We start from the raw sequence: 44,366 nt of genomic DNA, 5'->3' as shown, positions 1-44,366 counted from the left end.
TAATACCTAGCCACTGGCACACTCAAACGCTGCCAGCGGCTTTTACGACTTTGTCAGCCGGTATCGACAACTTAAGAGTGGGCAACTATTTGCTAATGTTCACTTCATTAGCCATCACGATTAAACCATCTAGTGGTAATACCTAACCGCTGGCAGATAACAATTATTCGTGCTAGATCACAGACCATAATCAGCTGAGATGGTTAAATAGCATAAAATTGAGCCAATCTCGTTATCCAGTGTCATCTGTAGATAAAATAGGAATACATACATGAAAGCTAAATTAATCGCATTTGCTGCCGCAGCCACTTTGGCTTTAGGTGTTTCCTCTGTGTGGGCACAAGGTGCTTTGCATCAAGCAGAAGTCATCGACACTATGAATGGTGGCGGTTACACCTATGTTCAGCTAAAAGAAGCCGACAAAACATACTGGGCAGCAGGCCCACAAACTGAAGTGAATAAAGGCGATAAAGTTGAAGTGTCTGAGCAAATGTGGATGACCGATTTTAAAAGTTCAAGCCTAAACAGAACATTTGATAAAATCATGTTTGTTGGCAACATTAATAAAAAATAGTACGTTTTATCGCAAAAATCTTACATAATTGACCAATCTTACCGATTGGTCTTTTTTATGAAAAACTCAATAAATCAACCAAGTCAAATCGTTGATTTTTCAGCGTCCTACGCTACTCAAGTAAGCCAGTTATACCATACTGCTGTGCAAGGTATTGAACATCCGAGATACCCGAAACTAAAACTTGATGCATGGTCATTAGCCCCCCGTTCAGCTAAGTTCTGGCAATTACAATACAAACGAAATAAAGCTTGGATTGCATTAAACAAGCAACAGGTCATCGGTTTTATTAGCCTAGAAACTCATTTTAACCACCAAGGTTATATTGACTGTTTATACGTGCACCCCAACTTCCAAAATCAAGGTATAGCAAGCTCGCTATACCAACACCTTGAACATTGGGCACAGCAGCAACAATATCCATTTGTCAGTGTGGATGCGTCATATTTATCTAGAGCTTTGTTTGAGACCATGGGTTTTGCCTTACAACAAGTCAGCTACCAACAAAAACGTGGCCAAACTTTCACCGGTTTTTACATGAAAAAAGCGCTCTGAGCGCCACGAGAGGCCTCAAAAGGGCGGTAACTAGCGGTAACGGTATAAGTGTTAAAAGCCAAGATGCTAGGATGATAACGAGCGAACGCTTTGGCCGCTTTATTTAGCAGCGTAGCGATCTAGCAGGACGCAGTCCGCCCTAGCCTCTGGGCTGTTACGTTCGTTATCGCTTGCCATCGCTTATTACCAAGGTCACCGCTTTAAAAGCGGTTGCAGCATTTCTTCTAGTCCATTGAGCTTCACTTCATACATTAATGCAAGCTGCTCACCAAGCTTACCTTCTGGAAAGCCTTTTGAATGAAACCACACTAAATAAGGTTCAGGTAACTGCAGTAACTTACGGCCAGCATATTTACCAAATGGCATGGTTTGATTAATCGCTTCTAATAATTGTTGTTCATTCATGACTTCGGTCCCACAGCTTTGATGGCTAAAACCCAAGTGTAACACGCTGCAAACCGTAAAAAAGTCCCTCATAGCGCCAACTATTACTTATATCAATTTCGAATAACAAAAGTAAAAATAAGATGTAAAAAGTGTATCAACAAGGTATGAAAGCATAATATGCCAAATTAGCTGGCCAGTAATGGGGTACATGTTCCTCAGTAAAGTGCTTTAAGTGATTATAAAGTTTAACTTTTAAATAACATTCCAGCGTGCGACACCATGTTGTCAATTTTTTGCCGTACAAGCTAATTTAGTCAATTAAACATCTAGGCGACATTTATAAAAAACTGTCAAAAATCAGCTAATTGACCAAACCTAATTCAGTATTTAAAGTGAGTTTAGAATTATTTTTAGGTAAGTAACAAACTTGGTTGGGAGGGCTGTATAGATGATCATATTAGTAGGTGGTGAGAAAGGCGGCAGCGGTAAAAGCTGTTTAGCGCAAAATATTGCGGTGTTCCTGACCCAAGAGGCAGATGCCTGCGTGATTATGGTCGACTGCGATCCACAAAGAACAACATCAGACTGGATCCAGGCTCGTAACAACAACCCCAAATTATCGGCGATAAACTGCGTACAGCTTTATGGCAAAATCCGTAATGACCTCCTCAGCTTAGAGCAACATTATGACTATGTAATTGTCGATTGTGGTGGTCAAGATAACCTTGCCTTACGAGCATCTATGTCAGTTGCATCACATGTATTAATGCCGTTAAGACCAAAACGTCGCGACTTGAAAACGGTCAGCCACATGGACGATATCGTGTCCACTTGTTTGATGATAAATCCCAAAATGAAAGCATCATTTGTAATCACACAATGCCCGAGCTTACCTAACCAAGCAAGTCGAATCAGCGAAGCAAAAGATGTTTGTCGTACTTACGATATTAACGTATTAGATGCAGTTAACTACAGTCGTAACATTTATGACGACAGTGAAGAATCGGGCTTATCAGTATTTGAATTAGAACCCAAAGGTAAAGCAGCAGAAGAGATGCGCAGTATTGCTTGCGAATTACTTGAGATTACCGATGCAAAGCAACTCCTTAAACAGCGCAATACTGCATCGAATGTGACCACATTGGGAGGAAATTATGGGACTAGCCGATCTCAAGAAAAACGCTTCGTCATGTAAGCAAACCAATAACATCGCAGTATCAATTGATGACTTTATTGCAGCTGCAGATCTCTACGCCGCCGGTAAAGGTGGGTCTCGACATGCGGCAACCTCTGAGGTTGTTGGCACCGAGAGTCAAACGAATATAATTGATTTTCTACAGCGTAAATACCCGCAGAAATTGGGTGCAATAAAATCAAATAGCAACAACAAAAAGCAACCTTATAAGCGCTGCACTTATACTTTAAGCGAGACAGCTATCACTCAGTTAGCCTTGCTGAGCCAGCAAGGCGGCATAGCAAAGTCAAAACTGATTAGACAATTGATTTCACAATATTTCAGCTTATCGCCACTACAACAAAAAAGCTTAGAAGCTAATTTTAAAGATTAATCGTTAATTTACTTTGTGATTGGTCAGGATGTTCCCCTTTCTCCCCCCACCCTTTCACTGGCTAATAAATATGAGGGTCATATTTATTAGCCAGTGCTTTTTTCTAAAAACTCAACCTCTCATACCGCTGCACAAGTTAATATTTGCCCAGCACCTAGAGTTAATTTTTGCTAAAGCTTGAATTTGTTTACAAACAGCCCCATTAATCTCACATAGGGCAAAATTTTATAACAAACACAGCTAAAGCTATCGAATAACATCACGGAGTAGTGCGAAAACTTGTCAGCACAGATATAAGCTTGAAATAAAAACCAAAAAAACCTTTTTGACTATTAGGATCCTTCTATGATCGCGATTGTAACATTGCTCATTATATCAATGACCGCTATTGGATGGATTACCAGTAGTCAATGGCGCCTCAATCGTCAACGTAGCATAGTGGCTAGCAAACCATTTCCAACACTATGGCGTAATATATTAAAAAAGCGCTTTCCTTACTTTAAAGCTATGCCAACAGACTTGCAGCTACAGCTTAAAAAGCATATCCAAGTGTTTATTAGTGAGAAACAATTCGTCGGTTGTGACGGATTCGACATAAATGACGAAGTAAAAGTCACCATAGCAGCCCAAGCCTGTTTATTATTGCTCAATCGAAAAACTGATTACTATCCTAAACTGAAACAAATTTTGGTCTACCCAAGTGCATTTATTGTTCATCAAAACCGCACTGATATAGCAGGCGTGTATTCTACTCAGCGTAATGTGTTACTGGGTGAATCTTGGGAATATGGCAAGGTAGTGTTGTCATGGAACAGCACTGTAGAAGGCGCTGCAGATCCGTTTGATGGCAGCAATGTGGTTATTCATGAATTTGCTCACCAACTTGACCAAGAAGATGGCAGCGCCAATGGTGCGCCTCCTTTACGAGATTTCACCTCATATCGTTCTTGGTCTGCTACTCTGGGGCAGGAATTTAAACAACTTCAGCATTGCGCTCAACAGCATATCCCGTCATTATTCAATTATTACGGCGCAACTAATCCCGCAGAGTTTTTTGCTGTAATAAGTGAAACATTTTTTGAACGACCTATTGAGTTTTACCAGCAACATAATCAATTATATAAAGAATTGAGCCAGTTTTATCAGCTAGATCCAATAAATTGGCATTAGACAAGTCATCAACATAATAATAATTCATAACGTAAAAGGAATACTATGCAATCAATCATTAACAGACTTGGATTTATTGCGGTGTTAATGACCACAGTAGCAGCCTTCGACTTGCATGCAACAGAAGCCGATGACACCACACTTGGTCAAAGCCAAACCGAACCAAAAAACAAGCAAGTGAGCCAACAAGTAAGCTCCGAAAGCGAAGCCGTGATTAAGAATATTAGCCAGGCAAATGAATTAATTGACAGCCAAGGTTTATCTGCAAAGGACAGCCAAGCCGTCAGCGCTTTATTAAACCAATTACATGAAAGCGCAGCAGCAGCTGACTGGACGACTTATTTTAGTCTTTATCACCCACAAGCAGTGTTTATTGGTACCGATAAGTCAGAACGATGGGATATGCTTGAGTTTGAACGTTATGCCAAACCCACTCAAGGTTGGCGTTACGATGTAAAGTCTCGTCACTTACTGCAAATTGACGATACCATTGTATTTGACGAACAGCTTTATAGCCCAGAGTATGGCATTAGCCGAGGAACAGGTGCATTAGTTCAAACGGTTGATGGTTGGAAAATAGCACAATATCATTTGAGCTTTCCGATACCAAACGACAAAGCTAAACGTATTACTAGCTTAATTATGCAATAATCATAAGTTCATCAGGGTGACCATTGTTTATTATCACGGTCACCCTTTTGTTTAAGAGCAGATGCTTAATATCCATTGATAAATCTTTAATTCACCCAATAATAGTCAATAACTAAATAGCCTTGTTATGCCATCGACACCGCAAAACACACATTTGCCAACTCACTAAAGTGAGTAAAACTGTCAAAATCGTCTTGTTCAAAATGACGCCCAGAGCCCAACCTATCAGCATAAAACAAGCCTAATACTTTATTTCCAACAGATAATGGGGCTAATAGAAATCCATTTTGGGAAAATCGCTCCACAAGCACATCATCTACTTGTACTTTGCATTCATTGCTGGTTGGTGCATTAACCCAAAAGCTCTTTTTTTGCCCAATGCACTGAGTAAAGACCGATTGGGGATCATCAAGTTCAATCACAAACGCTTGCTTTAATAATTCAGCGCCATCGCCCATCATCACTCTTGGCTGTAATAGTTTACGACTCGGTGATAATAACAATACACCGCATCGATCCAAACCAACACCGGCCAGCATGCCCTCTAATGTCGTATGCATGATTTGATTAAAATCAGTTTTTACCGCAGCGTAATGGGTTAATTGCCTCAGTTTACTTAATTGATAAGCGTGATTGGTTTCACGCACCTCAGAAGGCACAACTGGGGCATCAATATTGTCTAATACATTAGCGGTATGAGGTAAATAAGACACAATCGCTTTAGCACCGTATTCGATAGCTAACTTATGGGTTGTTTCACTGCAATCAATAAACTTTTCAGTAAATTTAGCTACACTGATGTCTAACATATCTGCGGCTTGGGATAAGCGCTTATGCAACTCTTCAGCATTAACGTTAGGTTGCGATACTATCTCCGATAACTTATCGGCTAAAAAAATACAACGGATTTCGGGCATACGTTCATCTGGCTGCGTTAACGATTTAATTAACACGTCACCTAAACCCCAGCTTCTGGCAATACTCTGGGTAAGCTGAATAAATGACGTACCAAGTTCAGCTCGTATCAATGAGTTTTGCTCTATTTTATCATCGGTTGATAACAGTTTTTTATCTAGCTGTTCGGTTAGCTCACCGCCCATGCTCCAAAAAGCACTTTCACCGATGCGATACAACAAAGAAGCGATAAAAACTTCTTCACGTAACGATTCTCCTCGATCGCTCATCATCATTCTGGCGAGCATGGCCGCCTGAAAAGATTGCGCCATCAGCTTTAACAAGCGTTGATAAACACTGGCACTCAGATGTTTGTTTTCGAGTAAACTGGTCAGTAGTTTTGCGGTAATGCAAATATTACGAATAGTATCAAATCCGAGTACTACGGCTGCGCGGCTGACAGTCGACACCGGATTAATACCTTTATTGTAGGTAGCACTGTTTGCTACTCGCAAAATTCGCGAGGTAAGTGCGTTGTCGTGCATGACACTTCGACCGAGTAAAGATAACGAAGAGACATCGTCTTTAGCCAGCTTTTCTAAATCACGCACTGTGGAACATAATGCAGGCATTTCTTGATCACTGATACGCTTGGTCCAATAATCAGCCCCTTTTTGCTGAGTCATCGCCTTCAAAATTTAACCTAAATGTAACAAACATTGATTTAGTATACTCAATTTCAACACAGTGTCTTGTAGAGATTGTCATTAGAGCAAGCTCACGTATCAAAGTAAAACAACGTTATTTGCTTTCAAATGACGTGGCAATAAACCAATGAATAAGTCGCAATCACTCTCATGGTTAGTAAATGATGTACTAACTGCGTCACTTTATTTATATTTTAGTGAACGTAATTTGAGTTGAATCTGTTTGATGTGCAGAGTAACAAGCATGAGATACAAATTAAGCAAAAAAAAACGGCTCACAAGAGCCGCAATCACAAATAATGTGGTTAAAAAGCTTACGGGTAGGAAGTAGCCAAACAATCAGGATTAACAACTAAGTAAAACTTATAATCCAACATCCTTGGATAAAAATCCCGTGCTGCCTGTAGGTGAGCTGCACGGGGTTACAACAGCCACAAAGTGACTAAACTTGTAAAACGGTTGGGACTATAGGTTAAAACTGTTCTTCTTCAGTAGAACCTGTTAGCGCTGTTACTGATGATTTACCACCTTGAATACAGGTTGTGACTTGGTCAAAGTAACCAGTACCCACTTCTTGCTGATGCGATACGAAGGTATAACCTTTCTTAGCCGCAGCAAATTCAAGTTCTTGAACTTTTTCAACATAATGCTTCATGCCTTCACCGCGAGCATAGTCATAGGCTAAATCGAACATGTTGTACCACATGTTATGAATGCCCGCTAACGTGATGAACTGATACTTGTAACCCATGTTAGACAGCTCTTGCTGGAATTTAGCAATCGTGACGTCATCTAGGTTCTTCTTCCAGTTAAATGATGGAGAACAGTTATAAGCTAATAGTTGATCTGGGTACTTAGCATGAATAGCATCAGCAAACTTCTTAGCTTCTTCAAGACAAGGTTTAGCCGTTTCACACCAAATTAAATCAGCATACGGAGCATACGCAAGACCACGAGAAATGGCTTGGTCTAAACCAGCTTTAACACGGTAGAAACCTTCGCTAGTGCGTTCGCCAGTTACAAAGTCACGGTCATATTCATCACAATCAGAAGTCATTAAATCTGCAGCATTGGCATCAGTACGTGCAATAACTAACGTATCAACACCGCTCACATCTGCAGCTAAACGCGCAGCCACAAGCTTTTGTACTGCTTCTTGGGTTGGAACAAGAACTTTACCGCCCATGTGACCACACTTTTTAACCGACGCGAGTTGGTCTTCAAAGTGAACCCCAGCAGCACCAGCATCAATCATCGACTTCATTAGTTCGAAAGCATTCAGTACGCCACCAAAACCGGCTTCAGCATCTGCAACGATTGGTAAAAAATAATCAGTATAATTGTCATCACCAGGATTAACTTCTTTGCCCCATTGAATTTGGTCAGCTCGGCGGAATGAGTTATTAATACGGCTCACAACCGCTGGAACTGAGTTTGCTGGGTAAAGTGATTGATCAGGATACATGGTGCCCGCTAAGTTAGCGTCCGCAGCAACCTGCCAGCCTGATAGGTATATTGCTTCGATACCTGCTTTTGCTTGTTGTACTGCTTGACCACCAGTAAGTGCACCCAGCGAGTTTACGTAGCCTTTTTTAGCGCCGCCGTTAACCAGTTCCCACAATTTTGCAGCACCCATTTTAGCAATCGTGTTTTCTGGTACAACAGATCCACGTAATGCGACAACTTCTTCAGCAGTAAAAGGACGCTTAACAGATTTCCAACGTGGATTTTCAGCCCAATCTTTCTTAATTGCATCAACCTGTTGCTGACGAGTTAGTTGTGTAGTCATAGTGTCGCTCCTTTCTGTGTGAGGGTAGCAAAGTGAATCGTTCAACTTTGCTTAATTCAGTCGTGTTGTAATTAATATTCTGTTACTGGCATTAAGCCGTTAACAGTTCGTATCCGGGTAATGTTAAGAAATCAACTAACTCATCTGAGGTAGTAATTTGTTCAAATAACGTTGATGCTTTAGCGAACTGGCCTGCATTAAAGCGTTCTGCGCCGAGTTCCTTCTTAACGTTGGCCATTTCTTCTTTCAACATATCTTTAAATAATGCTTTAGTGACAAGCTTGCCATTTGATAGACTTTTGCCATGTTGAATCCATTGCCAAATAGAGGTGCGTGATATTTCTGCCGTAGCAGCATCCTCCATCAAACCGTAAATGGGTACGCAACCATTGCCCTGGATCCATGCTTCGATGTACTGCAATGCAATGCGAATATTCAAACGCATGCCCGCTTCGGTTTTTTCACCATCGCAAGGTTCAAGTAACTCACTGGCTAAAATCGGCGCATCAACATCACGAGTAATGTGCAATTGATTGGTTCTATCACCACCAATGTAATCATTGAAAATTTTCATTGCGGTATCAGCTAAACCAGGATGAGCCACCCAAGTGCCATCGTGGCCATTGCGAGCTTCTAATTCTTTATCACCACGTACTTTTTGCAATACCAGATCGTTAGTCGCTTCATCTTTTGCTGGAATAAATGCCGCCATTCCGCCCATCGCTAATGCACCACGCTTATGGCAGGTTTTAATCAATAAGCGTGAATAGGCACTTAAAAACTTGGTGTCCATGGTGACTGCTTGACGGTCTGGTAAAACACGATCTGGATAATTTTTTAAGGTTTTTATGTAACTAAAGATATAGTCCCAGCGACCGCAGTTTAGTGCGACTATGTTTGAACGAAGCTCATAAAGAATCTCTTCCATTTCAAACACTGCAGGCAAGGTCTCAATTAAACAGGTACATTTAATCGTGCCAGGTTCTAAGCAGAAACGCTCTTCAACAAACGCAAACACTTTAGCCCACCAACGTGCTTCCACATGACTTTCTAGCTTAGGAATATAAAAATAAGGCCCTGAATTTTTCGCTAAAAGTTGACGGTAGTTGTGATAAAAATACATCGCAAAATCAACTAAACCACCAGGTATAGGTGTGCCTTTATACTCAATGTGTTTTTCAATAAGATGTAAACCACGTACACGAGCAATTAACACTGCTGGATCTGGATTTAACGAGTAATGCTTACCGGTTTCTGGAGCGGTAAAATCAATATCACCACGAACGGCATCGCGAAGGTTAATCTGACCTTCAACAATCTTTTGCCAGCTCGGTGCTAATGAATCTTCAAAATCAGCCATAAACACTTTTACATTGGCGTTTAAGGCATTAATGATCATCTTACGATCAACCGGGCCAGTAATTTCAACTCGTCTGTCGGTCAAATCATTAGGCATACCACGGATAGTCCAATTGCCATCTCGTATTGCACGGGTTTCAGGTAAAAAGTCTGGTAGCTCGCCATTATCAATACGTGCTTGCTTTTGCTTACGCAGTTTTAGTAGTTCTGGCACTTCATCAACAAACTTGGCACATAACGAATCAAGGAAAGCCACGGCACCAGAATTAAAAACCTCTTCTTGGCCATTAACAGTGGGGCCAATAAAAGTGAGATCGGTTTTAACCGAATCATCAGCATTTGCTGTGGACTTACTGTACTGGGCTACTAGTTGTTCTGCCGTCATAATAATGGCTCCCTAAATGCTGTCTGTTTTGATATTGGTGGTCATGCTTCACTGTATAACGCTATCTACTGCTAACTCATTTATGCCACATTCTTGTATCAACTGAATCACTGTTGTACTTAACGATTGAATGCTTTTTATCGAGCCCAGTAACCGCTTACTCATAAGATTAAGTTGAAGCTGACGTTGAAGAAGCTGACCTTGAATCAAAAACTTTCAAATGTCTGTTTCGTACTAAAAACTAACCAAAAACGTTTGTAATTGCAACAGTTATCAGTTTACCAAAACGTGTTAAAAACGACTGTCAACAGCACAGTAAATTGGTAATACCAAACAACAAAATCACACATAAATACTTGTTTATAAAAAGTTTTAATTTTTAGAGCTTATACTTTAAATCAATCATTAGAAATTCATCTTACCAATTGACCAATAAATTACTTTGGTAAAAATGGTTGTAATAAAAAAACTAACTGTAAATATTATCTTACATAACTTTAGTCTATATTCGTGAATGAAACAATTTGATAACGTTTTTAGCTTACCCGTACGTAATCACTTTTAATTGTTTTAAAACATAAGCTTAAACAAATCCATTTATAACCCAAATTTAAACAACTGTTTTAAATTTACGTTTACGTCAACGTTAAAAAATACAGCGGTAATGTCATTAAAAATGTGAGTTACGTCACCCGATCAACAAGTTCAGCTATATTGGTTTGTTTTAAATAAAGGTGAATTTTTTTTGAAAAAAATTAAAAACAATCACAAATGGGGCAATAGAGAACCAAAATGGTGCAATAGCAGAGATTTATTGCAGTAATAGCCAAACAATGAAAATGGCATTGCAACTCATGATGATAGGAAAAACAGCCAAAATTCAGCTTGAGGTCGGGCAGAAAGTGACTTAAATAGTCGATAATTTACCGATTAACAATAACGAGACACAGAAATGAATCAAAGGGGAGTGTGCTTGTTCGTCGTAGTCGTAATAATTTGGTAGAGTTGTTTTGAAGCAATTTGGTGCATAGGGTGTTCATTCTTAGCCCCTACTCTACTTAATAGAGATTATCTGTTTGATAAGATCTTACCCGTTAACGAGCAGCAGAATATATCACTCGCCTCATATTATTCAGAACAGTCGCTCCTTCAAGATAAATTTTTCCGCAATATTTGCCGCAATATAAGGCAATTTATATCTGCCGCAGTTTGTGAGACCAAATTATGGTTTATTCGTAAGCGATGACGCTCTAAAAATAAGCCATAAACACCACCAGAAGAGATCCGCTAAATGGTATTTGCTATTTAAATAGAATGTGTTTGTTGTAAGGTATTATTCTCGCTTTAGGTACTATCCACATGATTTACAAAATATTTTTATGTAAAAATGAAGTCGCCACATGGCGTAATAGCGATACAATTACCGTCGTTTTTAACAATAAAATGCACAAAGAGTAAGATGACCTGTGGGATGCTGCTAACCAAACACTAAAAAAGTGCTTTTCAATTATACAGAAATTGAGCTTATACACTTCAAAGTAGCCTATTAACAACTATGCCATTTACTGTTGCTGTGTGCATTTAGTCATAGACTGCATTGCTGATAATGTGATGAGGTTGTAGAACGCATGGTCGCTATCGAAGGGCTTGTGTGATGACTTTTGATGATGATCTCAGCTTAGCTGATGATTAAGGCTTCATGGTGTCGTCATAAGATATTACGCAGTTTCGACCATTATGTTTGGCTCGGTAAAGGGCTAAATCTGCACGATGAATTAAAGGATCAAGGCTTAAGTCATCTTTAGTAACAGTGCTGACACCACAACTGACTGTGACCGTAAAATCGTGTCCAGAGAAACGAGTGTTAATATTGGCTATCTCACTACGGATACGTTCGGCAAAATCAACAGCCATATCTTCGGCTTGCTTTGGCATAAAGACAGCAAACTCTTCGCCGCCCATTCGGGTAAAAATATCTGTCGGTTTCAACATGCCCTCGATGACATTAGTCACTTTTTTTAATACCCAGTCACCTGTACCGTGGCCATATTGGTCATTAATATTTTTAAATAGATCAAGATCCATTAACACAACAGAGAATCTTTCACCTATTGTTTGAGCTTGAATAAATTCATTTTCCGCCATTTCTTGTCCAGTACGGCGATTAAAAATACCGGTTAATCCATCTCGCTGCGCTTGTTTCATAAATTGATTACGTTGCAGCCAAGCCGAGATCAATAACAATAATAAACCGACAGAAAGACCTACAAGTAAAGTAGAGAACATGATAGATGAACTTTTTTCCTTCATAAACAAATCTTTTTGTTTCATCAGTAACTCGTGATCTTGGATCAAACTGCTATTTTCACGGCTTTTTTCAACACTATCAAAGCGAGCCATTTGATAAGCATTTTCTTTGACTTTCTGCTCATCAAGCAGCTGCTGGCCAAGTGCAGAAGCGACAACTTGAAACTGGTATGCTTTATCAAATTGCCCGCGTTTACCTGCAATTAAAGAAAGAGTTTCGTTAACTCGTTTTTTCACTATCATGTTACTGGGTTTATTAGGTAACGCATTAACCATTTGCGCATACATTTCAGCTTGTTGGTAATCGCCTAAATGAAAATAAATAACACTTAAATAAGACCTTATCTCATTAATCTCAACTTCAAATTTAAACTTTTGGTAACGCTCTAAAGCAACAAGATACAAACTTTCTGCAGCCTCATATTGTCCTTTATCAAACAACACTGTAGCCAAGCCTCTAATAGACATGATTTCAATTAATGGCAGACCATGATCTTTACAATAAGCTTGAGTGTCTTTAAATAATGTATCCGCTTGGTCAAAATGAGCTAACTTTGAATGGGCCACTGACAGGTATAACATTGAATAACATTGATCTTTTGGGTCTTTACCTTGATTTAAATTCAGCGACAATTTTGCTATACGTAACATTTCATCATAAGCGCCCAGCTGTAAATACACATTCATCAGACGGTTATAAGACTTTATTTTGATACTTTGGTTTTGATAGTTATCAATACGAGAAAGATTTTCTTCCAGAAGAGAAAAGGCTTTTTGGTAGTTGCTAAGCCCAATATTTGCAGTGATTTTCAATAGATAAATATTGGTGAGTTCTTCACCAGTTGGACCGTCTATCAGTGCTTCATCGAAAGCTTTATCTGCTGCGACAAAATGACCTAAATAAAGCTCTTTGGAACCGACCAACCTATGTAGGCGGCTGTGTTGTGATGAGGTAAGTGACGATTCAGAGGCTAATACGGTTTCAATCTTTTTAATTGCATAACCAGTATCTGTCGCCAAATATTGTTCAATAGTATCGAGTTCTTTATCATAATCGATATTGTCAGCTATCGCCGCGCGGCTAAAAAGCAACACGATGATAATAAAAAAATACCTCGATGTATGATGCAAGAATAATTACTCTGTAGGGTTAGTTATAATCATGTACATAGCCATGTCTTTATCACCAACTAACTGGCTCACACGTGCTTTATCTCCCGACATTACAGCGTCAATCTCTTCTTGTGTTAATCCATTTGATTTCATGACAGCACGAGGATCAAGCTTATATGCTTCTAATAACAGGGCATTAGTCGCAAGCTCAGTAAAAAAGGCACTCATGTTTGACATATTGTCACTCTCTGTTTTAATAATTTTATTGTTAATTTATGGGCATAATGACATAACATCAGACAATTCAACACATAAAGTACATTCAACTGATTTAACTAGCTTTTTAAACTTGTGCGTACTTTACACTCAAGTCAGTTTAACAACAAACGCTGATAGTTGTTAACTTGTATCGGCTAACAATTTTAACAAAAAACTGACTATAAAAAAATTAACAATTGCAACTTCATCTTCAATTAATCTGCTGTCTATATCAGGTCAAGATATAAACCAAAACGTTCAGTATAGAGCACGATTATGCCATATTATCTTTTAATGTTAACAGATACTTAACCTATATCTGATTCGGTAATACCTAACTTAGCCAACATCTCATGGTTTAATGTGATCTGTTTAGCTGGAGGGATCAATAGTGTGCTAATTGGGGTCAACCTAGCCTCAGGTAAAGACGACAAAGCCATGCGCTCGATTACTGGTGATTGAAACGGCAAATTTGCGGCTTCATATATCACCACTTGATGATCAAGAGGATACCATTGCGTTAAGTGCTCAACCAAAATCTGTAACCTCGCTTTAGTGGTACTAAATTGAGTCAAAGTATGTTCACCCGCTAGGGCTATCTGCCACAGTAAAAGATGCGTAGTAGGATCGGGCACATGATGATAAATCATGAACTGAGTCGCTTCAAAACTTTGATGGCCACTATTACCAGGATCGATACCTAAGTCAGCCCACAAACAAGCTTCCGCAGAAATACCCGGTAACATACTCGCATCATACCCCTCCAAACGAGCTTGTTTTATGGATAAATGCCCAACACAAGCAAATACTCCAGGATGACCATATAAGGCGCATACGACTAACTTACCTAGGCGTACTTCACACAAAACAGCATTAACCATTTCAGCATAAGTAGCACGACGGTTTTTTATCTCGCCGCATTGTGCGTAATAAGGCTGCAGCGAACGCACGTCACAATTAAGCGACATTAGCCATCGTTCAGAAAAACCATCGGGCACTAACGAAAAAACCACATCTGCGTGCTCAATATAACTCAAACTCAACGCGCCTATTTGCCCTGCTAACTGTAATCCTGTTCCAACACAAATCAGACGGCCTTTTTTTACATTGGATAATGTTGCACTTTGCGATTGCTGAATAGTCATTGTTGTTTCTTTTTTGAACGCTGCAACTTGGATAAAGTTATTAATAATAAATGCTTAGTTAGATATAGCACTTAATAGTGACATAATTTAGTTCGGTCGTTTAAATTGAACGATTTAACAACATCCTACCAACATTTGCTGTAATGCGTTAAATAAATATGAAAATTTACCTTAGATTTATTTACTGAAAAAATGGAACTTAGGGCGCTAAATTGACTCAAAGCCACAACATCTTTTAATAGACCCTTGTCAGCATAGGGACAGCTTGGGTATGATGACCGACAGAATTTAGGAAGTAGCGCAGACAATGATAAACAAAAAACAAAGTCTTACCCTTGTAAGCGCAGTAGCGCTTTCATTATCTCTTAGCGGATGCAGTGTATTTGACTGGTTAATATATAAACCAGATGTGCCACAAGGCAACTATATGGAAACACAACAAGTCGAAAAACTTCGTGTCGACATGACTAAAGCACAAGCAGAATATATTTTAGGTCGCCCAGTATTACGCGACAGCTTCTCTGATGACACTTGGTACTATGTCTATCATTTCAAAAGTGGTCGAGATGCTAGCATTACTCATAAAGAATTGATCATTCACTTTAATGGCGACACAATTTCCAGTGTTAGCGGCGATTACGATCTCAGTAAAGAATTTAATACTCCGCTGGAACAAAGCTCATTGCCGTCCGTTAACGACCCAGATATGAAGCCTTTACTACCTGAAATTCGCCCAGATGCAAAACCGTTAGTTGAAGAACAACGTCCGGCATTAAAGAACCAGGCAGAAAATGATAATACACCAACATAAGCCACACAATAACATGTGATTTATGCCAAAAAAAAGCAGGACCTCTCATGAGAGTCCTGCTTTTTTTTGGCGTTTTTTCATTGCCACACATCAATCGAGTTAACCTTAAACTAGCGTTAACACATGGATAATTAGCCAAAATAACTGTGCTTAACCTATTTCAAAATTAACATAGACGATTTATTTTGCAAACTTTGCCCTGCTTATTGCATTCATTGACTTGCGATAAACTCGTCATTGACCCAAAGGATAATACTCAAAGGCCTAAAGCACATTTTGATAAACGTATATTATTCTAAGTTTAGTTAACTTTAGCACCGGTTATTTTATTAATACGACCTTCATCTTTAGCTTTTTCGGCACGCTTACGGCGAACATCTTTAGGATCGGCAATTAGTGGGCGATATATTTCAACACGCTGCCCAGGAACAAGCACCTCATCATGCTTGGCCTGGCGGCTAAACACCCCAAGCTTAACGTCTTCAAGGTTAATATCAGGAAAAAATTTAACCATATCACTTTGCTTAACGGCTTCAATAAATGTGGTACCTGGAGACACCATCACCGAAATAATTTTCTGCTGTTTTGGTAATGCATAAATAACATCTACCGAAAACTTTTCTGTTTCATTCATCACGATAAATCACCTTTGCCCTATCGGTAAACGCCATTACCATAGACGACATTAAATCTTTAAACACTTTACCAAACGCCATATCAACCAGCATGTTTGAAAATTCAAAATCTAAATCAAACTCAACTTTACATGCATCTTCGGTTAGTTCAGTAAACTTCCATAGACCATGCATGTACTTAAAGGGACCATTTTCCAGTTCAAGTGAAATAGATTTAGCTTGCACCACTTGATTACGAGTAGTAAATGTTTTACTGATCCCGGCTTTACTGACATCAACTGATGCCACCATGGTTTTACCATCAAATTCCAGTACCTTGCCCCCAACACATCCAGGTAGGAAAGCATGATACGATTCAACATCATTGACTAAATCATACATTTCTAAGGCACTAAATCTAACCAGCATACTTTTGGAAATCTTAGGCATCTGACATCACTATCCTTAATACAATAGCGGGATTTTATCACGTTAAACAAAAAAGGCATCTCTGAGAGTGTTAAATCGCGTTGGAAATAACACAATCATCAAGAAACTCGGTATAATCGTTGTAATATCATAAATCTCCCCCATATCTATTATAGTTAGTAAACATAATAGAGTTTATCAAATGGGCTCACTGCGGGTTGTCCAGCACCATCCTTCAGGTCAATAACGGCAATCAGAACGGTAATAATAATGGTAAAAAAGAAATCAGCAAACGCCTCAGCGAGCATCGCACGCAATAAACGCGCGACCTTTGAATACCGCATTGAAGACAAAATCGAAGCGGGATTACAACTTATGGGCTGGGAAGTTAAGTCCATTCGCATGGGTAAAGTCAATTTATCGGATTGTTATGTCTATATTAAAGAGGGTGAAGCTTTTATGCATGGTTGTACTATTCAACCACTGAATACTGCTTCAACCCATGTAATATGCGATCCAATCAGAACCAAAAAACTGCTATTAAAGCGCAGTGAAATTGACAAGCTTGCCGGCTTAATCGAACGTCAAGGCTATACGTTAATTCCTTTATCAATGTACTGGCGCAAAGGTGCCTGGGTAAAAGTCGAAATAGGCTTAGGTAAAGGTAAGAAAGATCACGATAAACGTGAAGACACCAAAGAACGCGAGTGGAAAATCGAAAAAGCCCGCGTAATGAAAAAAGACAAAGAAAACGCTTAATATTGTTAATGGGCCACTGAAACGATGAAAACTGATAAGTTGTTATTGAACATAGGCCTATAACGAACAGATAGTGAACAAACGATTATATTTTGTTAATGGATACTAGGTATTCATCTCACAAAGCGTTATAGTTAACTCAATTGGGGGCGATTCTGGATTCGACAGGATTCACGAAACCCAAGGAGCATGTCGAGGGGCGGTTGGCCTCGTAAAAAGCCGCACCGTTATAGTTGCAAACGACTCTAACTACTCTCTAGCAGCTTAGGCTAGCTAGCCATCAACCACACGTTTCGCACGTGGACAGTGGATTCTGATGGTCATATTACAGTGTGCTAGCGAGGGAACTCCGTCCGGGGGTGAACCGCGAAACAGTACCGGACTCACCAAGTAGCATCCTGTCTTTCGGAGACTGCTTGGTTAAATAAAAGAGAGACTAAACATGTAGTGCCGAGGATGTAGGCTTTCTGGACGCGGGTTCAAGTCCCGCCGCCTCCACCAATTAAAGGAACGAAGACGTCTTAGGACGTCTTTTTTTCTGTCTGTAAAATACATAAATCAATGACTTACGTTAAATTCAGCTCCATTTGTGTACGATAACGTTTGTTGAAAACCGGAACTTTTAGTAACATCAGAAGTAACATCGGCAAATACATAGCCGTTTCGATGTTACTAAAACCACAATTTAGGCCTATAACTGTCAATAATTTATAGGTTTACATTTATTTAGTAACATCGCTTTAATCACTCAGGTCAGTGTTACTAAGGATGGTGTTACTATGGCAAGACTCGCAAAGCCCCTTTCAGATACAGAAATCAAAAGTGCTAAAGCAAAAGACAAAGAATATAACCTGGCAGACGGTGCGGGGTTGCAGTTAAGGGTAAAGCCTAACGGTTCTAAGCTTTGGCTTCTCAATTACGTCAATCCAATTACCAAGAAAAGACAAAACCTAAGTTTTGGCTCATATCCTGATATTTCTCTTGCTGATGCACGTAAACTCGCACAAGAAGCTAGAACGCTCATCGCGTTAGATACTGACCCCAAGCAACATAAAGCTGATGAGCTAGCTGCAAAAGCGGCACTCACTGAACATACTTTTGAGATAGTCGCTCTGCAATGGTTTGAAGCTAAGAAAGAATCCATAACTCTGGACCATGCTGATTCAACATGGCGCTCTTTCAAGCTGCACTTACTCCCTGCTTTAGCTAAAACGCCAATCAGCCATATCACTGCGCCGATGGTTATTAAAGTATTAAGGCCTGTTGAAGCAAAAGGTAATCTCGAAACTGTTAAGCGATTAAGCCAACGCATAAACGAAGTCATGATATACGCCGTCAATACGGGCCTTATTCATGCAAATCCTTTATCCGGTATTAAGTCGGTATTCAAAAAACCACGCAAAGAACACCTTGCAGCATTAAAACCAAATGAATTGCCTGAGTTAATGCAGGCTATCGCGAACGCCAGTATAAAAAAGTCACCCGCTTTTTAATTGAATGGCAATTGCATACCATGACTCGGCCGAATGAAGCCGCAGCAGCACGATGGGATGAAATTAATTTTGATGACCGGTTATGGTCAATTCCGGCAGATAAAATGAAAATGCGCCGTGATCATGTTATCCCCCTTACCGAGCAAACGATTGTGCTACTTGAAGTAATTAAGCATTTCAGCGGTCACAGAGAGTACATTTTCCCTGCAGAAAGAAACCCTAAAACACATTGCAATGTGCAAACAGCAAACGCTGCATTAAATCGAATGGGGTTAAAGGGCCGTACCACCGCACATGGCCTCCGTTCGCTAGCAAGTACAACACTCAATGAGCAAGGGTTTGATGCAGATCTTATTGAAACAGCATTAGCACATATTGATAAAAATCAGATACGTAGTGCTTATAACAGAACCGACTACTTAGAACGCCGTAGAGTAATGATGATCTGGTGGAGTGACTACATTATCCAAGCTGCTAATGGTAACGTTAGCTTAATTGGTATGAAAAATCTCAGAGTAGTTTAGGAATTAATATGATTCTAGATAATAAAAAGTGGCTGAACTCAAAAGGTTTTAGCGATACTGACATCGATTCAATAATTAAATATTGCCAGAACTATCCAGCAGGTGAGAAAACATATAACGAACAACTTAAACGTCTCAGAACAGCAAAAAAACACTTTCAAGATGGCCTTACTCAAATTAAGGCTGTTGCAAACTCATTTCCAATCATAATGTCTGATATTGATGTGATTTATACTCAATTAGCTAACGGTAATAATAAAAATAATCTCAGAGTAAACGCCCCATTAATACTTGATGACACTAAAAATGATGAATTACAAAGCTTGATTGTTAAATTAGAGCAAGTCATACAATCCATATCTATTGCAGCAACGCCACCGAAGAGTGCTTTAATCGGCAACTGTACTGAGCCACCAATAGAGCTAAAACTAACAACAGGAAAAGGCCAACTAATTAATCAATTACACAATGTATGGCTTCAAAAAAATAATAAGATAACCATTAGTGATACATCAGATTTTGTGACTTTTCTGGCCATAGTTTTTGACGACAAGATGGAAAATGCATCAAAATGGAAAAGTGCCTTCGACAGAATATGCTTAAATAAATTTCCAAAGTTAGAATAACTCAAGTTTGAATTGACTAGATAAAAGCGATCAATTCAAACCTCTAATTTACCACTAGAACTTCCAATATAGCCCTGTAATAACCAATTAACACTTTTACAGGAATCTATATTATGAACACATCAAAAAATATGCGTATCATTCGCAAACCGGAAGCCCTCTCTATCTTAGCAATCAGCAAAAGTACGCTTCATGAAAGGATCAATGAAGGGCTACTTCCACCACCAATCAAGCTCGGGAGTAGAGCTGTTGGATGGTTTGAGTACGAAATACATCAAACTCTCAAAGCAATGGCTGCTGGTATACAAGATGATTTACTTGCTGACTATATTGACACACTAGTAAAGGCTCGAAAAGAGGCTTGGGATGAGCTGAGAAGATAGATAATAGGTATCTATTTAAGTGGTGAGGGTGCTCCCCTCAACCACTTGAATATATTACTAAAAAATTATAACAGACAATACTGGAAAATATTGATAGGTTTTTAACCCCCTAAAATGAAAATAATATGAGCAGAAAAGTCAGGCCGCATATGTTGTTGCAGCTAAACTGGCCCTGAATATTAGGGGGGGATCTTAATAATATCTGTCTTTCTTTTTAATTAAGAAATTAAATCAAGCCTCTGGTAAAAACATATGCACATATCGATAGCAGACTTTTACTCATACAAAGGAAATCAATGGAAAGTAAATAATCGACCATCAGGCTGTTATACACCAATACTTAAATCATCATTTGAACAAATCTTTAACTTTCAAAGTCATCATTTAAAATTAATGGCCATTCGCTATGATCTTCACCAACCAAGCTACGTCCTGCTAAATAAGCAGATTACTGTATTTTTCAGGCGATTATTAAAACAACTCAAAGCAAAGTACAAAATACACCGTTTAGGTTATGTATGGGTACGCGAGCAAGAAAAAGCAAAATCACCGCACTATCACATCGTGCTACTTTTAGATGGTAAAAACATCATGTACCCAGGCTGGGTTAATATTATCAGCAAACGTATTTGGTCTGAACTTGGTGGTTTTATTTATTATCCAAGACATCAATATTACAAAATACAGCGTGGTGATAATAAAAATATGGCAAAACTATTGTATAGGGTTAGCTATTTCGCAAAAGCGAGAGGAAAAGGAAAAAAGCCCGCGCAAACCAAAAACTATGCGGCAAGCCGCATAGTTTTTAATCCTAAACCCACCAGCAAAGAGTTTACAGGCTATTACTAGACTCTCTCACTATGGTGAACTAGCTCATTACCTGTACCATCTAAAACTGACTCTTCGTCAAGTGCCATCCAAAACCATACTTACATTTATAGACTCGTAAGCTAATACCTTGTTCATCATAGATAATATTAGCCCTTAAACGTGCCTCGAGTTTGGAGCGATATGATTCTTTTTCAACGCCATAGCCTCCTGTACAACGATTACACTTTTGACTGGGCGTTTGTCTACTTTTGGGTGATAAGTGCCATAAATCACATTTACTGCAATGATACGGACTTAAATCATTACCATAATATTCTTTGGAGTAATCAGCGGCTCCTTGAGCCTCTTCTTCATCATAATATTGTGTTAATGGTTTACCTGAGGTTTTTCCAAAACAAGTTTCACTTTTCATCATTTCCCCCTAACACTCGATAACATCGATATCAATGTGACGATATCTTGATAAAAATGTTTTAGGGTTAAACGCTATCTGAGCAAGTGCGCTTTCCACACCACACTGATTGATACTGTCACTGTACTTGTAACCAATAGAACTTACAGAGTTTTGATAGAAGCGGCCTAAAGGGTCAATCATCAAATAAGACTCTGTCATCGTTGAATTCGACTCAGAAAATAGTGGGAGTCCTAAGCCACTATGACGTTCTACAAACTGGTTAAACTTTTCTTTTGAGATCAGTAAATCATCAGCACCATACGGCATTACTTGTAAGACTTTCCATTTATAAGGCTTTAACTCACAAATCAGTGATGAAAAGTCCTCTTCATAATTTAAGCTATTCACAACTGTATTGATCTTGGTTTTGATGCCTTTTTGAGTTTCTATTAACCCCTCTAATGCGATTTTTAAATCCTCAGCGCTCAGCGAATTGCCTTTACGATCAACTCTGCCTATTTTTTCTCGAGTACTTAAATCTTGGCTATCAAAGCTAATACCAACCATATCCAACACATTCTTAGGAAAATCCAAGCGGCTATTTATTAGATAATGCCCATTCGTAATGATTGAGGTTTTAAAGCCTTTTTGTTTCGCCAGCATCAGTACGATAAAAAATGTACTGCCAAGCATCATTGGTTCTCCGCCAGCTAAATTAAGACGAACGGTTTCGTAACCGAGCTCACTCTTTAACGTTGAATTACCTTTGATAAAATATGAAGCTAAGTAATCAAGCAACTTTTCAATGTCCTCAAGAGAACGATGTAGTTCTTTAGGTCGTCCCCATTTTGCAAAGCAGTACTTGCAGTCATAATTGCACACTTCAGTGATGTGCCAGTTGATGACTAATTCTTTAATATTTTTATGTTCTACGTGGATAAATTTCATGACTCAGCCTCCTTAACATTCAACAGTTAATGAACTGAATTTTTTATTAAAGTTTCGCTCATAATTTTGACGGTTAAATAGCTGAAAAACGATATTCGTTGAAGTGCGGTTCAAGATAAGCCGATGATTTCGGCCTATGCGAAAACGAACAAGGGAGTTGTTACATTTGACTTTTCGACCGCCTAAAAACGGATAAGGTTTACCTGATGCAATCTCATTTATCAGGTTTATAGTTTGAACCTGTTGATTGGAAGATAGACTTTGCCAAACTCTAGAGTTAATACGGCACATTAGTGATGGAGGCGTATTCGCTCGAGTAGACTCTTCAGTGAAGGGTAAAGCATATTGTAATGTTAACATTTTGAAGCACCTTTTTGTTATGGGTGCTTCTATACGCTGGTGAGTTTACTTTTTTTCGCTTTTTATTTATGACGGTAGCAGTACTACACTCCCAACTGATTTTGCATGGTTTAAAATAGATTCAAAATCATTGCTTAAACACTCACCCTCAACAAAAGTGAGCAATACAGCACCTTCGCCAAGCTTAAAGGCCCACGAGTCATCTATACCAATGACCCCATCACCACCAATAAAAGAATAATAAACATTAATATCTCTGTCCGCATTGAAGTTAATGAGAATATCTTTATCTAGCTCCACTATCTGGTGTTCCCCCCATTTAACCTCAATTGAAAAGGCTTGTTCTTCATCTGACGTACTACTCAAAGCAGCACTAAATGGTTGGTAGCTAGGACTAAAAAGAATAATTTTTGGGGCATTGGTGCTTTTTTTAGTAAAGGATTTTAATTTTTTATATTGATGAACTATCGCAGGCCATTTAGCCGCTAGACGGCAAAACGCATTCAAACTTTCCCGACGCTTAACAGCTTCAGTCCAAACCCTTTCTGTGTCTGGATGCTGTAAAAGCTTAACCCAGTGTTCATCAGTACTTTCTACACCTTGGACCATTTCATCAAGCGATAACTTATCAAGTGTCATGATACTTGCTCCAATAATGTAGATGGCTTAGCTTTTAGTTGTTTTAGTTTTTGGGTGTAATAAGAATAATATGGATCATTCTTATTTATTTCATACACATCAAGCACAGCACTTTTTGCAATAGCTTTGAACAATGAACGAGTAAGAACATCATTATCACCAGTCTCAGTAAATACTTCATGAAATCGATTGATTATTTGTTTAATTGTCTGCCTAACTTGATGCTTAGTTTGATGAGTTTCTGATTGACCTGCGACATATTGAGGACGATTAAGGCCTTTCACAAAATATTTATTCTCATAGCGTTCCACAGACTCTAAATGCTCAGCAACATTGAGGAACAGATACAAGTATCTAAAAGAAGCATCTACCTTATAACGGGTTGTTTGAGGGGCTGACACCTCGTTTTCTATTTCTACTACTTCTGAGTCACCTTCAAATGAAGATAATTCTCTTAACAGCTTTTTATTAGCTAGCAACCAATAACCAATCAAGTCTGGAGCGACATGTCGATTGAATTTTTTAAGATTTTTTGCCAATTTTTGCACATGCAAATCGATATCGGCGACTTTAGATTCTGACAGTTCATGCTCGCTTTCAACTAAAACCTGCTTATAAACCCCACCCCCAGTATGGACATTCCCAGCTGTTTTGAATCGGACCCAGAATGCCAACTGACTGAACAGCTTTATATCTTTGGCGATACCGCTAGGTAAACGATCAACGCTAAACGGGCTTAACAAAAATAAACCTATAATCTGGGAGACTGCGCTGGCTTGATTTTTAAATGCCAAAGAGATGGATCTCTCATCAAAGTTTTCTAGCGCCTGTTCAATAACCAACTCTATAACTTGTCGATTTCTATCAACATACTTTTGCCGTCCAATAAAAGACCAATCAGTAATGGGTAAGACGCTATCTCGCATTTTTTACAAAGCCTGCCTGTAAATCCATTTGTAAAATTAAAGTATTCAATTGCTGTAGTTGAGCTGATGACAGCTCTACTCTAGGAATAAAAACATTTTGCTGCTCGCTTAAGCCACAAAAACGCATGCCTGACCATGCTGAAGGATGCTTAAATGAATCCTCTAAAACGCTTATATCAAACTTGGATTTATTAGCACTACTCGCAAGTACGGGCCCCATAAGCGCTTCCAACGCTTGTTTTTTTGTATAATGGCAACCAAGTGTCCTTAGGTACTCTTGTTCACCAATGGTAGTGATTCTACTTAACTCGTCATCTGCACCTCTTTCAACCCACCAACGTTGAGCACTAAGCAGTGCTTCAGATGCCCCTAAACCGCTTATAACAAGCTTATCGTATTTTGCTTTTATGTGTGCCGTAACTAACTCAGGAACAGCCCACAGAGAACCTATAGCGGTTTTAGCACCACACTCTAACATCCTCATATCCATACCAAAGGCTTCATTCACCTGGCTAGGCAAAAAATGTAGAGGAATATTCGAACCACTTTGACACGCCCACAACTCGATCCGCTCTGCTCCCCGCGCACCAAGACGCATCTCGACGTCTCGAATAACAAAGTCTTTGAATAATAATGAAGGTCTATCCGGCAGTTTATGTTCACAGTGTCCATAGAAGCTAAAAACACTTGAGTGGGTTAATTGATTAACAACATCATCCATAGATTGATTAACAATAACGTCTGGATAGGCTTGCTCAGCGAGTTTTTCAAATAACGTGTCTCCACCACATATGCTAGTACGCAGGCTTTTTTCATCTGAATATTTAACTTGTTCATATAAATACATCAGTGAAGGTAGCCAATTGATCTCACTTGCTAATTGATAAAGTTTTTCACCTACTTTACCTGTTGCTATCCAAGGTATATGCGAAGCAAAAAATGAAGGTAGCAGCGAAACTTTGCTTAAGTGAGTTGGAAGTATTCTTTCCCAATCGACAAAGTCTAAATCCCAATTTGTACTAGCTTCTTTGTTATTAGCAACAAACGCAGCAACATTATTGATAAGATTTTTAGGTAAGTTGAAAGAATAACCGTTAGCAATTATTTCGTTATTTTGCAGATAAACAACGATAATCAAAGCATCGTCATAGTGATCTTCAATGTCTATCTTAACGAGTACTAGCTCGGGATGAGCATGAACGGCCTTTTTTAGATTATCAAAGGTAATTTGATAAGTTCGTTGCCTCGCGCTGAAGTAATCGGGATCTAACCTGTCAGTATATTCACCTAACGTTTTGAAATCTATCAAGCACAAATTGGCTTGTTGTGTTAAATAACTGACTGGATCACTAGCTCGACTCGCTATGTCGACGATACTTGCATATTGATTACCATCAAATACATGTTCATCAATATTGGTTATTTTTAAGGGAGCTTGTGATTTAAGTAACTTCGCACTCTCTGTAAGATATTGATGTAATTTATCCTTGTCCACGAAACTAGACATAAGTGCAAGTTCATTCAAGCCATAGTACGTACTACCCAATTTTCTTAGCGTATCTAGTAACACTTGAGCGACAGGATTTTTAGGGTGAAGCCAACACAAACTCGCACTTTCACAAAAACGCATCCCGCTAGTATTTTCTAGCGTTATAAATGCTCGTAAATAGTCTTCTTTTTTTACTAATATACGAGCTAAACCTGAATTTGCCTGTTGAATTAGCACACTAACCCTATCAGACTCTTGGTCCGTCTCTGTAGACTGTCTACTCACCATTAATGAGTCAATTTTAGTTGATAACTTTTCAATATTAGCAGCAGTGCTGTTTCTCTCTGCCTCTTTTACTAGCTGCTGAATTTCAACGATAGGATTTGATAGATCTGCATAAGGATTTACCCTCATAAAATCTAAAGGATCTAGACCAAACGACGGTGCTATTTCTCCAATAAAATGACAGAGCTGTTTGTGTTCCACATTGTTGGAAAAGTGACTCAATCGCGTAAAAGTAAGAGGCAATATTTGATGAGGTTTCAAGGACATTAAATCCTCTAAACCAAGATAAGGTACATTTGACTGAGCCCACTCAATAGCGTCAATAAAACACTGAAACGCTTTAGCTTGAGCATCACAAGTTTCAGCAACTTTTTCGGCATCGAGTAGAGTTGCAGCTAAATTGAAATAGGCGATAGAAAGCTGATTTAATCGAGTAAATATCGGAATATTTCCCTCTAACATCCTTATTGCAGACTCATGAAACTGCTGAGACTTTATTAGACAATCCTGCCGACTTAAGGGAAATAAATGCTCATTGGCTGCCCTTCGATATGTTGCCCCTAACTGCGACAAACTTGATGCATGTTTATCTGGAAATTGTTGTCGTTGCTTGCTTTCGATTGCACGTGAAAAGAATGAAACGGCTTTATTTAAATTTGAATGAGGTGCACCAGGTAAGTGCGCAAAATGAGTAAAATAAAACACTCCTAACTCATGGCATGCAGAAGCTTTGGTATATTCATTTTTAGAGGCTAACGCCAAAGCCTTTTCAAAGCACCGTAACGCGTTTTTCAATGAATCCTTGTCATCATAATCCGTAAGCCTTCTGCCTTCGGTATTGTATTTGTGATAATTTGGTTTTACATTTTTGGTAGTTACTTCGTTTTGTAATCGAGCATAATTAGCAAAATCCATTTGAGCTTTAACATCCATTTTTAATTTACCTTAACAACATAAACAACATAAACAACACCCACTTTGCCATGGGCTTCTATATCACCTAATCCAACCATGGATAATTATCCTTTCTAAATATTTAAAGCTGTTTAACAGGCCTTATTTGGGAGTGAATAACTCAAATCAAACTCAGGCAAATAACAAAGGTCTGTTTCAAGATCATAAGGCACAACATGCAGCCTCAGCTCTGGTTTGAATTCAAAGTTTGCTAGAGGCTCAGTAAAACCAGTGTGTTTGGGATAAATCAAGTACAGATCACCCTGGCCTTTAAGGTACTTCTCACCATAAGCAAACAATTGGTACATATCTGATTGATTCAAATTGTACTTATGCTCTGTGGTCTTAAGTGAAGCATCAAGCAACTTCCACTTGGTATCCATCACAGTGACCACTTTTGATTTATCATAAACCACAATGTCAGGTTTTAGCCTAAACCAATCATTGCCGTTATGGTGGGTTAAGCAGTGGCTAGACACCTGCTCTCTTAACTTTAAATGTATAGGTAACTGACGTTTTAGCTGCTTGGCTACATAGCGCTCAAACAATTGTTCCATCGGAAATAAAAAAGATAAGCCATTATTATTTCCAACCATCGCAACTGGTGATTGATAGCTCAAAATCAGCTCACACCAAGGTTTAAGGGGCCGATAATGTGCAAGACTTCTGTTATCTGTCCAAAGCCTAAAGTCATGCGCAAAATCTACAGACTCTTCAATGTCGCTAAATACGAATAGTAGCTCCCTTGCCAGACGTTGATTTGCACTCGTTCTAGCCCACTTAAAAACTTGTTTCAATGATGAATGCAATAAACGGTTTTCAGCGCGATTCGCGTGATATATGTCGTGAGACACTTGAAAGTAATGCTGACGTCCAGGTCGCTGTCTTAGCTGTTTAGCAACCAGTAACTGGCCTTTTAGAAATGAGGACTCACGTTCCACGCGCTGGTACTCACTTCTTATACCTTGCTTTATCAGCTTAGCGACAGACTTTAAAAAGTAAGCAATCAACACCTCATAGATCGGTTGTTTTAATAACTGTAAATGTGACTGTTGAAACTCCTCTAATTTAAGTTTATCTACACTAGCCAACATTTTAAGCAAAATTTTACGCGCTATTTCAGGCTTGCATTCATCTGTCGTTGTCTTAGGTAAAATCTCTATGCGGGTTCTACATGGCGTTTCAAGCACACCAACAAAATTCACCACCTGCAACGCAATTGATTTACCGTAACGTTTAACCTTAACTAGCTCCCGCTGCTTTTCACCGCTACTCACTCCATTAGCAAGCAGCCACTCAAACGCAGACTTGGGTATTGAGTGACAATCCACACTCTTGTCATCGCCCTCATTAGTTAAAAGAGCAAACTCCCTAACGGTAATATCACTACTTTTGAGGCGAGTCATAAATGCCTATGTACGCTTCAGGGTTAGTAAATGCAGCCATATTGCGTTTGTATGGGCGAATACTGTCTTGTGCCCAGTCACTGCCCATCAATCTCAGTACAGAAGCGTCTGTAAACTTTTCTGCGATAAACTTTAATTCTGGATTAGCCTTCTTAAAATGATCACCAAGCACTTGCCCAACACGCTCCCAATCGTCGAAGAAATACTCCTCTAGCAAAGGCAATATCTCTAGTTCAAAAATACGGGCTAAGCGACCAATAGTTGGATCTGATTCTAAAGGTAAGAAGAAACTGTGACCGATGGTATGCTCTCGATCATATAGCAGCTCAATGCGCTGATTGATGGTATCAAGCAACTTAGCTATATTTACCCCTTCAACATCAATCCCCTCAAGTAACTCATGCTTAGGCATCATCTCAACAAACTCAAAACGACGACGCAGCGCAATATCCACTTGAGCCAATGATTTATCAGCGGTGTTCATTGTGCCGATGATATGAAGATTTGAAGGGACTGAAAACGGTTCTTTGGAGTAAGGTAATTTGACTGTCAGCGACTCAACGCCACCAGCACGTTTACTTGGTTCAATCAGCGTAATCAACTCACCGAAAATATTTGAAATATTGCCACGATTAATTTCATCTATGATCAACACTCTTGCCTTGCTAAGATTCGCTTCATTATTAAGCTCTATACCATATCTAACCACTTGCTCAATCAATGGTGAAAAGACGTTACTATTAGAGTTGATAAAATTCTTATCTAACTTTGAGTTCGTTTTTTCAAACATCTGTTTGCTCTTGATATCTTCTAGAGTAATAACACCTGTATTGACCAACATAACCAATTCATCAACAATACTCCGAGCTATTGGTAATAAAACACCATTAGGTCTTTCCAGGTTAATTAACTCTTTTGTTATAGAGCGTACTTTGTAACTGGCTATGTTCGAACCACTTCTGATGGTTTGGTCTTCATCATCAAGAGATAATAGTGTCTGAAATTTTTCGTTATCAATAGTAGGTGGCTTTAATCTGTAAATAGTTTGCTGTGATAAGTTCTTATTAAACAACTCATCTACAGGTAAAGATGGTTCGTATACGCGGTGCCAAATAACATTGCGCACCTGAGAATACCTTTCGTCTTCAATAACTGTAGGATCATATTGATAATCACCAGTCACTTCTGCAATCGCTCTGAATTTTCGATTACCATCAGAAATAACTATTAAATCACCAATAGACATAACATTTTTAAAGTTTTGAACTGATGTAACTCTGTAGTCGTCACTCTCTTTTTCTATCTTAATACCGTTGAATTTATAGGCCTCAATCACGCCTTTTCTGTCTTTTGAAGCACTAAAATCAACATTGTAGCCGTAGCCAAGCAACACATAATTATTTTCAAGACATTGCTCATAAATATATGCCTCATTACCAAGAGTATCACCTAAAGACATCTTCCAAACTTTGCGTCCAGATACATCAACTCGACGTTGAGGTTTATTCATTATAGGTTTAGCATTTGCAGCGGCACACATCCGTTTGAAAATACCATCCTCAAGATCATAGCTAATCTGACCTGCTTCATCACTATTGGCTCTTAGCCCTTCGACGAAATCTTCATAACTAAAGCTCTGGTGGAAGGTGACAAAACCAATACGGTTCTTAGCAACTAGATCATCGAAATGTGTCTTGAGCTCAACTCTGTTATCTTTATTCGAACGGTAGAACTCCGGAGCTACGATTTGTAATGCACGATTAATCGTATTGTAGGTTTTCCCTGTACCAGGCGGACCATAAAGGATTTGATTTAAACTAGTGTTATTATTGTTGGACGCCATAGTTTTATCCTTACTCTCATATTCAGCATTTTGCTCAGCAATATTGGTTGAAACATTCTCACGATCCCAACGAGATTTAAGCGGCTCAACATAGTAATCAAGTTCTTGAGTGCCATACTCTTGCTCAAATTTTCTGCGAATATCTAATAATTGATTATCAACATCATGTGCTGGCATTTTTTTAAATTGTGAAGCGCTGATGTTGGCAAATTTAGTGAGCAGTGATTGGCGATGGCCACCACCAAAAATGCGCTCTTGCGAGTCTGGATAGAACAAATACAAGACCATATGGCGGAACTGTCGTTGACTGTTTTCAGGAATAAGCTCTAACCAAGTTGAAAATGCTTCACGATTGGCAAGTAAGGTTGAACGCTCACTGGTACTTAATTTAAACAGTTCAGTCAATAACCGAATAAAATAAACTAATTCACGCCAACGACCAGTGTTATATGCCGCCCCCGTTTTACCTATGCCAGTTAGTACTTCATCAGAAAGATATTCTTTTTGAACTTCCACAGGAACACTATCAGCTAGTTTTTTGCCAGAAAAGGCAAATACACGTTCTACGGTATCTCGCTTAGAAGAAGGCCCAACACTACTAGGGCATAGCGACATGAACCATAGCATTTCTGCTAATAACATCTTGGCTTCGGCAGAAGCTTGTTTCAGCTGAGTTTCTAACTTAGAGAAAAAGTCGCCTTCACCTTCATCTAAATTATCAACGAAATACTTTATTAGTTCATCGATGTTTTTAAGATTCCAAATTGGTTTCCCCGTCAGTAATGAACTGCCAGCAATTAAACATTGGGCCTGAAAATCATTTGCAACGGTGATTAAGGGGGTAGAATTTTCATTACCACAATAAATAGCCATGTTGTACATTCCCTCTCACTTTATAAACCAGCATTAAATGGGATCATATATTTTTTTATAAATACATCATCAGCTGAACGAGCAACAAATACAAAAAATGATTGTTTTAAAAAAGATGTAGGCGCCAACTTATTAATATAGTATTTTCGTTCATTTCTCGCTCTTGATAACATAAATTTCCTAAAACATAGAATGCTGTTAAACTTTGTTTTTCTTTCTGTTAATGCAATTTGAATCCAATTATCATGATCTTGTGCAAGTGCGTTCATATACCTTTTTGTTATACCGTAAACACGAATCCAATTATCAACCTTTTCTTTATCCTCCAAAAACCTAGGCTTAATTATTACCTGCCAAGAATTAGGTTTTTTATTATCAGAAGCAATGTTAAGGCTTATCTTTAGGCTAATACCACCTACTTTTCCGTAAGGATAAAAAGCTTCTTTACGTATAATGCCATCATATAAAATATCTAATGTTCTTTTATAAACTTGATTACATTCAGAACATGTCGGAATTAGATTCCACATATTAACAGCGGCTAATGGATACCTTCCTTTAAACAGGTAATGGTCAAGGTCTTCCCTACGAGAACCAAACTTGTTTTTATAAGAATTTAAGCCACAAAAAGGACATACACTACCATTTATATCTATGAAATCAGCATAGAATCTATGTGTGGGATCTTCCTTACACCCAGGTCTTCTGAAAGGCGATAGATCTAATTTGGTTTCATAACAGTTAAGCATAAAATCATTTAGCCTCTTACCTTGTCCTTTACTCCATGACATATTGTCTTCTGGTATAAAAGTTTTCTCCAAGCATAGAGCTTCAATCGAATTGTTATTAATGAATTGACTGTATAATTGACGTTTCTTACTTTTCAGCACAGGTAAGTCTAGTCTTGTATTTTCTAATGATTGTTTAAAATACTTCCCATTCCCATTGATATATTTTGTTGAAAAATTATTGGGAAAAATATCATTATTAAAAGCAATATCGAATACATAGTAATAGAAGAAATTATTTAACAAATCCTGCATTTTAAAACATGGGTGGTCATCAATAACCTTTAAAGCATATAACATTATTTGCTACTCTCACCCAAATCTAAATTGTGGCCACTCCTTAAAATAGCCTCGTATAGATCTCTTTTATCTGGAGATTCAGCAAAAAATGCTAAAGCTAACTTCATTTTTGTAACGTCTTTAGATTTTATAATTTTTTCTATTGACGCTTTTGAGTGTTCTGAAATTGGGCTGATTACCTCAAATAATTCTCTTAGCAAGCTATCGAAAGTACCACCATATGTTTCTTTTTTGGGTTGAGTACATAATATTTTTCCATTGTCTCTTTTGAATATCGTTACGTTTTTACTTTTACATGCTGAGACAAGGTATGGCGAATGGGTTGATATTAAAAACTCGGAACTCTTTTGCTTGGCAGTAAGCAAATCCTCCATTACGAGGACAAATTTGGCTCTCCAAGCAGGGTTGAAATGGCTTTCAGGTTCATCTAACAAAAAAATAGAATCCTGTTTTGCAAAATATGCTAAAGATGTAAATACTTGAATAAATTGATGCTCCCCATCACTTAGATTCAAATATTCTGTTTCTGCATCTGGGGTATTAATTAATACTTTCAATTCACGTTCAGGAATACTAAACACTTGATGAATTTTGTTCTTGCTACTAGAAATTAAATTTAAACTATAAAGCTCATAAAGTTGCTCAAAGAAATCCTGAGCCGTCCCAAACTCTTTAACAAATGCCCCTTTGCTTTGCTCACACAGTAAGAAATCCATCTCATAAATTCGATCTTTACCATTGTCATTACTGTTGACCATTAATGCGCATCGCTTTAGCCTTTCTAACACTTGTTCCATAGGCTGTGAAAGAATTATTCGTCCTGAATCTGTATCAATAACTATTTGGAACGACGTCAATTGCTTTAATCGGATAAAATCGGCAAAAGTTTTTAATAATTTATTTGATGACTGAACACTCGGAAGACCATCGCGACCATTTTTACCAGAAAAAATATACGCTGTAAGTAAAAGTAGCTTGGTCGAATCTCGGTCAAGAAACAATGTGCGAGAAAGCTTCCTGCGGCCTTTATCCCCCTCATTAACTTCCTTAAGCACTCGGCTAAACTCCCGTTCGCGAAGTTCGTGAAACAGTGTGCTAATCGTCTCGTTATGACCTGATGAGTAGCCAACAATATTTGATGGCATCACTGACTCCAGAGCTTCCGATTCTAATACATTACCATCTGCCCTAACTATCAGAGGTTTACCAACACGCCCTTCGATTACTACCTCTTTGTATTTTCGTGATGGTAATAGATGATACTCAAAACGAAAATTTGTACTGACTGTAGGCTTCGTTTTGTTGGTGTTGCGCCACAGTTTATCCAGCTCAAAAAAAATCTTTGCTATTATTTCTAGCAATTTGGACTTACCAGAACCATTTAATCCAACAAAACACAGAGGCTCGAGCGCATTTGATTCGTGACGATCATTGTCAAAGTTAAAATCATAAGCCTGTAATGAATTTGCTGGGTCATGGAACTGTAGGCTGATAAGCTTCATTTTTGATCCACCAAGCGCATCAAATAATCACCGTTTTTTTCGTCCCAACTCTCAATTTCTAGGATAGGTTCACTTATACCAGGGATACCTTTTAACAAATTCATGATCAACGTCTTTAAAGACTCGTAATCACCCTTAAATTCAGTCACTGAGCGAAATTGCTCAACACTGAACTTTGCATCAAGTAGTGAATCTTGTGCTTTTTTAATCTCAGACTGATAACGAGTTCGCATACTATCGGTTACTTCATGCTTTTCAGCATCCAAATCAACATTAAATGTTTCTTCAAACTGTTCGGATAGATTCGGAGTAACTTGTTTAGCGTTTTTTTTGGTGGTTGTTGCAGCGGCTTTTCGTTTGGGTGAAGTTTTTTTCTTTGGCTTGCTCTCAACTTCTGAAGACTTAATACGTTTCAGTAATTCGCTCGCTGGTTCATCATTTGAATCTTGTTGCACTAATTCGCCTCGAAAAGCTTTGGCAAGAACAGATTGGGTTAAGCGATCAACCCTTGATTTCATTTCTTGATAGTTTTCTTCAACATTTGCCGCATAAGAAAATAACACCTCAACACGGCGTACAATTTCTTTTTGTTCATCTAAAGGTGGTAGTGGAACGGGCAAAGTATTTATTCTTTTTAATGCAAGTTTTCCTTGAGCGCCGGATTTAATCTCTAATTGAATTAATTGTTGCAACTTTTCACTTCTAAGCCAAAGTGATAAAAAACTAGTGTTAATCAAGCTTTTTAAATCAGTAATTTTCGCAGCATTTTCTGTCAAATTAGCTAAGTGTAGAGCTTTAGGTATAATGCCCGCATCGCCAATAGATGCACCTACAATGGTCAAATACGCATCACCTTCATTTACTGTATATCTTTTTATCTGCGCCTGAGTTTCGGGCTGTAGGAACATTTGTTTGTTCCTGGCATTATCTCCTTGGATAACGGTTCCATTTTTTAATTGCCCTGCTCTTATATATGGAAGGCCGGTATCAACTTCTGTTAGCTCTTCTCCCTTTGGGAGTCTCTTGCCTCCCTTAACAACACCAATCTCTTCAATATTTGAATATTTCCATTCAATTGGGATGAAAAAATCTGGTATCTCCGTTTCAAAACTCTCATCTTTCCCACGCCACTCCTTAGTCAACTCACCCGACGTGGCGGCGGCAAGAACGGATTGGCGGAATCGCTTTAGGATGCCGGGGATTTTTTCAAGGCGTGCTTGGGCTTGGTCGACTTTGGCTAAAATCGAATCGAGTTTGTCAGCGATGCGAATTTGTTCGTTTAGTGGGGCGAGCCAAAAATCAAAATTTGAAAGATCCGTTTTATTAAATCCATTCTGAGCAGAACGAGACAACATCGCTAAGGGGTTTTGAAATAATTCGGATTTCAAATAATATTTTAAGAATTTACTATCTATTCCTTTTGGAGTTACAACTTTCGCCAAAGCAACATTGAATGCACCTTCCATCCCAGTACAAATACGGCCTATAGATGCACCATATCGTCCAATTAAAATATCTTCTTGTGTACATTTTCTCAATTTATGAGTATCTGGAATATATGTAGGTACTGGTTTGCTCCCAAAATCTCTTATTTGTAATAATCTTATGTATCCTTCTTTAGGCTCAGCGATGAACTCACTCTTAGGTGGCTGAGTTCCGCCACTCACATCTAATACCTTTGTGAACTTAGTACTTACCCAGCCTTTAGGTAACTCACTCACAGCATCACCTCATCTGATTCATCTGATTCATCAGCAGAACCAAGCTCAACCAAAATGGCTTGTAATTCATGCATGGCACCAGCCATCTCTTCTAAGGCTTGATGAATCAATACATCTGGCTCAGGCAGGTTAGCACTATCCTCAGTGCTGTCGTCACGGATCCAGGCTAAATCAAGCGAGTCATCTTTTTTGGCGATTTCTTCGCGGCTAAAACAGCGCAAGCGGCAGGTATCAACGTTACCAATTTCACTGCCATGCTTATGATTTTTAATAAAGGCATGACGTGCTGCGTCATCGACTTGAGTTAGATCACTCCCCACGGCTTGATAAAACTCATCAAAATGGGTTTCGGTTAATACCGTTCGTTTACCAAATTGCGGCATGTTCGAGCGTAAGTCATACACCCATACATTCTTGGTTTGACCTTTGTCTTGTTTTGGGTCCTTTGGTTTGGAGAAAAACAGCACATTGGTTTTTACTCCGGCTGCATAAAAAATCCCTGTCGGTAAGCGCAAAATGGTGTGCAAATTACACTTTTCCATTAAGTCCCTACGGATAGTTTGCCCCGTCGAGCCTTCAAATAATACATTGTCAGGCAACACTACAGCAGCACGGCCACCAGGCTTTAACATACGTAAATACATTAAGTGCAAGAACGCTAGCTGCTTGTTACTGGTGTAAGTAATTAAGTCATCACGAGTGGGAATACCACCACCTTGTTTAGTACCAAATGGGGGGTTCGCTAATATGAGGCTTGCTGGTGGCAGTGCTTTACCTTCATTAGATAAGGTATCCCCAAATAAAATGCCGGAGTTTTCATCGTCAACCGCTAAGTCGTGCAGCATCAAGTTCATCATCGCTAGGCGGCGAGTATCGGGTACTAATTCCATACCGAAAAAGGTTTTGTGTTGATATTTGTCGTAGGCGTCAGGCTCTAACGCTTGTACGTCGTGATGCTCTTTTAGGTAGTGGTGTGCACTAATTAAGAAACCGCCTGTGCCTGCTGTTGGGTCAACAATCACGTCATCAAGGTTTGGCTTCATTAATTCGACCATGGCATTGATGAGCACACGCGGCGTAAAATACTGACCTGCACCAGACTTTTTCTCGCCTGCGTTGATTTCTAGTAAACCTTCATACATATCGCCCAAACCTTCGGTTTTAGCGCTGTACCAATCAAGTTTATCTATCTCGCTGACTAGCTTGCTTAAAGTGGCAGGTTTACGGATAACGGTGCTGGCATTAGCATAAATTGCATTGGTGATTTGTGAACCATGCGTACCTAAATGAATGAGCAGCTTTTTATATTCTTCAAGGCGAGTGGCCGAATCGTAGTTTTCTAAATCAGCCCAACGGTAACCAACGGGAATATGCTCTTCTCGGCCAGTTTCTTCTACCATTTTAAGAAAGACCAGATAGGTCAGTTCATTGATGTATTCATGGTAAGTGACGCCGTCATCACGAAGAAGGTTACACAGGTTCCATAGTTTGGCGACCAGATCTTGAGTGCTCATGTTTTTACCTAAATTTGCTCATTGTTTAAAATGAATTGCTTATAAAAATATACTTATGCAGATTTACTCATGTCAGCTTGCCAAAGGGCCTTATTAAACATGAGTAGTACATTGGATACGGGTTGTTCAAATAATTTGTTCGCGCGCTTTGTTCCGCCTTGGTGTAAAAATATACCTTGGTCTAGCGCGGCTTCGTCAACAATGGTAGTAGCCTTCATTTGTTTGGCTATCGTATTGAGCCACTGTATTTGCGGTGTTTTCCATTCTTGACTTGCTAGTATTCGCTTAAGTGCTTGATCGACTCTTTGTTCAAATGGAATTAACGCTTCACCAATTGCGGCCTGTCGAATAAAGCCGATGATACGCGCGGCAATATCTTCACTTTTCACTTCTTTCCAAGCGACCTGCAGATCTTGTTCTCTAAACTTGTTTTGTTCAAGCACTAATGCCAGTTCTTTTAAGCTTTGACGGGTTAATTCCCATGGCGCTTGCACGACTGTTTGAATTGCGAGCATACGATTGCTGTTGGCATTAACAAAGTCGTTAAAAGAGCTTAAATAATCCTCAGGTTTTTGGCCATCGCCATAACCAGTGGTGGTTTTAGTAAATTCATCTTCATGGTCTGAAATATATTGTGTGTTACCGCCACCAGCGCCTTTAACTTTTTCGTCTAGCAGCTCACCTAGACCAGGGTGCCGAGTAAACCATTCGGCTATCTTTTCAACAGGCATTGCTTTCAAGTCTTTAATAAATTCAGCTGGTGGCTGACCAGTCAGCGTTTCAAACTTATCTTGTTGTTCAGGTGAAAGGTGACGTCGTTTTACTTGTAACTTAGCGATAAACTGATTTTTAGCCAGAGATTGTAGATCTTCGTTCGCAGCATCTGCCATTTCACGCTCCAACTCTGTAAAGCTGATATCAACATTAGTGACTACCGGCTTCATGGTATTGACGTTTTCTAGCTGCTTATAAATATCAACCGCATCGTAGATTTTAAATGGCCCTTTACCAATGTCAGGGCATAACCTAGTTGCACGCCCTAACATTTGCTCGAATAAGATACGGCTGTTCACTCGACGTAAAAAGACTAAATTACAAATTTTGGGCACATCAATACCCGTTGTCAGTAAATCAACGGTAACAGCAATATTGGGGAGGCGGTCGTTTTTGTATAAGCGGATTTTTTCTAGCGGTTTATCTGTTGCGCCAGTGATTTTTTGAATAGCATCGTCTTCAACTTCACCGTGATAATCTTCACAGGCTTGTTTTAGCGCTTCTACTACTTCGTCTGCATGTTTATCCGTTACGCAAAAAATGAGTGTTTTAGCTTCTGAATAAGGGTTAATAGCATCGCTTTCGATTAACCATTTAGTGACGACTTTGGTAAAGCTAGGGGCAATAACTTTTTTGTTAAACTCTGACACATCAAAATCGAGTTCATCTGGGGTGTTATAAATTTTGATGTCATTATTCTCGACATCATATACTTTAACTTCCTCATTAACTTCGTAATGTATGCCTTGTTCTGAAAGTTTAGTATGAATGCGAATAGGCGGCAGATGGTCATTTAAATGACCATCGAGCACGGCTTCGGTGTAGCTATAGCTAAATACTGGCTCACCAAAAATATCAACGGTGTGAAGTGCTGGCGTTGCGGTTAGACCTATCTTAAATGCATCAAAATAATCTATGACTGAGCGGTACTTTGATTGGTAATCCTTTTGGTCGCGAAACAGAATTTCAGTATCGCTCAGCTCTCTATCGAGTAAGTAACCGCGATGACATTCGTCGACTACAATACAATCGTACTGACCAACACCCGGTTTAATATCGTTATCACTCGGATATAAAATACGTTGCACGAGACCTTGAACAGTTGCTACATGGACCTTGGTACTGTCATCAGGTCTTTTATCATCTAAATCCATTAGTTCGAAGGTGTCGGCAAAGGTTTGCAAGTTTTCTAACCGCACTTCTTTAAAGTCATTAGCCGCTTGCTCACCTAATGCTGAACGGTCAACTAAAAAGAGTATTCGCCTAAAACGCTCGGATTTAAGTAAACGATATACTAACGCGATACAGGTTTTTGTTTTACCAGTACCCGTTGCCATAGCCACTAGAGCACGATCTTCACCATCTTTAATGGTTTGCTCTACGGCCTTAATTGCATCAACTTGATAGTCACGTAATTTGAGGTCGTAATTAAAATCCATGGCATTGAGTTTTTGCTCGGCTTGCTGTGGAGTTTGCTTCAGCAATAATTTTATTTCTGTTGGCGTATACCAACCTTTTAATGCTTTACGCCGATTGGCGTTATCCCTTACATCAAGAAACCAAATGCCACTTTCTTGCTCAAGTTGCTTAAGGTAAGGTCTGCCATTAGTTGCCAATGTTAGCGGAACTTTGTACTCGCCCCATACGGTATCAATAGTAAATGCATTTTTGGGTTTGAGTCCTTTTGCATAGCGCTTTGCTTGATCTATCGAGCCATAGACGTTCTTAGCAGTCTTTTTAGCTTCAACAACAGCGACAGGTGTAAGGCCCATAAATAGCACATAGTCCGCTGGACCAGATTCAGTTGGCCACTCGGCGATAGCACGATTTTCATTAGGTACTGGGCGAACATTCTTAGAGAATCTGAGGTTAACACTGTCGGCTTTCCAACCTGCATCGTTCAGTTGCTTATCAATAATGATGCGTGTTTCTGCCTCATCCATATGAAATGGCAGTTTCTCAATACGTGTGATTTCTTTCGTTTTATCTTTTTGATCTTTAGCCTGGAAGCTAATCAATAACTCTTGATTAGCCGCTTCCATCTTCGCTCTATATTCGTTTAGCTGCGCTTCTTGTTCAGTTGCAACCTCTTCCCATACTTTGCTTTCGGCAAGCATTTTCTCAGAGCGCTTCCGCTCGGCTTCTGCTTTTTCTGTGGCTAATTGATTGATAGATTCAGCAACAGCTAATCGTTCTGTCGTCCGTTGCTGTTTGCGTTCAAGCTCAAGCATTTTTTCTTCGAGCATTCGAACTTCATCAGAAGGGTCTTTGGGTTTTATATAGGGCCCAGGCTTAAATCCTTTTGCTTTTTCTCCACCATAAAGCTGGTGGTACCAAACACTTAGAGCATAACCAATTTGCAGAGACTGCAAGGCATCTCTATGACTATTTGAAGTAATATCGTGGTTAGCGTTATTGCCTAGTTTTCTAATGGTATGAAATGCATCTTTGATTCGTTGATCAAGCCTTAAGGAGTAATCAAGGTTTTTGAGTAAATCGATCTGTTTGATATCTTTGCCAGACTCAACACCTACACGAGCCGCAATGTTCTTGGCTAACTCTTCACCTAACTGACGCATCTTTAATAGCGTAGTGTTAGGATCTGGCGCGAAGCATGACTCCGCTGTTAGCGCTAAACGAAATAATAACTCGTCGTGATGTTTGAGAAAATCGAAGTTATTAACATTGCTTCCCATCAGTGCTCCCTTCCATAGATAACTATCAACTTTTAACCCAAACAATTAATTCATAAAAGTTTAAACTCGAGTTTGCCACAAAGTCTTTAACTAGCATAGAGTTAAGAACTAGAATGTTGATAAACGTTTATGATTATTAACTCTAGCCCTTTGAAGCCCTTTAAAGCCCCTTTGAAGCCCCTTTAAAGCCCCTTTGAAGCCTAGTAAGTAAAAACCAAGCTCTATTAATGGCAAGATAATTTTATCACTGAGCACTCAAGACTGACCGGTCGATGTAGTAATGAGCATACATTGAGTGATCACTGATGACTCACTGAATGCTCAGTGAGCAATCATTGTTTATGACACCCAGTGTTAGTTAACTTAGTTACTGGTTACGATAGGCTTCGAGCGAGCTTAAAATTATGATGAACTCGATTCACAAAAAACAGTGCTGGTTTGCGCTGGATTCGCGCGGATATGGTCGGAGCTTATTTTGTAAATATTTCAACTAGAGATAACTTTAGTTGTAAGCGTGGAAATTATTTTTAGTAACACCAGAAGTAACACTAACAACAATCAACATTACAATAGTCATTTATAAACAATATATTAAAGCACTAATTCAGGTGACGCCGCCCCACCAATTATCGAAAGGGCTTAGCAGCAATGCTAAGCCCTTTTTCTTTGTCTAATGGCGACAAAGTGGCGACAGCCAATAAAATGTTCAACTCATGATTAATCAACATTTATAGCAATGTCCATATCAGCTAACACATAAATGCCCCTACGTTGGTTAGGCTATGACCTGCGGCCACTAACGTCGTGGCGCTTCGCCCACACCAGACCAAGAGGAAACCAACGGCTGTTCCCTCTTTTTTCTTTTTTAAGAATTGGCCCAGCCGCCCTGCAACATTTTCGCGATTTACAAAACAACAGCTGCGAAAAGGTCGCCATGGGGATTGAACCAGCTTTTAACTTCATTTGAAACCTGCTTCGGCCCATCTTGTAATAAGGAGTTAAAATGCTAACGCTTCCGATAGGCCATCCCTTCCCCTCGAAAACTAGCTGGCCGTCCATGGCCCAGCTCAAGTAATTTTCTTCAACGTCCCAAGTTCAGAGTTGAATTTATACATTTTCAATTAAGCAGACAAATTCATTTATTCCCCTAGGTTTAGGCTATGGCCTGCGGCCACTAACGTCGTGGCGCTTCGCCCACACCAGACCAAGAGGAAATCAACGGCTATTCCCTCTTGGAACTCCCAGCCGCCCCGCTACATTTTCGCGATTTACAAAACAACAGCTGCGAAAAGGTCGCCATGGGGATTGATCCAGCTTTTAACTTCATTTGAAACCTGCTTCGGCCTTATTCGAAAATGCTAACGCTTCCGATGGTACATCCTGTACCGCGTAAGCTAAGCTCACATCCATGTGAGCTTCACGCTATTTTCTTCAACGTCCTCAAGTTCTGAGTTGAATCACACCAATTGCGAGCAAGGTATGCAAATCATTTATGCCCCGAAACTTGCTAGCACTTGTTTAGTGAATCGAAAATCGACGAACGAGTTGCCCTACAAATTCTTATCTATTAACGCTGCCTGTAGATCTTCTTCATGAGTGAGCGGAATTGGATGGGCATACAGTTATATTCAAATCTAAGTCGTTTTGAGCATTTTCAAACTCATTAGCTTGCGCATTTTCTAGCCTGAAATTAACAAAAACCTTTAAAATCATTTGCATATACTTCCCCCAAATTAGTTAATAGGTTTGGAAAACGTGCATGCGCGTTTTCCTTGATGGTGTATTTGATAAAAAGCTGGTAACTTCTTTGTAATACAATCAGTTAACTGTGCGCGTTTTCACCGGTCTAATGAGGTAAACGCGCATGCGCACTAATAAAATGTTAGCTATCTAGTGAATGTAGAGTCATGAATTGAATAAATTGGAATTAATCAAAGAAAAACTATCCAACGCAGGATATAAAGTTTCAGTAGATGTCGAGCTTCAGAATGATACGAATGCAAATATTGTTGCATCACGAACTTATTTTTCGTGGAAAGGTCTCGTGATTTTATCGCAGCATATTATTATTCAAGTTGTTGATGCACCAACAATTTTGGATTTTAAAAATTTATTTAATGCTGGTTTCAAGATTGGCAAGAAACGAAATCGAGTTCCTCTTTTACGGGGACTACAATTTGGATATATGATTATTCCTATAATCATTGCAAACGATGTTAGTGATGAAGTTAAACAATTTGTTTCACAAGTACCATCAAAACATTGGAGTATATTTGAGTTTCCAGTTGTATTTGATGCTTCTTCGAACGAAACAATTTTCTTTAAAGAAACTACATTTTGGGGAGCTTTTTTCTTCTCGGAACTACGTGGTGTTGTATCAAAATACATTGAGTAAAACTATAAAGGCATCAGTCGCGAAAAAGCTGCGCTGTTGCTTTGAAGCGTTAGTACGATAAATGACGAATCGAGAAATTATCACACTCATGCACAAGCTATCACACGGCAGAATAGGGCCTCGGGGTAATTGGGTGCGGGTTTTTAATGATAGTGAAAAACTGGACGAAAGGAAGTTTAGTAAACTCCTAAATGAAGCCATTCAATCCGACATTGTTCTGATATATCAAAGTTCAATCAATGTCACTGAAGTGAAAGCTTCTGAAGCTTTCGAAATAGTCGCCCAGTTTGTTAAGCACGGTGTAGTTAAAATAGCAGACGTAAGGTTTACGTCTCAGATTGAAATAGACCCATTAGGCGTTGGTGCGGCATATCGTACTAACAAGTAAATTGTGTTTGCCCAGCAAGCTGTGCTGGGACGAGCAAACAGCACGCGCCCCATATTTAAAGCGTTAGCACCTCTAAGGTACCGTATGGACTTTGTAGTTAAATTTGGAATATTTTTTTTAGGTGTTCTGACGTCGGTTCTCCTAATTCCAACCATTGAGAAAAAGAAAGCTGAAACCCTCCGGAAGGAAAGTCTTAAGGAAGTGTTTATTGAGCTTGAAGATATCCATGTTGAGCTTGCGGAGGATTTGGCTGCAAATTTTAAGTTCCTGTTAAATTTGAGATCGGAACCTGACCTTGCAGGTGCAGGGCAGATTCCAGTTCCTATGCCAAAAAGAATTAATTCGGGTGTACTCGTTGACTTGTATAAGAAATCGGCTTTGTTGCTAACATCGCAGCAAAGGCTGGCAATTAAACGCATTCCAATTAAGCTAAGTGAAATTGAGCGTCATTCAGACTTGTATTTGAATGAATTCACCGAGAACGGTGAATATTGTGTTTCATCAATAAAAAATACTATTAAGCTTTCTTGCATGTTGCTGCATGAGTTAAATTTTCTTCTTGAGCATCGCGAACGATTTAACTTTGCTAGAGACTTAAACTCTAATAAAGCCGTGTTCCCAGTGTTAAGCAGCTTAGGCTTTACAGCTGATCAAATAGCAACTTCCCGGATAGAGGAATCAAAATTTGATAAAGTTGAGGTCGAGTTTTAGTGCTAACACATATGAGCCTTCCGCCAGTCAATAGGCGAGCCTAACTTATTTGACTGCTTTTGCAGTCAAATTAAAATCAATCAACAAATTCATCTACTTCGTCTGTCATTTAGCTGTCAAATCATCGT

35 protein-coding genes, 1 other RNA gene and 1 pseudogene are annotated in these 44,366 nt (G+C 39.1%); 16 read left to right on the top strand and 21 right to left on the bottom strand.

The window, feature by feature from the left end; genetic code table 11:
• Positions 1-271: 271 nt before the first annotated feature.
• The gene (locus H5123_RS10730) at positions 272-574 is read left to right on the top strand and encodes an NrfJ (RefSeq protein WP_124016844.1); all 303 of its coding nucleotides are present in this window, start codon (positions 272-274) and stop codon (positions 572-574) included.
• Between the two features lie 57 nt (positions 575-631).
• Entirely contained in the window at positions 632-1,129 is a 498-nt protein-coding gene (locus H5123_RS10725; protein ID WP_182697959.1) for a GNAT family N-acetyltransferase, read from the top strand.
• 192 nt (positions 1,130-1,321) lie between these two features.
• Here the strand turns inward: H5123_RS10725 and H5123_RS10720 are convergent, their stop codons facing one another.
• On the bottom strand, positions 1,322-1,534 hold the full coding sequence (locus H5123_RS10720; RefSeq protein ID WP_041413444.1) for a DUF3820 family protein: 213 nt from the start codon (positions 1,532-1,534) through the stop codon (positions 1,322-1,324).
• Between the two features lie 430 nt (positions 1,535-1,964).
• Here H5123_RS10720 and H5123_RS10715 point away from each other — a divergent pair, with 430 nt between their 5' ends.
• The 4 genes from H5123_RS10715 (at position 1,965) to H5123_RS10700 (ending at position 4,905) form a co-directional block, all read left to right on the top strand.
• Positions 1,965-2,711 carry an AAA family ATPase gene (locus tag H5123_RS10715; protein ID WP_182697958.1) on the top strand — a complete coding sequence of 249 codons (747 nt, stop codon included), beginning with the start codon at positions 1,965-1,967 and terminating at the stop codon, positions 2,709-2,711.
• Positions 2,671-3,084, top strand: a complete 414-nt coding sequence (locus tag H5123_RS10710) for a CopG family transcriptional regulator (protein WP_182697957.1) — start codon at positions 2,671-2,673, stop codon at positions 3,082-3,084. The genes H5123_RS10715 and H5123_RS10710 overlap by 41 nt, the downstream gene beginning before the upstream one ends.
• 345 nt (positions 3,085-3,429) lie before the next feature.
• The gene (locus H5123_RS10705) at positions 3,430-4,254 is read left to right on the top strand and encodes a M90 family metallopeptidase (RefSeq protein ID WP_182697956.1); all 825 of its coding nucleotides are present in this window, start codon (positions 3,430-3,432) and stop codon (positions 4,252-4,254) included.
• Positions 4,255-4,299: 45 nt separating this feature from the next.
• Complete coding sequence (locus tag H5123_RS10700) at positions 4,300-4,905, top strand: nuclear transport factor 2 family protein (RefSeq protein ID WP_182697955.1); 606 nt, start codon at positions 4,300-4,302, stop codon at positions 4,903-4,905.
• A 125-nt stretch (positions 4,906-5,030) separates the two neighbouring features.
• Here H5123_RS10700 and H5123_RS10695 read toward each other — a convergent pair whose 3' ends face one another.
• The 6 genes from H5123_RS10695 to H5123_RS10670 form a co-directional block, all read right to left on the bottom strand.
• Complete coding sequence (locus H5123_RS10695; RefSeq protein ID WP_182698055.1) at positions 5,031-6,485, bottom strand: HDOD domain-containing protein; 1,455 nt, start codon at positions 6,483-6,485, stop codon at positions 5,031-5,033.
• Positions 6,486-6,978: 493 nt separating this feature from the next.
• Complete coding sequence (gene aceA, locus H5123_RS10690) at positions 6,979-8,295, bottom strand: isocitrate lyase (RefSeq protein WP_182697954.1); 1,317 nt, start codon at positions 8,293-8,295, stop codon at positions 6,979-6,981.
• 91 nt (positions 8,296-8,386) lie between these two features.
• Positions 8,387-10,039 (bottom strand): malate synthase A, encoded by a 1,653-nt coding sequence (aceB, locus tag H5123_RS10685; protein WP_182697953.1) that lies wholly within the window; start codon positions 10,037-10,039, stop codon positions 8,387-8,389.
• Positions 10,040-11,728: 1,689 nt separating this feature from the next.
• On the bottom strand, positions 11,729-13,477 hold the full coding sequence (locus H5123_RS10680; protein ID WP_182697952.1) for a GGDEF domain-containing protein: 1,749 nt from the start codon (positions 13,475-13,477) through the stop codon (positions 11,729-11,731).
• Between the two features lie 6 nt (positions 13,478-13,483).
• Positions 13,484-13,696, bottom strand: coding sequence for a hypothetical protein (locus H5123_RS10675; RefSeq protein ID WP_124016835.1), 213 nt, complete (start codon positions 13,694-13,696; stop codon positions 13,484-13,486).
• Positions 13,697-14,025: 329 nt separating this feature from the next.
• Entirely contained in the window at positions 14,026-14,862 is an 837-nt protein-coding gene (locus H5123_RS10670; protein WP_182697951.1) for an SAM-dependent methyltransferase, read from the bottom strand.
• A 307-nt stretch (positions 14,863-15,169) separates the two neighbouring features.
• Here H5123_RS10670 and H5123_RS10665 point away from each other — a divergent pair, with 307 nt between their 5' ends.
• Positions 15,170-15,673, top strand: a complete 504-nt coding sequence (locus tag H5123_RS10665) for an outer membrane protein assembly factor BamE (protein ID WP_124016833.1) — start codon at positions 15,170-15,172, stop codon at positions 15,671-15,673.
• A 301-nt stretch (positions 15,674-15,974) separates the two neighbouring features.
• Here the strand turns inward: H5123_RS10665 and H5123_RS10660 are convergent, their stop codons facing one another.
• Both H5123_RS10660 and H5123_RS10655 read right to left on the bottom strand, forming a co-directional pair.
• Positions 15,975-16,310: an RnfH family protein gene (locus H5123_RS10660; RefSeq protein ID WP_182697950.1), complete on the bottom strand. Its 336-nt coding sequence runs from the start codon at positions 16,308-16,310 to the stop codon at positions 15,975-15,977.
• A complete protein-coding gene (locus H5123_RS10655; RefSeq protein ID WP_124016831.1) occupies positions 16,300-16,737 on the bottom strand; it encodes an SRPBCC family protein in 438 nt (145 codons plus the stop codon). Before H5123_RS10655 ends, H5123_RS10660 begins: the two co-directional genes overlap by 11 nt.
• A 249-nt stretch (positions 16,738-16,986) precedes the next feature.
• Between H5123_RS10655 and smpB the strand changes: the two genes are divergently transcribed.
• The 6 genes and pseudogenes from smpB (at position 16,987) to H5123_RS10625 (ending at position 21,350) form a co-directional block, all read left to right on the top strand.
• Complete coding sequence (gene smpB / locus H5123_RS10650; RefSeq protein ID WP_124016830.1) at positions 16,987-17,475, top strand: SsrA-binding protein SmpB; 489 nt, start codon at positions 16,987-16,989, stop codon at positions 17,473-17,475.
• A 145-nt stretch (positions 17,476-17,620) separates the two neighbouring features.
• Positions 17,621-17,976, top strand: a transfer-messenger RNA (tmRNA) gene (gene ssrA / locus H5123_RS10645).
• A 278-nt stretch (positions 17,977-18,254) separates the two neighbouring features.
• Positions 18,255-19,492 (top strand): annotated as a pseudogene (locus H5123_RS10640) (integrase domain-containing protein).
• Positions 19,493-19,500: 8 nt separating this feature from the next.
• Positions 19,501-20,118 carry a hypothetical protein gene (locus H5123_RS10635; protein WP_162022593.1) on the top strand — a complete coding sequence of 206 codons (618 nt, stop codon included), beginning with the start codon at positions 19,501-19,503 and terminating at the stop codon, positions 20,116-20,118.
• Between the two features lie 113 nt (positions 20,119-20,231).
• On the top strand, positions 20,232-20,501 hold the full coding sequence (locus tag H5123_RS10630) for an AlpA family transcriptional regulator (RefSeq protein ID WP_162022592.1): 270 nt from the start codon (positions 20,232-20,234) through the stop codon (positions 20,499-20,501).
• 252 nt (positions 20,502-20,753) lie between these two features.
• A complete protein-coding gene (locus H5123_RS10625) occupies positions 20,754-21,350 on the top strand; it encodes an inovirus Gp2 family protein (RefSeq protein WP_259395633.1) in 597 nt (198 codons plus the stop codon).
• Positions 21,351-21,390: 40 nt separating this feature from the next.
• Here the strand turns inward: H5123_RS10625 and H5123_RS10620 are convergent, their stop codons facing one another.
• The 12 genes from H5123_RS10620 to hsdR form a co-directional block, all read right to left on the bottom strand.
• Positions 21,391-21,744, bottom strand: coding sequence for a hypothetical protein (locus H5123_RS10620; RefSeq protein WP_182697948.1), 354 nt, complete (start codon positions 21,742-21,744; stop codon positions 21,391-21,393).
• Positions 21,745-21,753: 9 nt separating this feature from the next.
• Positions 21,754-22,674 carry a viperin family antiviral radical SAM protein gene (locus tag H5123_RS10615; protein ID WP_182697947.1) on the bottom strand — a complete coding sequence of 307 codons (921 nt, stop codon included), beginning with the start codon at positions 22,672-22,674 and terminating at the stop codon, positions 21,754-21,756.
• Between the two features lie 426 nt (positions 22,675-23,100).
• A complete protein-coding gene (locus H5123_RS10610; protein WP_182697946.1) occupies positions 23,101-23,673 on the bottom strand; it encodes a hypothetical protein in 573 nt (190 codons plus the stop codon).
• Positions 23,670-24,599, bottom strand: coding sequence for a hypothetical protein (locus tag H5123_RS10605; protein ID WP_182697945.1), 930 nt, complete (start codon positions 24,597-24,599; stop codon positions 23,670-23,672). Before H5123_RS10605 ends, H5123_RS10610 begins: the two co-directional genes overlap by 4 nt.
• Entirely contained in the window at positions 24,589-27,306 is a 2,718-nt protein-coding gene (locus H5123_RS10600) for a CHAT domain-containing protein (protein ID WP_182697944.1), read from the bottom strand. The genes H5123_RS10605 and H5123_RS10600 overlap by 11 nt, the downstream gene beginning before the upstream one ends.
• A gap of 113 nt (positions 27,307-27,419) precedes the next feature.
• Positions 27,420-28,733, bottom strand: coding sequence for an McrC family protein (locus tag H5123_RS10595; RefSeq protein ID WP_182697943.1), 1,314 nt, complete (start codon positions 28,731-28,733; stop codon positions 27,420-27,422).
• Positions 28,714-31,449 (bottom strand): AAA family ATPase, encoded by a 2,736-nt coding sequence (locus H5123_RS20640; RefSeq protein ID WP_182697942.1) that lies wholly within the window; start codon positions 31,447-31,449, stop codon positions 28,714-28,716. Before H5123_RS20640 ends, H5123_RS10595 begins: the two co-directional genes overlap by 20 nt.
• A gap of 20 nt (positions 31,450-31,469) precedes the next feature.
• Positions 31,470-32,537, bottom strand: a complete 1,068-nt coding sequence (locus tag H5123_RS10585; protein WP_182697941.1) for a hypothetical protein — start codon at positions 32,535-32,537, stop codon at positions 31,470-31,472.
• Complete coding sequence (locus H5123_RS10580) at positions 32,537-34,039, bottom strand: AAA family ATPase (protein ID WP_182697940.1); 1,503 nt, start codon at positions 34,037-34,039, stop codon at positions 32,537-32,539. The genes H5123_RS10585 and H5123_RS10580 overlap by 1 nt, the downstream gene beginning before the upstream one ends.
• On the bottom strand, positions 34,036-35,760 hold the full coding sequence (locus H5123_RS10575) for a restriction endonuclease subunit S (protein ID WP_182697939.1): 1,725 nt from the start codon (positions 35,758-35,760) through the stop codon (positions 34,036-34,038). Before H5123_RS10575 ends, H5123_RS10580 begins: the two co-directional genes overlap by 4 nt.
• Entirely contained in the window at positions 35,757-37,274 is a 1,518-nt protein-coding gene (locus H5123_RS10570) for an N-6 DNA methylase (protein WP_182697938.1), read from the bottom strand. Before H5123_RS10570 ends, H5123_RS10575 begins: the two co-directional genes overlap by 4 nt.
• Positions 37,275-37,327: 53 nt before the next feature.
• On the bottom strand, positions 37,328-40,744 hold the full coding sequence (gene hsdR, locus H5123_RS10565; RefSeq protein WP_182697937.1) for a type I restriction-modification system endonuclease: 3,417 nt from the start codon (positions 40,742-40,744) through the stop codon (positions 37,328-37,330).
• A 1,912-nt stretch (positions 40,745-42,656) separates the two neighbouring features.
• Between hsdR and H5123_RS10560 the strand changes: the two genes are divergently transcribed.
• The 3 genes from H5123_RS10560 to H5123_RS10550 all read left to right on the top strand — a co-directional run bounded on the left by H5123_RS10560 (position 42,657) and on the right by H5123_RS10550 (position 44,238).
• Complete coding sequence (locus H5123_RS10560; protein WP_182697936.1) at positions 42,657-43,139, top strand: hypothetical protein; 483 nt, start codon at positions 42,657-42,659, stop codon at positions 43,137-43,139.
• Between the two features lie 88 nt (positions 43,140-43,227).
• Positions 43,228-43,527, top strand: a complete 300-nt coding sequence (locus tag H5123_RS10555) for a hypothetical protein (RefSeq protein WP_259395631.1) — start codon at positions 43,228-43,230, stop codon at positions 43,525-43,527.
• 84 nt (positions 43,528-43,611) lie between these two features.
• On the top strand, positions 43,612-44,238 hold the full coding sequence (locus H5123_RS10550) for a hypothetical protein (protein ID WP_182697934.1): 627 nt from the start codon (positions 43,612-43,614) through the stop codon (positions 44,236-44,238).
• Positions 44,239-44,366 lie beyond the last annotated feature (128 nt).

The organism is Shewanella sp. SR43-4 (assembly GCF_014163845.1).
In the GTDB taxonomy this organism is placed as follows: domain Bacteria; phylum Pseudomonadota; class Gammaproteobacteria; order Enterobacterales; family Shewanellaceae; genus Shewanella; species Shewanella vesiculosa.
Note: the sequence above shows the minus strand (reverse complement) of the source record. Positions and strands in the feature narration are given on the sequence as shown.

What these genes read in the sequence shown, in the direction of transcription:
- H5123_RS10570 (WP_182697938.1), bottom strand. Translation starts at nt 37,274, where the DNA reads ATGAGCACTCAAGATCTGGTCGCCAAACTATGGAACCTGTGTAACCTT.
- aceB (WP_182697953.1), bottom strand. Translation starts at nt 10,039, where the DNA reads ATGACGGCAGAACAACTAGTAGCCCAGTACAGTAAGTCCACAGCAAAT.
- H5123_RS10625 (WP_259395633.1), top strand. Translation starts at nt 20,754, where the DNA reads ATGCACATATCGATAGCAGACTTTTACTCATACAAAGGAAATCAATGG.
- H5123_RS10610 (WP_182697946.1), bottom strand. Translation starts at nt 23,673, where the DNA reads ATGACACTTGATAAGTTATCGCTTGATGAAATGGTCCAAGGTGTAGAA.
- hsdR (WP_182697937.1), bottom strand. Translation starts at nt 40,744, where the DNA reads ATGGGAAGCAATGTTAATAACTTCGATTTTCTCAAACATCACGACGAG.
- H5123_RS10605 (WP_182697945.1), bottom strand. Translation starts at nt 24,599, where the DNA reads ATGCGAGATAGCGTCTTACCCATTACTGATTGGTCTTTTATTGGACGG.
- H5123_RS10695 (WP_182698055.1), bottom strand. Translation starts at nt 6,485, where the DNA reads ATGACTCAGCAAAAAGGGGCTGATTATTGGACCAAGCGTATCAGTGAT.
- H5123_RS10710 (WP_182697957.1), top strand. Translation starts at nt 2,671, where the DNA reads ATGGGACTAGCCGATCTCAAGAAAAACGCTTCGTCATGTAAGCAAACC.
- H5123_RS10730 (WP_124016844.1), top strand. Translation starts at nt 272, where the DNA reads ATGAAAGCTAAATTAATCGCATTTGCTGCCGCAGCCACTTTGGCTTTA.
- H5123_RS10630 (WP_162022592.1), top strand. Translation starts at nt 20,232, where the DNA reads ATGAACACATCAAAAAATATGCGTATCATTCGCAAACCGGAAGCCCTC.
- H5123_RS10665 (WP_124016833.1), top strand. Translation starts at nt 15,170, where the DNA reads ATGATAAACAAAAAACAAAGTCTTACCCTTGTAAGCGCAGTAGCGCTT.
- H5123_RS10715 (WP_182697958.1), top strand. Translation starts at nt 1,965, where the DNA reads ATGATCATATTAGTAGGTGGTGAGAAAGGCGGCAGCGGTAAAAGCTGT.
- H5123_RS10550 (WP_182697934.1), top strand. Translation starts at nt 43,612, where the DNA reads ATGGACTTTGTAGTTAAATTTGGAATATTTTTTTTAGGTGTTCTGACG.
- H5123_RS10655 (WP_124016831.1), bottom strand. Translation starts at nt 16,737, where the DNA reads ATGCCTAAGATTTCCAAAAGTATGCTGGTTAGATTTAGTGCCTTAGAA.
- H5123_RS10720 (WP_041413444.1), bottom strand. Translation starts at nt 1,534, where the DNA reads ATGAATGAACAACAATTATTAGAAGCGATTAATCAAACCATGCCATTT.
- H5123_RS10675 (WP_124016835.1), bottom strand. Translation starts at nt 13,696, where the DNA reads ATGTCAAACATGAGTGCCTTTTTTACTGAGCTTGCGACTAATGCCCTG.
- H5123_RS10725 (WP_182697959.1), top strand. Translation starts at nt 632, where the DNA reads ATGAAAAACTCAATAAATCAACCAAGTCAAATCGTTGATTTTTCAGCG.
- H5123_RS10595 (WP_182697943.1), bottom strand. Translation starts at nt 28,733, where the DNA reads ATGACTCGCCTCAAAAGTAGTGATATTACCGTTAGGGAGTTTGCTCTT.
- H5123_RS20640 (WP_182697942.1), bottom strand. Translation starts at nt 31,449, where the DNA reads ATGGCTATTTATTGTGGTAATGAAAATTCTACCCCCTTAATCACCGTT.
- H5123_RS10670 (WP_182697951.1), bottom strand. Translation starts at nt 14,862, where the DNA reads ATGACTATTCAGCAATCGCAAAGTGCAACATTATCCAATGTAAAAAAA.
- H5123_RS10700 (WP_182697955.1), top strand. Translation starts at nt 4,300, where the DNA reads ATGCAATCAATCATTAACAGACTTGGATTTATTGCGGTGTTAATGACC.
- H5123_RS10555 (WP_259395631.1), top strand. Translation starts at nt 43,228, where the DNA reads ATGCACAAGCTATCACACGGCAGAATAGGGCCTCGGGGTAATTGGGTG.
- H5123_RS10635 (WP_162022593.1), top strand. Translation starts at nt 19,501, where the DNA reads ATGATTCTAGATAATAAAAAGTGGCTGAACTCAAAAGGTTTTAGCGAT.
- H5123_RS10580 (WP_182697940.1), bottom strand. Translation starts at nt 34,039, where the DNA reads ATGAAGCTTATCAGCCTACAGTTCCATGACCCAGCAAATTCATTACAG.
- H5123_RS10620 (WP_182697948.1), bottom strand. Translation starts at nt 21,744, where the DNA reads ATGAAAAGTGAAACTTGTTTTGGAAAAACCTCAGGTAAACCATTAACA.
- smpB (WP_124016830.1), top strand. Translation starts at nt 16,987, where the DNA reads ATGGTAAAAAAGAAATCAGCAAACGCCTCAGCGAGCATCGCACGCAAT.
- H5123_RS10600 (WP_182697944.1), bottom strand. Translation starts at nt 27,306, where the DNA reads ATGGATGTTAAAGCTCAAATGGATTTTGCTAATTATGCTCGATTACAA.
- aceA (WP_182697954.1), bottom strand. Translation starts at nt 8,295, where the DNA reads ATGACTACACAACTAACTCGTCAGCAACAGGTTGATGCAATTAAGAAA.
- H5123_RS10705 (WP_182697956.1), top strand. Translation starts at nt 3,430, where the DNA reads ATGATCGCGATTGTAACATTGCTCATTATATCAATGACCGCTATTGGA.
- H5123_RS10585 (WP_182697941.1), bottom strand. Translation starts at nt 32,537, where the DNA reads ATGTTATATGCTTTAAAGGTTATTGATGACCACCCATGTTTTAAAATG.
- H5123_RS10615 (WP_182697947.1), bottom strand. Translation starts at nt 22,674, where the DNA reads ATGAAATTTATCCACGTAGAACATAAAAATATTAAAGAATTAGTCATC.